The sequence below is a fragment of the Microvirgula aerodenitrificans DSM 15089 genome, assembly GCF_000620105.1.
Classification (GTDB): domain Bacteria; phylum Pseudomonadota; class Gammaproteobacteria; order Burkholderiales; family Aquaspirillaceae; genus Microvirgula; species Microvirgula aerodenitrificans.
Map to the genome: position 1 here is coordinate 1 of NZ_JHVK01000014.1, position 57,671 is coordinate 57,671.

48 protein-coding genes and 1 pseudogene (1 of these 49 running past the window's edge) are annotated in these 57,671 nt (G+C 64.3%); 22 read left to right on the forward strand and 27 right to left on the reverse strand.

Annotated features, from left to right (window positions below; all coding sequences use genetic code 11):
- On the forward strand, positions 1-1,314 hold a 1,314-nt coding region (locus tag Q352_RS20910), incomplete at its 5' end, for an autotransporter outer membrane beta-barrel domain-containing protein (RefSeq protein WP_036386205.1).
- A 237-nt stretch (positions 1,315-1,551) separates the two neighbouring features.
- Positions 1,552-6,738, forward strand: a complete 5,187-nt coding sequence (locus Q352_RS0112275) for an autotransporter outer membrane beta-barrel domain-containing protein (RefSeq protein WP_156952537.1) — start codon at positions 1,552-1,554, stop codon at positions 6,736-6,738.
- Positions 6,739-6,758: 20 nt separating this feature from the next.
- Here the strand turns inward: Q352_RS0112275 and Q352_RS20915 are convergent, their stop codons facing one another.
- Both Q352_RS20915 and rpe read right to left on the reverse strand, forming a co-directional pair.
- Positions 6,759-7,658, reverse strand: a complete 900-nt coding sequence (locus tag Q352_RS20915; RefSeq protein WP_036386208.1) for a polysaccharide deacetylase family protein — start codon at positions 7,656-7,658, stop codon at positions 6,759-6,761.
- A gap of 3 nt (positions 7,659-7,661) precedes the next feature.
- Entirely contained in the window at positions 7,662-8,342 is a 681-nt protein-coding gene (gene rpe / locus Q352_RS0112285; protein WP_028499604.1) for a ribulose-phosphate 3-epimerase, read from the reverse strand.
- A gap of 126 nt (positions 8,343-8,468) precedes the next feature.
- Here rpe and apaG point away from each other — a divergent pair, with 126 nt between their 5' ends.
- Positions 8,469-8,849: a Co2+/Mg2+ efflux facilitator ApaG/CorD gene (apaG, locus tag Q352_RS0112290; RefSeq protein ID WP_028499605.1), complete on the forward strand. Its 381-nt coding sequence runs from the start codon at positions 8,469-8,471 to the stop codon at positions 8,847-8,849.
- On the opposite strand, the gene Q352_RS0112295 is transcribed toward apaG, so the two are convergent.
- The 3 genes from Q352_RS0112295 to orn all read right to left on the reverse strand — a co-directional run bounded on the left by Q352_RS0112295 (position 8,818) and on the right by orn (position 11,619).
- A complete protein-coding gene (locus Q352_RS0112295; RefSeq protein WP_028499606.1) occupies positions 8,818-9,327 on the reverse strand; it encodes a CinA family protein in 510 nt (169 codons plus the stop codon). The genes apaG and Q352_RS0112295 overlap by 32 nt on opposite strands.
- Complete coding sequence (pgi, locus tag Q352_RS0112300; protein ID WP_028499607.1) at positions 9,324-10,976, reverse strand: glucose-6-phosphate isomerase; 1,653 nt, start codon at positions 10,974-10,976, stop codon at positions 9,324-9,326. The genes Q352_RS0112295 and pgi overlap by 4 nt, the downstream gene beginning before the upstream one ends.
- Before the next feature lie 97 nt (positions 10,977-11,073).
- Positions 11,074-11,619, reverse strand: coding sequence for an oligoribonuclease (gene orn, locus Q352_RS0112305; RefSeq protein ID WP_028499608.1), 546 nt, complete (start codon positions 11,617-11,619; stop codon positions 11,074-11,076).
- 94 nt (positions 11,620-11,713) lie between these two features.
- Between orn and Q352_RS0112310 the strand changes: the two genes are divergently transcribed.
- From Q352_RS0112310 to Q352_RS0112330, 5 genes are all read left to right on the forward strand, one after another.
- Positions 11,714-12,973: a M48 family metallopeptidase gene (locus Q352_RS0112310; protein ID WP_028499609.1), complete on the forward strand. Its 1,260-nt coding sequence runs from the start codon at positions 11,714-11,716 to the stop codon at positions 12,971-12,973.
- Positions 12,970-13,299 (forward strand): 4a-hydroxytetrahydrobiopterin dehydratase, encoded by a 330-nt coding sequence (locus tag Q352_RS0112315; protein ID WP_028499610.1) that lies wholly within the window; start codon positions 12,970-12,972, stop codon positions 13,297-13,299. The genes Q352_RS0112310 and Q352_RS0112315 overlap by 4 nt, the downstream gene beginning before the upstream one ends.
- Positions 13,296-14,165 (forward strand): ribosome small subunit-dependent GTPase A, encoded by an 870-nt coding sequence (rsgA, locus tag Q352_RS0112320; RefSeq protein ID WP_028499611.1) that lies wholly within the window; start codon positions 13,296-13,298, stop codon positions 14,163-14,165. The genes Q352_RS0112315 and rsgA overlap by 4 nt, the downstream gene beginning before the upstream one ends.
- A gap of 341 nt (positions 14,166-14,506) precedes the next feature.
- Positions 14,507-15,241, forward strand: coding sequence for a beta-ketoacyl-ACP reductase (locus Q352_RS0112325; protein WP_028499612.1), 735 nt, complete (start codon positions 14,507-14,509; stop codon positions 15,239-15,241).
- 163 nt (positions 15,242-15,404) lie between these two features.
- On the forward strand, positions 15,405-15,977 hold the full coding sequence (locus tag Q352_RS0112330) for a hypothetical protein (protein WP_036386210.1): 573 nt from the start codon (positions 15,405-15,407) through the stop codon (positions 15,975-15,977).
- A 49-nt stretch (positions 15,978-16,026) separates the two neighbouring features.
- Here Q352_RS0112330 and Q352_RS0112335 read toward each other — a convergent pair whose 3' ends face one another.
- Entirely contained in the window at positions 16,027-16,452 is a 426-nt protein-coding gene (locus Q352_RS0112335) for a DUF2147 domain-containing protein (RefSeq protein ID WP_028499614.1), read from the reverse strand.
- A gap of 201 nt (positions 16,453-16,653) precedes the next feature.
- Here Q352_RS0112335 and Q352_RS0112340 point away from each other — a divergent pair, with 201 nt between their 5' ends.
- Positions 16,654-17,976 carry a dicarboxylate/amino acid:cation symporter gene (locus tag Q352_RS0112340; protein ID WP_028499615.1) on the forward strand — a complete coding sequence of 441 codons (1,323 nt, stop codon included), beginning with the start codon at positions 16,654-16,656 and terminating at the stop codon, positions 17,974-17,976.
- A 66-nt stretch (positions 17,977-18,042) separates the two neighbouring features.
- On the opposite strand, the gene Q352_RS0112345 is transcribed toward Q352_RS0112340, so the two are convergent.
- Positions 18,043-18,882 carry a PhzF family phenazine biosynthesis protein gene (locus Q352_RS0112345; RefSeq protein WP_028499616.1) on the reverse strand — a complete coding sequence of 280 codons (840 nt, stop codon included), beginning with the start codon at positions 18,880-18,882 and terminating at the stop codon, positions 18,043-18,045.
- A 138-nt stretch (positions 18,883-19,020) separates the two neighbouring features.
- Here Q352_RS0112345 and Q352_RS0112350 point away from each other — a divergent pair, with 138 nt between their 5' ends.
- On the forward strand, positions 19,021-19,287 hold the full coding sequence (locus Q352_RS0112350; protein ID WP_028499617.1) for a GlsB/YeaQ/YmgE family stress response membrane protein: 267 nt from the start codon (positions 19,021-19,023) through the stop codon (positions 19,285-19,287).
- A gap of 42 nt (positions 19,288-19,329) precedes the next feature.
- On the opposite strand, the gene Q352_RS0112355 is transcribed toward Q352_RS0112350, so the two are convergent.
- Together Q352_RS0112355 and Q352_RS0112360 are read right to left on the reverse strand one after the other, a co-directional pair.
- Complete coding sequence (locus Q352_RS0112355) at positions 19,330-20,373, reverse strand: histone deacetylase family protein (RefSeq protein WP_028499618.1); 1,044 nt, start codon at positions 20,371-20,373, stop codon at positions 19,330-19,332.
- Between the two features lie 168 nt (positions 20,374-20,541).
- Positions 20,542-21,549, reverse strand: coding sequence for a cytochrome-c peroxidase (locus Q352_RS0112360; protein ID WP_084300124.1), 1,008 nt, complete (start codon positions 21,547-21,549; stop codon positions 20,542-20,544).
- A gap of 423 nt (positions 21,550-21,972) precedes the next feature.
- Here Q352_RS0112360 and Q352_RS0112365 point away from each other — a divergent pair, with 423 nt between their 5' ends.
- The 4 genes from Q352_RS0112365 (at position 21,973) to Q352_RS0112380 (ending at position 27,335) form a co-directional block, all read left to right on the forward strand.
- Entirely contained in the window at positions 21,973-22,344 is a 372-nt protein-coding gene (locus Q352_RS0112365; protein ID WP_028499620.1) for a FlxA-like family protein, read from the forward strand.
- A 324-nt stretch (positions 22,345-22,668) separates the two neighbouring features.
- On the forward strand, positions 22,669-25,449 hold the full coding sequence (locus tag Q352_RS0112370) for a ribonucleoside-diphosphate reductase subunit alpha (RefSeq protein ID WP_028499621.1): 2,781 nt from the start codon (positions 22,669-22,671) through the stop codon (positions 25,447-25,449).
- A 209-nt stretch (positions 25,450-25,658) separates the two neighbouring features.
- The gene (locus tag Q352_RS0112375; RefSeq protein ID WP_028499622.1) at positions 25,659-26,225 is read left to right on the forward strand and encodes a hypothetical protein; all 567 of its coding nucleotides are present in this window, start codon (positions 25,659-25,661) and stop codon (positions 26,223-26,225) included.
- 24 nt (positions 26,226-26,249) lie between these two features.
- A complete protein-coding gene (locus Q352_RS0112380) occupies positions 26,250-27,335 on the forward strand; it encodes a ribonucleotide-diphosphate reductase subunit beta (RefSeq protein ID WP_028499623.1) in 1,086 nt (361 codons plus the stop codon).
- A 321-nt stretch (positions 27,336-27,656) separates the two neighbouring features.
- Here the strand turns inward: Q352_RS0112380 and Q352_RS0112385 are convergent, their stop codons facing one another.
- The gene (locus Q352_RS0112385) at positions 27,657-29,324 is read right to left on the reverse strand and encodes an ABC-F family ATP-binding cassette domain-containing protein (RefSeq protein ID WP_028499624.1); all 1,668 of its coding nucleotides are present in this window, start codon (positions 29,322-29,324) and stop codon (positions 27,657-27,659) included.
- 271 nt (positions 29,325-29,595) lie between these two features.
- Between Q352_RS0112385 and Q352_RS20920 the strand changes: the two are divergent.
- Positions 29,596-29,724: pseudogene (locus Q352_RS20920) on the forward strand (transposase); the annotation flags it as partial.
- A gap of 56 nt (positions 29,725-29,780) precedes the next feature.
- On the opposite strand, the gene Q352_RS0112395 reads toward Q352_RS20920, so the two are convergent.
- From Q352_RS0112395 to Q352_RS0112405, 3 genes are all read right to left on the reverse strand, one after another.
- Positions 29,781-30,842: an alpha/beta hydrolase gene (locus Q352_RS0112395; protein ID WP_036386213.1), complete on the reverse strand. Its 1,062-nt coding sequence runs from the start codon at positions 30,840-30,842 to the stop codon at positions 29,781-29,783.
- 42 nt (positions 30,843-30,884) lie between these two features.
- A complete protein-coding gene (locus tag Q352_RS0112400) occupies positions 30,885-31,721 on the reverse strand; it encodes a (R)-mandelonitrile lyase (protein WP_028499626.1) in 837 nt (278 codons plus the stop codon).
- Between the two features lie 76 nt (positions 31,722-31,797).
- Positions 31,798-32,649 carry an aldo/keto reductase gene (locus tag Q352_RS0112405; protein ID WP_028499627.1) on the reverse strand — a complete coding sequence of 284 codons (852 nt, stop codon included), beginning with the start codon at positions 32,647-32,649 and terminating at the stop codon, positions 31,798-31,800.
- A gap of 122 nt (positions 32,650-32,771) precedes the next feature.
- Here Q352_RS0112405 and Q352_RS0112410 point away from each other — a divergent pair, with 122 nt between their 5' ends.
- Positions 32,772-33,734: a LysR family transcriptional regulator gene (locus Q352_RS0112410; RefSeq protein WP_028499628.1), complete on the forward strand. Its 963-nt coding sequence runs from the start codon at positions 32,772-32,774 to the stop codon at positions 33,732-33,734.
- A gap of 5 nt (positions 33,735-33,739) precedes the next feature.
- Here Q352_RS0112410 and Q352_RS22840 read toward each other — a convergent pair whose 3' ends face one another.
- The 4 genes from Q352_RS22840 to Q352_RS0112420 form a co-directional block, all read right to left on the reverse strand.
- Complete coding sequence (locus Q352_RS22840) at positions 33,740-34,357, reverse strand: HNH endonuclease (RefSeq protein ID WP_156952538.1); 618 nt, start codon at positions 34,355-34,357, stop codon at positions 33,740-33,742.
- 342 nt (positions 34,358-34,699) lie between these two features.
- Complete coding sequence (locus tag Q352_RS22845; protein WP_084300126.1) at positions 34,700-35,512, reverse strand: HNH endonuclease; 813 nt, start codon at positions 35,510-35,512, stop codon at positions 34,700-34,702.
- Positions 35,513-35,717: 205 nt separating this feature from the next.
- Complete coding sequence (locus Q352_RS0112415) at positions 35,718-36,437, reverse strand: peptidylprolyl isomerase (protein ID WP_028499629.1); 720 nt, start codon at positions 36,435-36,437, stop codon at positions 35,718-35,720.
- 82 nt (positions 36,438-36,519) lie between these two features.
- On the reverse strand, positions 36,520-37,203 hold the full coding sequence (locus tag Q352_RS0112420; protein WP_028499630.1) for a hypothetical protein: 684 nt from the start codon (positions 37,201-37,203) through the stop codon (positions 36,520-36,522).
- Positions 37,204-37,436: 233 nt separating this feature from the next.
- Here Q352_RS0112420 and Q352_RS0112425 point away from each other — a divergent pair, with 233 nt between their 5' ends.
- Genes Q352_RS0112425 through Q352_RS20935 form a run of 4 tightly spaced genes read left to right on the forward strand, consistent with a single transcriptional unit; the run spans position 37,437 to position 43,579 of the window.
- The gene (locus tag Q352_RS0112425) at positions 37,437-38,558 is read left to right on the forward strand and encodes an AAA family ATPase (RefSeq protein WP_028499631.1); all 1,122 of its coding nucleotides are present in this window, start codon (positions 37,437-37,439) and stop codon (positions 38,556-38,558) included.
- Positions 38,555-38,995 carry a bpX5 domain-containing protein gene (locus Q352_RS0112430; RefSeq protein ID WP_028499632.1) on the forward strand — a complete coding sequence of 147 codons (441 nt, stop codon included), beginning with the start codon at positions 38,555-38,557 and terminating at the stop codon, positions 38,993-38,995. Before Q352_RS0112425 ends, Q352_RS0112430 begins: the two co-directional genes overlap by 4 nt.
- A complete protein-coding gene (locus tag Q352_RS22335) occupies positions 38,992-40,797 on the forward strand; it encodes a hypothetical protein (RefSeq protein ID WP_028499633.1) in 1,806 nt (601 codons plus the stop codon). Before Q352_RS0112430 ends, Q352_RS22335 begins: the two co-directional genes overlap by 4 nt.
- On the forward strand, positions 40,784-43,579 hold the full coding sequence (locus tag Q352_RS20935) for a bpX6 domain-containing protein (protein WP_051528918.1): 2,796 nt from the start codon (positions 40,784-40,786) through the stop codon (positions 43,577-43,579). The genes Q352_RS22335 and Q352_RS20935 overlap by 14 nt, the downstream gene beginning before the upstream one ends.
- A gap of 19 nt (positions 43,580-43,598) precedes the next feature.
- On the opposite strand, the gene Q352_RS0112445 is transcribed toward Q352_RS20935, so the two are convergent.
- The 7 genes from Q352_RS0112445 to Q352_RS0112475 all read right to left on the reverse strand — a co-directional run bounded on the left by Q352_RS0112445 (position 43,599) and on the right by Q352_RS0112475 (position 53,811).
- The gene (locus Q352_RS0112445) at positions 43,599-44,861 is read right to left on the reverse strand and encodes a hypothetical protein (RefSeq protein ID WP_028499634.1); all 1,263 of its coding nucleotides are present in this window, start codon (positions 44,859-44,861) and stop codon (positions 43,599-43,601) included.
- Entirely contained in the window at positions 44,858-46,099 is a 1,242-nt protein-coding gene (locus Q352_RS24300; RefSeq protein ID WP_156952539.1) for a TolB-like translocation protein, read from the reverse strand. The genes Q352_RS0112445 and Q352_RS24300 overlap by 4 nt, the downstream gene beginning before the upstream one ends.
- On the reverse strand, positions 46,096-47,628 hold the full coding sequence (locus tag Q352_RS0112455; protein ID WP_028499636.1) for a hypothetical protein: 1,533 nt from the start codon (positions 47,626-47,628) through the stop codon (positions 46,096-46,098). The genes Q352_RS24300 and Q352_RS0112455 overlap by 4 nt, the downstream gene beginning before the upstream one ends.
- Before the next feature lie 181 nt (positions 47,629-47,809).
- Positions 47,810-48,496, reverse strand: a complete 687-nt coding sequence (locus Q352_RS22340) for a hypothetical protein (protein ID WP_051528919.1) — start codon at positions 48,494-48,496, stop codon at positions 47,810-47,812.
- Between the two features lie 148 nt (positions 48,497-48,644).
- On the reverse strand, positions 48,645-49,433 hold the full coding sequence (locus Q352_RS0112465; RefSeq protein WP_028499637.1) for a hypothetical protein: 789 nt from the start codon (positions 49,431-49,433) through the stop codon (positions 48,645-48,647).
- 39 nt (positions 49,434-49,472) lie between these two features.
- The gene (locus Q352_RS22345) at positions 49,473-53,357 is read right to left on the reverse strand and encodes a Hint domain-containing protein (RefSeq protein ID WP_051528920.1); all 3,885 of its coding nucleotides are present in this window, start codon (positions 53,355-53,357) and stop codon (positions 49,473-49,475) included.
- Between the two features lie 160 nt (positions 53,358-53,517).
- A complete protein-coding gene (locus Q352_RS0112475; RefSeq protein ID WP_169735651.1) occupies positions 53,518-53,811 on the reverse strand; it encodes a hypothetical protein in 294 nt (97 codons plus the stop codon).
- 240 nt (positions 53,812-54,051) lie between these two features.
- Between Q352_RS0112475 and Q352_RS0112480 the strand changes: the two genes are divergently transcribed.
- Positions 54,052-55,416: a tetratricopeptide repeat protein gene (locus Q352_RS0112480; RefSeq protein WP_028499639.1), complete on the forward strand. Its 1,365-nt coding sequence runs from the start codon at positions 54,052-54,054 to the stop codon at positions 55,414-55,416.
- A 65-nt stretch (positions 55,417-55,481) separates the two neighbouring features.
- Here Q352_RS0112480 and Q352_RS20955 read toward each other — a convergent pair whose 3' ends face one another.
- Entirely contained in the window at positions 55,482-56,414 is a 933-nt protein-coding gene (locus Q352_RS20955) for a CsgG/HfaB family protein (protein WP_373280118.1), read from the reverse strand.
- On the opposite strand from Q352_RS20955, the gene Q352_RS24440 reads away from it, so the two are divergent.
- Positions 56,316-56,810 carry a tRNA nucleotidyltransferase/poly(A) polymerase-related protein gene (locus Q352_RS24440; protein WP_373280119.1) on the forward strand — a complete coding sequence of 165 codons (495 nt, stop codon included), beginning with the start codon at positions 56,316-56,318 and terminating at the stop codon, positions 56,808-56,810. The two genes, Q352_RS20955 and Q352_RS24440, sit on opposite strands and share 99 nt — an antisense overlap.
- Positions 56,811-56,845: 35 nt before the next feature.
- Here Q352_RS24440 and Q352_RS0112490 read toward each other — a convergent pair whose 3' ends face one another.
- Complete coding sequence (locus Q352_RS0112490) at positions 56,846-57,487, reverse strand: hypothetical protein (RefSeq protein ID WP_028499640.1); 642 nt, start codon at positions 57,485-57,487, stop codon at positions 56,846-56,848.
- Positions 57,488-57,541: 54 nt separating this feature from the next.
- On the reverse strand, positions 57,542-57,671 hold the final stretch of the coding sequence (locus tag Q352_RS0112495; protein WP_028499641.1) for a hypothetical protein. Its footprint extends 935 nt past the window's final position; the window shows 130 of its 1,065 coding nt (coding positions 936-1,065); its start codon lies beyond the right edge, outside the window; its stop codon occupies positions 57,542-57,544.

Consider the following 57,671-nt stretch of genomic DNA (forward strand, 5'->3'; position numbering starts at 1 on the left):
CTGGACCACTACCAGATCGGTACCAGCGCCAGCAGCGCCGGCACGCTGTCCGGCGATTATCTGGCGCTTGGCCACGACGTCCGCATCGATACCGGTTTTACAGCCGGCACATCGGCCAGGCAGCAGGTCTATCCCAAGCTCGTCACCGGCAAGGGGCTGAGCGGCGCCGGCAATATCCGTTCGACCACCGTGGTCTGGGAAGCGCGGGGCTACCATGACAACGACGGCGATATCGGCGTCACCCTGGTCAAGAACGACTACCGCGACCTGATTGCCGACGCGTCGCTGGCACCGGTCGCCAGCGCCCTGGAGCGCAGCTACGGGCGCGGCAGACTGTTCTCCAGCCTGGAACTGCCGGGGCGTGAAGATTTTGCCCGCGCGCTGCGCCAGCTGTCCGGCGCCGGCTTTGACCGGTCACTGCGGGCCGTGCCCACGCTGGAACACCGTTTCGACCGGATGGCCGACAGCGTGGCCGAGGATGCCACCGGCTTCGGCTTCAGGCTGCTCGGGCGCGGCGAACGCGGCAGCCGGCTGGGTGCGTCAGCCTACGACATGGTCGCGCTGCAGCAGCGCTTTGCACCCGGCACGGCGCAACTGGCGGTGCGCTACGGTTTTGCCCGCGTGTCGCCGGGCAGCAGCAAGGACCGCGAGCAGGGACTGGACGGCAGCAGCCAGTACCTTGGCGCCCGCTATGCGCGGCCGCTGACGACCGGGCTGGCCGTGGAGGGCCACCTCGACTACTTCCTGCACCAGTACCGCACCCGGCGCACGCTCGACTATGGCACGGGGAGCAAGGCGGTCAATTACCGGGCGCGGGCCGATCACCGGCGCGACCAGCTGGGGGCCCGGCTGAACCTGGCGCTGGCACAGCCGGTCGGCGGTGCGGTGCTGACCCCGCTGCTTGGCGTCAGGCTGCGCTACCAGCGAGACGGCGCACTGCGGGAACGCGACGCCGGGGCCTTCGGGCTGCGGGTGACGTCGCGGCACGATGTGGCGCTGGAGGCGCTGCTGGGATTGCGTTTCAGCCATGACGGGCGGGATTCGCGGTCGCGAGGCTGGCAGCTGGATGCACAGTTCCATGGCCGACCGGCCATGCTGCGTCAGGCCGGCCGGCGGGAGGCGAGCCTGGCCGGTGCGCCGGATGCCCGCTTTGCCCTGGCGGCGGAGGATGGCCGGCGCCGCTTCGGCTACGACGGTCGGCTGGGCTTCAGCCACCAGGGACGCCACGGGCGCTTCAGCCTGGAGGGCTACCTGAGTCGCGACGACGGCAGTCAGGACCGCGGCGTGATGGCGAACTGGCGGCTGCTGTACTGAGCCGCAGGAGAAATGGCAGGGGCGGATGACAGACAGGCGGTTCCGTCACCGCCCGGATTCATTCCGGTATCGGCTTTAAATCCCGATTCAGAATTTTCCATTCGTCTTTCACCCATTCCATCAGGAAAAACAGGAAGGTACCAAATAAAAAAACAGTATCGTTCCATTCTCATCCAGTGAGTAACGAGACTAAATGGTGCATGGAAATTCCTTTGATTTTTTCACCAAGGATTCAATATGCCAACCCCTGTTCTGTTCAAAACCGGCCGGCACCTGCTCGTCTCCGGTTTTCGCCTTGGCAAGACCGCCGCCCTTTCCATTCTGGTCGGCAGCGCACCACTGGGTGAAGCGGCGGAAAGGAATGAGCACCCTGCCACAAGCCGGGCACGCACCACCTTGCCGGAGGCTCCCCCGCCCTGCCTGGAATCGGAACGCGCCGACAGCGACGCCTGCCCCCGGCAGCCCCGGCCCCAACCGGACCTGACCCTCAGGTACGGGGCCATTGCGGCAGGCGGGGCGGCAGTCGTCGGTTCGCTGCTGGCAGGAGGCGGGAAAAGCGGGGGGAAGGAAGAGGGACAGCACAAGGCACAGCCGGTCACGGCAACGGCAAGCGGCACGGCATCCGGCATGCAGACCACGCCACAGGCTCCGGAACAGGTAGCAATGGAAGCAGAAAAGCGGCCGCCGGTCCTGCAGAAGGGTGTGGAGCCACCACCGGCAAAGGGTGTGGATGAACCACCGCCAACAGGGCAGGACATCACCATCAGCCACGATCGCCATATCAATGGCAAAGAGGACAGCCCGCACCGGACGCTGGACATTTCCGGCGGGCAGAACGCTGTCACCGTCACGGGCAAAACCACGCTGAACGGGGGCCAGGCCGGTATTGCCGGGACGGGCAACAACCTGTCGGTCACGCTGCACGGCAGCAGCGAAATCCACGACAACGATTCGCGTGCCGCGCATCTCAGCGGTGACCACGCCAGGATCAGGCTGAGTGGCAACACGCACATTACCGCCAAAGGTACCGGCATCGACATCACCGGCAATGACGCGGAGGTCGTGCATTCAGGCCGGATGGAGGTGCTGTATGCCCATGCTGCCGGGACGCGGCTGACCGGTGACATGGCCCGTTACATCGAGCAGGGCCGGCTGGACCTGCGCACCCCGCAGGGATACGGCGTACAGGTTACCGGCAACAATGCGCAGCTCCAGACCGAACCCGACAGCCAGATCGACGTGACGCACAGCGCCACGGCCCTGTCGCTTGCGGGCGATCGCGGCGCCGTGCGGATGGAAGGCCGGATGACGCTGAACCGCAGTGCCACCGGCCTTGCGCTGACGGGACATCGCAACCTGGTAAAAATATCATCCGGTGACATCCGGGTCAGGGGCGGCAACAGTTTCGCCGTGAAGGTCCGCGGCAACAGCAACAAGATCGAGCTGGATGGCACGATCTCGCTCAGACCGGACGAGCTGCGGCCGGCCAGGCAACTGGCCGAGCCGCTGACGGCCATGTGGATCAAGGGCAATGACAACCATGTCGACATCAACAGTCTGGGACTGGATGGTCAGCTTCTGAGGCTGGACAGGCCACGCTGGCTGGCCCGGCACGGCAACACCTTCGGCATCACGGCCCGCTCGAACGGACTGCGGATAGAGGGGGATGGCAACCAGGTATGGATAAACGGGCCGGTTTTCTACCGTCAGGTTACCAAACCCCTGACGGACAACCAGCGCGCCGGCATCGGCGACACGGACGAGCTGCTGCGCCTGCACCCCGGCCTGATGGTTGACGTCAATGGCAAATCTTCCGTGCTGCTGAAGCACAAGATCAATATCCGCGGCGCATTCGCCAGCACACCGACCCTGTTCCGCGCCAGCAACGGGGCCACACTGACCCTGGTCCAGGGTGCCAGCCTGGAGACCGGCGAGCTGAGGATCATGGACCCGGTCACCTTCCCCACCCGCCACGCGCTGATGGAAGCCAGCGGCGCAGGATCGGTCCTGGACAACTCCGCCCACCTGACCCTGCACGGCGGGGCGGGCCTGGCCGCCCGCAACCAGGGACTGGTCGAGAACAACAGCCAGCTGTCGTCACGGCTCGCCTCGACGCTGCTGAACGAGGCCGATGCCACGATGGCAGGCCCGCTGCAGGGTTCCTATCTGCTGGCGGCCATCGATGCAGGCTCGACGGCAAGCAACCGGCGCTCGCTGACCGTCTCGCTGGACAACAATGTTGCCGCCCACAAGACCGGTTCGCCGTCACTGGTCCTGTCACAGTTCAACGCCACCCGTCCCGGCAACACGGCCATGCTGGCCGTCAATGCCGGCACGGCCAGCAATGAGGCGGGCTCGACCATACGGGCCGAAGGCGTCGGCGCCGGCGGCATGTCGGCCCATGGGGGCAATCCCCGCACCCGCACACTGGCACGGAATCTCGGCAGCATTGTCGTCAACCCGGTCATTGGCAGGCAGCTGACCCTGCGCGACTCCGCCCTGTCCAGTTCGGATGGCCAGTGGGAGCCGCTTGCCGCGCACGAGTATGCGCTGGGCATGTCGGCGGGTTCGCAGCGGGCCAGCGGCGGGACCGGGGGACCCCAGCTCATCCATGCCACCGCCATCAACGATGGCCAGATCACCGTACACAATGCCGGTGTCGGCATGGCGGCCTCCGGCAAGGGCAGCATGGCGCTGAACCGGGGCACGATACGGCTGGTCAGTGACGATGGCGTCCAGACGCCACCGGACGGGCTGTACGGCATGCTGGCGCTGAATGGCGGCCTGATCGTCAATGCCAGAGAGGGCAGCATCGACATGGACACCCCGGTCGGCAAGGCATTCCGGCTGGACAGCGGCGGCATGCTGATCAATCAGGGCAAGGTCCGGATGGGGGGCCACTCGCTGTCGGCCGGGCATTCGCAGTGGGGCGCCGCCACCAATGCCGAGCTCACGGAAGATTTCGCACAGGGCAAAGGGCTGCCGCTGACCCCGCAGGGCGTCACCATCAATGCCGACAAGCCGATGTTTTCCCCGGGCGTGGACATGCCCGCCGTGCTGCGCAGCGATGGCAAGCTGATGCTGAGGGGACTGACGCTGACGCTGTCGGGCAATGACCAGTTGATCAACACCGGCAAGCTGGTCAACGGCACGCTGGTCACCCGCCACAACGCCATGCTGGTCAACAGCGGAACGCTCGACAATATGGTCCTGCAGGCGGACGCGCGGCTCAGCAATGAAGCATCGGGCCGGATACGGCTCAGCCATGCGGATCCGAGCCACATCCAGGCACTGGACAACAGCGGCCGGCTGTATCCGGGCAGGCTGTCGCTGCCCGGCCCGGCCACCAATGCCGGCAGCGGCGTGATCCTGATGGCACCGGGCGCCACGCTGGAGCCCGGGAACCACCGTTTCACGAATGCCGGCGAGATCCGGGTGGAACTCCGGCCGGGTCAGCATGGCGCACCGGCGCAGACGCTGCTGGCCCTCAGCCAGGGACGGCAAGCGGAAGGAGAGATCATCAATACCGGCACGATGGAGGCATCCGACGGCTTTGCCGTCCTCAGGACGCAGAACCCGGCCGGACCGGCCCGCATCCTGTTCGCCAATCGCGGCAGGATCCGCTTCAGCACCGGGCACGGCACGACGGCGGCGCTGCAGGCCAGTCATGACGGGCTGGACTTGCTCAATGACGCCGGGGCGACCCTGGAGATCAACGGCGACCGTGCCATCGGCATGTTCAGCAATGGCGACGGACAACTGATCAACCGCGGCACCATCAACGTCGGTCAGCCTGGCAGCCCCCACACAGGGCTGGTCGCAATGGCGCTCGGTCCCGACGCGACCGGCACCCTGGTCAACGACAGCACCGGCACCATCGTTGTCCATGCCGGACAGTCCAGCGCTTTCCATATTGCCGGGTCGGCCGGAAAGCTGATCAATCGCGGCCAGGTACTGCTGCAATGCGGCGACGGAGGCACTTGCACCCGGTTCAGGGACGACCATACCCGGGGGCAGGATATCACCGGCTCCGCGGAGGACAAGACCTTCGTCTTCCAGGCCAGAATTGCCGAAAGCCCCCCCGCCGCCCGGCAGATGTCGCCGGACGGTTACGAGATCGGCACCACGGCCAGCGGCGGCGCCGGCACCCTGTCCGCCGACGGCTTGTCGGTCAGCAATGTGGCCATCAATACCCGCTTCACCGCCGGCACGTCCGCCCGGCAGGTGGTGTTCGACAAGGTCTTTGTCGGCAAGAACCTGAGCGGTGCCGGCAATATCCGCGCGACCTCCGCCGTCTGGCGCGCGCACGGTCATTACGATGCCGACGGTCATATCGGCGTGACGCTGGTCAAGAACGACTACCGCAACCTGATCACCGATGCCTCGCTGGCACCGGTTGCCGGGGCGCTGGAGCGCAGTTACAGCAGCAACGCGCTGTTCCGCAGCCTGGAACTGCCGGGCCGCGACGAATTCACCCGGGCACTGCGCCAGCTGTCCGGTGTCGGTATCGAGCGGACATTGCGGTCAACGGCCACCCTGGAACACCGCTTTGGCCTGATGGCCGGGACCGTCTCCGAGGACGCGACCGGCTTCGGCGTGAAGCTGCTTGGCCGCGGCCAGCCCGGCAGCCGGCTCGGTGCATCGGCCCATGACATGCTCGCGCTGCAGCAGCGCTTCGAATCGGGCACGGCGCAGCTGGCAATACGCTACGGCTTCGCCCGCGTATCGCCGGACGGCCAGAGCCGGGATGCCGCGCTGGATGGCCACAGCCAGTTCTTCGGCGTACGCCATGTACGGCCCCTGTCGTCCGGGCTGGCGCTGGAAAGCGATGTTGGCTACGTCCTGCACCAGTACCGTACCCAGCGTACGCTGCGCTATGGCAACCCCCTGGATCGCCATGACAAGAAGGACGCCAGCCGGCAGCCGCAGGCCGACCATCGCCGTGACCTGCTCGGCAGCCAGGTGAACCTGGCGCTGGCGGGCAAGGCAGGCAGCGTGATGCTGGAGCCGCTGCTGGGCGTCAAGCTGCGCTACCAGCGCGACGGGGCGCTGAAGGAACGGCATGGCGGCGATTTTGGATTGCGGTTGTCGTCACGCCATCAGGTGGCGCTGGACGGGGTGCTCGGGCTGCGGCTGAGCCATGACGGCCGGGACGGCAAATCGCGCGGCTGGCGGCTGGACGCGCAGTTCCATGCCCGCCCGACCCTGCTGCACCACACCGGCCAGCGCGAGGCCAGTCTGGCCGGCGCACCGGATGCCCGCTTTGCGCTGGCACCGGCAAGTGGCAGCCGCTTCAACCACGACAGCCGGCTTGGCCTCCGCCATGACGGTCGCCACAGCCAGTTCAGCCTGAACGGCTATCTGGGCCGCAACGACGGAGAAAGTGACCGGGGGATGACCGCGAACTGGCTGCACCGGTTCTAGGAGAACGGCAGGCAGGCCCGTCAGGCAATGAAGACGTTGTCGCCCTGACGAGCCAGCTTGCCGCGTCGGCCCGGCCACGTTTCCCACACCAGTTCGCTGTGCGGCAAACGACTCAGGTCCAGCGTCGCGGCCAGATCGCCCAGCGACACGCACTGCCAGCCCTGCCGCTTCCAGCCGGCCAGCAGCAGACCGACCATCTGCAGCAACTTGCGCCCGTCCGCTTCCGCGTTCAGCGAAAAGACATGGCCGTGGCGGCGCGGGGTCGAGGTCAGGTTGAGAATGCGCTCGATCGCCTGCGTCTGGTCACCATGCGATTCGGCCAGCACTTCGTCGAGCGTCGGCAGCGTGGTCGGCAGTTGCGGCACGGCCACGATTTCCGCCCGCTGTACCGGGATGAACGGTTCGCGTCCGCGGGCATCGCTGGCGAAGTGAATGCCGAGCCCCTGGCTCTGGCGCACGGCAGACCAGTTGCCATGCCAGCCCGGCGCCGCCAGCGTCTGCGGTGCGGCCCCGGTCAGCCGGGTGAAGCCGGCGATGGCCCGTTCCAGCGCCTTGCGCGTCCATTCGGCATCGGCCTCGGTGGATTCCTTGCGCCAGGCGGCCTGATCCCAGGCCTTGAGTCCCAGTTCGAATCCGTCCCCCTGCAGCGCATGCAGGCATTTGCGCAGCGCACGCCCCATGTCCGGGCCCGGCCACAGCCGGCCGTTCTGGCGGGTCAGGAACGGCAGATGCGCACGCGGCTTGACGCCGCCATGGGCAAACCATTCAGCCAGCGGCACCTTGCCGGCCCGATCAGGCCCGAGGCTCAGATAGAACGTCGCGCCCGCCCCCTGCTCGCGAAACAGCCCGGCCAGCGCAACGGCGCCGTCGGTCAGCCCGACCCGGGTGTGGATATCGACCTTGAGCGCAATGACGGACATGGTTCAGGCCACCGTGGCGAGTTCGGCGCGCATGGCATTGATCACGCCGCGGTAATCCGGCTGGCCATAGATGGCGGAGCCGGCCACGAAGGTATCGGCGCCGGCGCGGGCGATCTCGGCGATATTGTCGATCTTGACCCCGCCGTCGACTTCAAGCCAGATCTCGCCGCCGTGCTTTGCCGTCCAGGCGTCGATGCGCTCGCGCGTCATCCGGATCTTGTTCAGCGCTTCCGGGATAAAACTCTGCCCGCCAAAGCCCGGGTTGACCGACATGATCAGCACCATGTCGAGCTTGTCCATGACGTGGTCGAGATGATGCAGCGGTGCAGCCGGATTGATCACCAGCCCGGCCTTGCAACCGTTGTCGCGGATCAGGCCCAGCGTGCGGTCGACATGGTCGCTGGCTTCGGGGTGGAAGGTGATCATGTTGGCGCCGGCCTTCGCAAACTGGACCGCCAGCGCATCGACCGGCTTCACCATCAGGTGTACATCGATCATCGCTTCGGTATAAGGTCGTATCGCCTTGCACACCATCGGCCCGATGGTCAGGTTGGGCACGTAGTGGTTGTCCATCACATCGACGTGGATGATATCGGCCCCGGCCGCCACGACATCGCGGACTTCCTCGCCCAGACGGGCAAAATCGGCGGACAGGATGCTGGGGGCAATACGGAACTGACGCATGGCAAAATCGACCTGATAGCGAAAAACCGGATTTTACCGGTTTGCCGCCGTCGACGCATGGTCTTGGCATTTTTCCATTCGCCCCTATCTGCAGGACGCCCATCCACCTTGCAACGGGATCGCCACATGCAGAACAACAAATACGCCATCACGGTCGAACCGCAGTCGTTCTACATCGAAAACCAGTCTGCGCCGGACGATGGCCAGTACGTGTTCGCCTACCGCATCCGCATCACCAATGCCGGTACGGTATCCGCGCAATTGCAGGCCAGACACTGGATTATCACCGACGATACCGGCCATGTTGAGGAAGTTCATGGCGAAGGCGTGGTCGGCGAAAAGCCGACACTGGCGCCGGGAGAGTCGTTCGAGTATGTCAGCGGCGCCGGTATCGGCACGCCGTACGGCACCATGCGCGGCAGCTACCAGATGCTCGCCACCGACGGCACGCCGTTCGAGGCCGAGATCCCCGAATTCACCCTTCTTGGCCCGCGCGTGTTGCATTGACGCGCTCCAGCAGCGCGTCGAGCGCCACTTCGACCGTCTGCGTGCGCACCGCCCGCCGGTCACCGGCGAAATGACGGACGAAGGTATCGACCCGGCCGAACGGCATGGCGATGGCGAAGCAGACCAGGCCGACCGGCTTGTCCGGCGTGCCGCCGCCGGGACCGGCCACGCCGCTGACCGCGACACTCCAGTCGGCCCCGCTGAGCTTCTGCACCCCGCGCGCCATTTCCGCCGCCACCACCTCGCTGACGGCACCGTGCGCGGCCAGTGAGGCCGGCGACACTTTCAGCATGCCGGTCTTGGCCGCATTCGCATAACTGACCACGCCCCAGCCGAACCAGTCGCTGGAGCCGGCGATATCGGTCAGCGCACCGGCAATCAGGCCGCCAGTACACGACTCGGCGGTTGCCACGGTCTCGTGCCGCGCCTTCAGGCGCAGGCCGAGCGTTTCCGCCCGGGAGCGGATTGATGCACTCATTGGCCTCTCCGGCGATAGCGTTCGATCAGGGCATTGGTCGAACCGTCATGGCTCAGCGGACCATCGCCCGCCAGTTCCGGCGCGATGCGCCGGGCCAGCAGCTTGCCGTACTCGACCCCCCACTGGTCAAACGAATTGATGCCCCAGATCACGCCTTCGACAAACACCTTGTGCTCATAAGCGGCCAGCAGCATGCCGAGCGAGCGCGGGCACAGCGCATCCAGCACCAGGGTATTGGACGGCTGATTGCCCGGAAAGACCTTCTGCGGCAGCAGCATGTCCAGCGTGTCGCCAGAGACGCCCTCGTCTTCCAGCTGCGCCAGCGCTTCGGCCACGGTCTTGCCGCGCATCAGCGCCTCGGTCTGCGCCAGGCAGTTCGCCACCAGTTGCCGGTGATGGTCGCCAACCGGGTACTGGCTGGACAGCGGCAGGATGAAATCGCACGGCACCAGCCGCGTACCCTGATGCAGCAACTGGAAAAACGCATGCTGGCTGTTGACGCCGACCTCGCCCCAGATCACCGGGCCGGTATCGAAATCGAGTTTCTCGCCATAGCGACCGACACGCTTGCCGTTGGACTCCATGTCCAGCTGCTGCAGATAGGCCGGCAACCGGGCCAGGCCCTGGCTGTACGGCATGATGGCGTGGGTATGCGCCCCGTAGAAGGTGTTGTACCAGACGCCAAGCAGGCCCATCACCACCGGGATGTTGCGTTCGAACGGCGCCGAGAAAAAGTGCGCGTCCATCTCGCGGGCGCCGGCAAGAAAATCGCGAAAGTGCGCCTCGCCAACGGCGATCATCACCGGCAGGCCAATGGCCGACCAGACCGAATAGCGCCCGCCGACCCAGTCCCAGAAACCGAACATATTGGCCGGATCAATGCCGAAGCGGCACACCGCCGGAGTATTGGTCGACACGGCGACGAAGTGGCGCGCCACGTCGGCGGCCGTTGCCGTGCGCAGGAACCAGTCGCGGGCCGCTTCGGCATTGGCCAGCGTTTCCGGGGTGGTGAACGATTTCGAGGCAACGATGAACAGCGTGGTGGCCGGATCGCAATGCGCCAGCGTCTGCATCAGCTGCGCGCCATCGAGATTGGAGACGAAATGCACCCGCACCGCCTCGCTGGCGAACGGGCGCAGCGCGCTGTCGACCAGCATCGGCCCGAGATCGGAACCGCCGATGCCGATATTGACCACATCGGCGATGCGCCGGCCGTCATGCCCCAGCCACTCGCCGTCGCGCACGCGGCGGGCAAAATCGAAACAGCGTGCCAGCGTGGCATGCACGTCCGGCACCACATCGATGCCGTCGACGCAGTAGTGGTCGTGCTCGCCGGCGCGCAGTGCCATGTGCATGACGGCACGATGCTCGCTGACATTGACCGGTTCGCCGTCGCGCAGGCGCCGCATCCAGTCGCCGAGCCCGGCCGTGCGCGCCAGTTCGGTCAGCAGCTCCATCGTCCGCGCCGTCACCCGGTTTTTCGAGTAATCGAGCAGGAAGCCGTCGAGTTCGATGGAGAAATGTTCAAAGCGCTGCGGGTCGGCCTCGAACAGGTCGCGCATGTGCACCGGGCGGGTCGCACGCTGATGATGGTGCAGTTGCGCCCAGACCGGCGTGAGGTTGATGTCGTTGGCGAGCAGGGAGGCCATGGCGTCAGCAGGAACAGGTGTCGATCGGCGGCGCCTGCACATGGCGGCGCCGGACTTTTCAATCAGGCATGGCCCGCCGGCGGGCGGGCTTTTGCGCTCACAGCTTGATGAAATGCTCGCGGTAGTACTTCATTTCCTCGATCGACTCGTAGATGTCGGCCAGGGCTTCGTGCTTGCCGTGCTTTTTCATGCCCTTGGCAATTTCCGGCTTCCAGCGCTTGCACAGTTCCTTCAGCGTCGACACGTCAAGGTTGCGGTAATGGAAGTGGGCTTCCAGTTCCGGCATCCAGCGCGCCATGAAGCGGCGGTCCTGGCAGATCGAGTTGCCGCACATCGGCGATGCCTTGGCCGGCACGTGCTGCTGCAGGAAAGCCAGCATCTGCGCCTGCGCGGCGGCTTCGTCCAGCGTCGATGCCCTGACCTTTTCGATCAGGCCGCTGCGGCCATGGGTGCCCTTGTTCCAGGCGTCCATGCCGTCGAGCACGGCGTCGCTCTGGTGAACGACCAGCACCGGCGACTCGGCCACGGTATTGAGTTCGCTGTCGGTAATGACGACAGCCAGTTCAATCACGCGGTCGCTGTCCGGATTCAGCCCGGTCATTTCCATGTCGAGCCATATCAGGTGGTTTTGGTCTTGTGCCATACTGGTGTGCTTTTCTGTATTGAATTTCGGTAGCGGTGGAATTGTCTCATACTCGACGCCACTCTCCCCATCCTGCCATACCATGTCCGTCTCCATGACCACACTTGTCACCAGTGCCTTCCTGCTCGCCCTGGCCTTTTCGCTGGCGCTGCGCCTGTACCTGGCCTCGCGTCACATCCGCCATGTCCGGGCGCACCGCGAGGCCGTGCCGGCGGCCTTCACCGGCCGCTTCACCCTGGCCGATCACCAGCTGGCCGCCGATTACACCGTGGCCAGGACCCGGCTCGCCATGCTGTCGGCGCTTGTCGACGCCGGTGTGCTGCTGGCGCTGACCCTCGGCGGCGGCATCGAGGCGCTGACGGTATTCTGGCTGGGTCTGGGCTGGCCCCCGGTCGTCAGCGGCACGGCGCTGATCCTGTCGCTGATGGCGATCACCGGCCTGATCGGCCTGCCGTTCGGCCTGTATGCAACCTTCGGCATCGAGGCCCGCTTCGGCTTCAACAAGACCAGCGTCAGGCTGTTCATCATCGACCAGTTGAAGAGCCTGCTGGTCGGGCTGGTGCTCGGCGTGCCGCTGTTGCTGCTGGTGCTGTGGCTGATGTACGGCAGCACGCTGTGGTGGCTGTGGGTGTGGCTGGTCTGGAGCGCCTTCTCGCTGCTGATGGTCTGGCTGTTCCCGACCGTGATCGCACCGCTGTTCAACCGCTTCCTGCCGCTGGAAGATGGCGAGCTGAAACAGCGCATCGACGCCCTGCTCACCCGCTGCGGCTTCCGCTCCAGCGGGGTATTCGTGGTCGACGGTTCGCGCCGCTCCAGTCACGGCAACGCCTATTTCACCGGTTTCGGCGCCGCCAAGCGTATCGTGTTCTACGACACGCTGCTGAACCAGCTCGATGGCGACGAGATCGAGGCCGTGCTCGCCCATGAACTGGGCCACTTCAAGCGCCGGCACATCATCAAGCGCATCGTGCTGACCTTTGCCCTGTCCTTCGCCTTCCTGCTGCTGCTCGGCTGGCTGCTGGAATGGACGCCGTTCTACTTCGGCCTCGGCATCAGCACGCCGACACTGGCAGCCGGGCTGATTCTGGCCGCCATGGCGCTGCCGGCCTTCACCTTCCCGCTGACCCCGCTGATGAGCCGGCTGTCCCGCCGCCAGGAATTCGAGGCCGACGCCTATGCCGCCGAACACGCCGACCGCCATGCGCTGGTCTCGGCGCTGACCCGGCTCTACCGCGACAACGCGTCGACGCTGACCCCGGACCCGCTCCACTCGGCGTTCTACGACTCACACCCGCCGGCAACGATCCGCATCCAGCATCTGGAATCGCTGCCGCATACCGGAGTTTCCGCATGAACCGACTTGCCCGCGAGCGCTGCTCGCCCCAGCATGCCCACACCCGGCTGGAGGCGGAAGAAATTCCGTCCCTGCTGGAAGCCCTGTCCGAATCCTGGCGCCTCGACGGCGATGCGCTGGTCCGCCGCTTCGACTTCGCCAACTATCACGAGACCATGGCCTTCGTGAATGCCAGCGCGTGGATCTCGCACCGCGAGGACCATCATCCGGACCTGTCCGTGCATTACAACCGGGTGGAAGTCTCCTACTCGACCCATGATGCCGGCGGTCTGACCCGCAACGATTTCATCTGCGCCGCCAAGCTCGACGTACTGGACAGCCTGTGACGCAATCGGCCGGACAGATCATCAGAAGCCATGGTCGACGCTATGTGGTCGAAGCCGACGATGGCAACACCTACGACTGCAGCACGCGCGGCAAGCGTTCCGACTACGCCGCCGGCGACCGGGTCGACCTGCAGATCAGCAATGGCGAGCAGGCGGTCATCGAACGGGCGCAGCCGCGCCGCAGCCTGCTGTACCGGCAGGACGATTTCCGCCAGAAGCTGATCGCGGCCAATGTCACCCAGCTGGTCGTGGTACTGGCCGCCGTGCCGACCCCGTCGCGGGAATTCCTCGACCGGGCGCTGATCGCCGCCGAGGCGGCCGATATCGCGGCACTGATCGTCCTGAACAAGACCGACCTGCCGGAAACGCCGGCCGCGCGCGAGCTGCTGGGCTTCTATCGCGAGATCGGCTACCCGGTGCTGGAACTGTCGGCACTGGGCGACATCTCGCCGCTGCGCGAACGGCTGACCGGTCAGACCACGGTGCTGATCGGCCAGTCCGGCATGGGCAAGTCCACGCTGACCAACGCCCTGCTGCCGTCGGCACAGGCCCGGGTCGGCGATATTTCCACCGCGCTGGATTCCGGCCGCCATACCACCACCCATGCGACGCTGTATCACCTGGACGCCGACAGCCACCTGATCGATTCGCCCGGACTGCAGGAATTCGGCCTGATGCATCTCGATGCAACCCAGGTCATTCACTACTTCCCGGAAATGCGCGAGCTGGCCGGTCGCTGCCGCTTCCACAACTGCGCGCACCTGGTCGAGCCGGGCTGCGGGCTGATCGCGGCCAGTTCCGCCGGCGAGATCGCGGCCGTCCGGCTGCCCCTGCTGCAGAAACTTACCCGCATGCTGCAGCGTTGATTCACTAGCTGATTCAATCATTTAGTCAAAGCCATCCACCCGGATGGCTTTTTTTCATTCTGCGTCCATTCGGCCAGAATTATGCTTTTGCTCATTTTGCCAAACGTGTCGGCAATTCAGCGCTATAAACAAATCAGCCCCCCGATATTCCACGTATTTGTTGCATTGCGGCATTTTCTGCAATCTCATCCATATTGCATTGCGGAATGCATTTTCCATTCGTATGGTTCATCATGAATAAAACGGACTGAAGAATAACGGTCCGCCAATAACCGGGGTGGCGTGACGCCACCGGGCCTGGCGGTACCCGCAACGCTTGCACCCACAATAAGGAGGTACAGATGACACGAATTGCTCTCGTCACCGGCGGTATGGGGGGGATTGGCACTGCCATCTGCAAGGCACTTGCCCAGGCCGGTCATATCGTCATCACGACCTATTCCCGCCCCGGCAAGGAAACGGCCTGGCTGGCCGATATGAAAGAGCAGGGATTCGATGTCCACGCCTATCAATGCGACGTCACCGATTTCGATGCCTGCAGTGCCCTGATCGCGAAAATCCAGTCCGAAGTCGGCCCGGTCGACGTGCTGGTCAATAATGCCGGGATTACCCGTGACGGCGTGCTGCGGAAAATGGACAAGGCGTCGTGGGACGCCGTCATGTCGACCAACCTCGACAGCGTTTTCAACATGACGCGGCCGCTGATCGAAGGCATGTGCGAGCGCGGTTTCGGCCGGATCATCAGTATTTCGTCGATCAATGGCCAGAAGGGCCAGCTCGGCCAGACCAACTACTCGGCGGCCAAGGCCGGCATGCACGGCTTCAGCATGGCGCTGGCGCAGGAAGTCGCCCGCAAGGGCGTGACGGTCAACACCGTCAGCCCGGGCTATATCGGCACCGACATGGTGATGGCGGTCCCGGCCGAAGTCCGCGAAAAGATCGTCGCCCAGATCCCGCTGGGCAGGCTCGGCAAGCCGGAGGAAATTGCCGGGCTGGTCGCCTATCTGGCCAGCGACCTGGCCGGTTTCATGACCGGCGCCGATCTGGCGATGAACGGCGGGCAACACATGATGTAATGCCATAATTCCCGCCAGTCAACTGCAAGAGACGGTCGCAACGCGACCGTCTCTTTTCATCCACAGCGCCAACCGCCACTTTTGTTCCCGCAGCGGCCTTTCCATTACAACCTGTCCGGTACGGTCGTGCGCCGTACCTTGCCTTGACCGGAAAGGAAACGTAATGGAGCTGTTCTCGCATGTACGCATCATCATCGGCGTCGTCATGAGCCTCGGGCTGACCCATCTGCTGCAGGGCATCGCCTCGCTGGTCCAGCACCCGGAACCGCGCAAGGTCTATATGGTCCATCTGCTCTGGGTCGTGTCGATGGTGCTGTATCTGCTGCATTTCTGGTGGTGGGAGTTCCGCCTCAGGCATCTCGCCGACTGGACCTTCCTGATCTATGTATTCCTGATCGTCTACACCGTCCTGCTGTATCTGCTGTGTTCGCTGCTGTTTCCGCGCAGACTGGCACCGTATGCCGACTCCGAGGAGTACTTCCTTTCCCGCCGGCGCTGGTTTTTCGGCCTGATGGCGCTGGTCTACCTGCTGGATATCATCGATACCGCACTCAAGGGCGACCAGCACCTGCAGTCGCTCGGCCTCGAATACCTGGTGCGCATCGCCGTATACGTGGTGTTGTGTCTGGTGGCGATGCAGACGGCCAGCCACCGCTTCCATCTGGTCTTTGTCATCGCCAGCCTCGCCTATCAGATCTCGTTCGCGCTGCGGCTGTTCTGGCGCGAGACCAATTAACGCAATGCGCCGCCCGAAGGCGGCGCATTGCGGTGCAACGGTGTCGCGCTTACTGCCGTTCCCAGGTCTGGGTACGACCGAGCAGCGACACGCCGAGGAAACCGCGCACTTCGAGCTTCTTGCCGCTGTCCTGCAGTCTGGCCTTGCTGCTGTAGATCTTGCCCTTTTTCGGGTCGAGGATCTTGCCGCCTTCATAGCTGTCGCCGGACTTTTTCAGGCCCCAGAGAATGGTCATGCCCTGGATCGGCTTGTCCTTGCGATCGCCATCGCACTGGTCGCATCTGGCGTCCGGATTGTGGAACAGCTTGACGATCCGGCCCTGGTATTCGCCACCGTTGTCGGTAATCTGCACCAGCGCCTTCGGCTGTCTGGTTTCGTCATCGATGGTCTTCCAGGTTCCGACAATGGCTTCGTCGGCACGCGCCAGTCCGACCAGCAGCAATGTCCCCATCAGCGCAGCAGCGATCTTCTTCATGTTGTCTCTCCATCCTCGAAAAAACGATTGTTTTAAGTTGGAACTCTAGAATGCCGAACGCGTTCCCGACGGTCAAGCTATTGGGGTAAACCCGATTGGGGAAACACCCAATTCATTTCGGGCAATTCTGTAGCGCATCATTCGATCACCATAGGAGAAACGGGTGGCTCGCGTCACCCTCAGCGCAAGACAGGAATCGGGATGCAAAGAAAAATCTACAAGAGCCTGTATTTTCAGGTGATCGTGGCCATCGTGCTGGGGGTCGTGCTCGGCCACTTCCTGCCGGAGACCGGTGCCAGCATGAAGCCGCTCGGAGACGGCTTCATCAAGCTGGTGAAGATGATGATCACGCCGATCATCTTTTGTACCGTGGTGGTCGGCATTGCCGGCATGGAAGACATGAAGAAGGTCGGCCGCGTCGGTGGCAAGGCGCTGCTGTACTTTGAAGTCGTGACCACGCTGGCACTGGTCATCGGCCTGTTCGTCGTCAACACGCTGAAGCCGGGCGCCGGCATGCACGTCGACCCGGCCACGCTGGATACCAAGTCGATTGCCAAGTACACCGCCGCTGCCGAGCACCAGTCGGCTGTCGACTTCGTGCTGCACATCATCCCGAACAGCGTGATCGGCGCGTTCGCCGAAGGTGAAATCCTGCAGGTGCTGCTGTTCTCGGTGCTGTTCGGCTTCGGTCTGTCGCTGATGGGCAAGGGCGGCAAGCCGGTGCTGGAGTTCATCGAAAAAGTCTCGCACGTGCTGTTCGCCATCATCGGCTTCATCATGAAGCTCGCCCCGATCGGTGCTTTCGGCGCCATGGCCTTCACCATCGGCAAGTACGGCGTCGGCAGCCTGACCTCGCTGGCCGCGCTGATGGGCAGCTTCTACCTGACCTGCCTGCTGTTCGTGTTCGTCGTGCTCGGCGCGATCGCCCGCTACTGCGGCTTCAGCGTGTGGAAGCTGATCAAGTACATCAAGGAAGAACTGCTGATCGTGCTCGGCACCTCGTCGTCCGAGTCTGCCCTGCCCCGGCTGATGGTCAAGCTCGAACAGCTCGGCTGCGCCAAGCCGGTTGTCGGCCTGGTGGTACCGACCGGCTACTCGTTCAACCTGGACGGCACGTCGATCTACCTGACCATGGCCGCGATCTTCATCGCCCAGGCCTGCGGCATCGAACTGTCGCTGACCCAGGAACTGACCATTATCGGCGTGCTGCTGCTGACGTCGAAGGGTGCCGCCGGCGTGACCGGTTCGGGCTTCATCACCCTGGCCGCCACGCTGGCCACGGTGCCGGACATTCCGGTTGCCGGTCTGGCGCTGATCCTCGGCATCGACCGCTTCATGTCCGAAGCCCGCGCCCTGACCAACCTGGTCGGCAATGCGGTGGCCACGGTGGTGGTGTCGAAGTGGGAACACTCGCTGGATGCCGCGCAGATGAAGCGCGAGCTGGACAGCCCGACCCCGATCGAACACGGCATGCAGATCAACGCACCGCACCTGACGCGCGAAGTGTCACAGGAACTGTCCTGATTCCTGCTGCTTCATCGCAAAAAACCGCCGCCCGGCAACGGGTGGCGGTTTTTTTCATGCCCTCTCCTACAGATCGATCTGACCGCTGCCGACCGGCATCACCCGCCCGCCGACGCGAATCACGCCGGCGGCGTCCACTTCGAGATCGAGCACATTCGGCCGGTTCAGCGCATGGCCCTGCTCCAGTCGCCAGTGCAGCCCGCGCCGGCCGTCACTGGCCAGCCAGCCGCCCAGGTTGGCACAGGCCGAGCCGGTGCCCGGGTCCTCGATCACCTGGCCGTTGTGGGTGAAGAACAGCCGCACCGTGGCCACCGCGCCGTCGACATGCCAGACATAGGCCATCGCCGCCCCGGTCACATTGCGGCACAGCGCGTCGATGCCGGCCGCCGACGGCCGGCAGGCCAGCACCGCATCGCGGCTGGTCAGTTCGATCAGCAATTGCTCGGTGCCGGTATTGACGAATCTTGCATCGCGCAGCGCCCCGGCGCCGAGGCCCAGCATGTCGGCCAGTGCATCCTGCTCGCCCGTGAACGGGCGCACCTGCGCCGGTTTGGCAGTCAACTGCGCATACCCCCCTTCACCCAGCACAATCGGGAACATTCCGGCCGCCATTTCCAGCCGGACCGATGCACTCAGCCCGCGCAACCGCGCCAGTACGGCGGCCGTGCCCAGTACCGGATGGCCGGCGAACGGCAGTTCGTAGCCGGGGGTGAAGATGCGCACGCGGGCATCGCCCCCCTCGGTGGCCGGAAAAACGAAGGTGGTCTCGGACAGGTTCATCTGCGCGGCAATCGCCTGCATGGTCGTGCTGTCGAGTCCGTCGGCCGGTTCGAATACCGCCAGCGGATTGCCGCCGAACGGCGTTTCAGCAAAAACGTTGACCAGATGGAAGCGGTAACTCGGCATGAATGGGCTCCTCGATGGATCAGTCCTTCATCATAACGACTTGCCGTGGCCGGATAACCGGAATTCGCCGATTCCTGTAGGGTTTGCGGAACGGCTGGTCTAGGCTGACGAAACAGAACTCACATCAAGGGAAACACCATGGGCTGGATTATCACGATACTGGCAGGCGCACTGATCGGCTGGCTGGCCAGCAAGGTGATGGGCACCGATGCCCAGCAGGGTGCGATCGCCAACATTCTGGTCGGCATTATCGGCTCGGCGCTCGGCAAGTGGATCTTCGGCGATCTGCTCGGCATCGGCTCGGCCTATGCCGCAGGCGGGTTCTCCATTGCCGGGCTGGTCTTCGGCATCCTGGGGGCTGTGGTGCTGATCTTCCTGCTGAAGATGGTCGGCATATTCAAGTAAATGCCGGCGGCCGGGCTCCTGTCCCGGCCGCCGCCGTTTCACTCAGTGACCGTCGAAGCCGTTCAGCACGCTGACGGCATTCTCGCCGATCGGTCCGACCGCATAGCCGCCCTCCAGGCAGAACAGCGTCTGCAGGCCCAGCCGGGCCAGCCGGGCGCCGACGGCATGAAAATCGGCCGTTTTCAGCTTGAAGGTCGAGATCGGATCTCCCTCATAGGTATCCAGCCCCAGCGACACCACCAGCGCATCGGGCCGGAAAGCCGCAATCGCCGTGCACGCCTGTTCCAGCGCCGCCATCCAGGTCGGAACGTCGCTGCCGGCCGGCAGCGGCAGGTTCAGGTTGCACCCTTCCCCCTCCCCGGCGCCGCGCTCGTCGGCAAACCCCAGATAGAACGGAAACTCGGTGCGCGGGTCACCGTGGATGGACACGAACAGCACATCGGCACGGTCATAGAAAATCTGCTGCGTGCCATTGCCGTGGTGGTAGTCGACGTCCAGGATCGCCACCCGGCCCAGCCCGCTGTCGCGCAGATGCTGGGCAGCGATCGCGGCATTGTTGAAGAAGCAGTAGCCGCCAAAGACGTCGGCCGCGGCATGGTGCCCCGGCGGACGGCACAGCGCGAACGCGGCCCGCTCGCCGGCCAGCAGGCGATCGGCACCGGTCAGGGCGGTCTGCGCCGACCAGTAGGCGGCAGGCCAGGTGCCGGCGGTCACCGGCGTGCCGGCGTCCATGGAGAAATAGCCCAGCTGGCCGTCGATGTCCTGCGGCTCGATCTGGCGGAAGCAGCGCGTCGGCCAGATCAGCGGCAGCGCATCATAGGTGCGGCCGGTTTTCGAGCGCCGGCTTGGCGCGGTCCAGCGCGACCAGAACGTCTCCAGAAAACGCACGTAGTTGTCGCGATGCACCGCCAGGATCGGCGCCTTGCCATGGTCGGTCGGCGCAATGCGCTCGAATCCGGCCCGGTCGACTTCGGCCAGTACCATGTCAGCGCGCGAAGGGTTCTCGAAGCACGGTTTCAGCGTGCCATCCACCAGTTCGGCATTGCCATGCTGAAGGCGATGTTGCTCGGTGTACACAGTCAGCATCGGAAAAAACACTCCCATAGAGAAACGGCCACCCGGCGACGCGTCGGCGGCATGCATTCACCCTACGCCACCCGCAGGCAAAATGTGCTGCCCTGGATCAGGAAGCCGGCCCGACGCAAAAAACCCCGCTCGCGGGCGGGGCCTGTTGCCGGCTGGCCGGTCGACGGGTCAGTCGAACGGATGCGGGCGCGGGGTGTTGTCAGCCGACGGCGGCAGGATCGGCATGTCGATCTTCGGCTGGTCGCCGGTCAGCGTCTTCAGGAAAGCCACGATATTGGCGTTCTCGCTCCTGGTGAACTGCTTGCCGAGCTGCAGCTTGCCCATCGTGTCCACCGCTTCGGACAGCGTGGCCGCCGCGCCGTCGTGGAAGTACGGGTAGGTCAGTTCGACGTTGCGCAGGGTCGGCACCTTGAAGTTGAAGCGGTCGGCATCCTTGCCGGTCACCGCGGCACGGCCGATCGCCGGGTTGTCGGTCTTGTACGGCGTGACCAGCCCCATTTTCTGGAACGAGGCGCCACCGACGGCCGGACCATTGTGGCAGGCCACGCAGCCGCTGTTCTTGAACAGCTGGTAACCGGCCAGTTCCTGGGCGGTCAGCACCTTCTTGTCGCCCTTGAGCCACTTGTCGAAGCGCGAGTTCGGCGTGACCAGCGTTTCCTCGAACACGGCGATCGCGTCGGTGATGCGGTTGATATCGATCTTGTCCGAACCGTACACCCTGGCGAATTCCTGGCGGTACTGCGGGATGGACTGCAGCACGTCGACCGCCAGCGTATGCGTCGACGCCATTTCGCCCGGGTTGGCGATCGGGCCGCCGGCCTGTTCCTGCAGGTTCTTCGCCCGGCCGTCCCAGAACTGCGCCAGGTTCAGGCTGGAGTTCAGCACCGTCGGCGAGTTGATCGGGCCTTTCTGCCAGTTGTGGCCGATCGAGGTCTTCAGGTTGTCCGAACCGCCCATGCTCAGGTTGTGGCAGGAGTTACAGGAGATGAAGCCGGAACGCGACAGCCGCGGATCAAACCACAGCTTCTTGCCCAGTTCGGCCTTGGCCGGCTGCGTCAGCTTGTACGGGGCGATCGGCTGAATCGGCTCGTCCCCTGCTGCGCTGTCTGCCCATACCCAGCCTGCAGTCAGCATCACGCTGGCAATCGCGCCAATCTGAAATAGTTTTTTACTCATTTACGGCCTCCTTGATTCACGACGTCGTACCCAATATCTATTGGCTTATTGCGCCAATAGCTAGTCCATCCGCATAAAATGCTATTGGCTTTCAATATGCACAGTATTGACCGAAATCAACAAGCTCAGGCTATCGACCGGATCAGGCAAACAGCAAAATCAACACGTTGATTACAAAAGAATTTTTTGTTATAAATTTTTTAAATCACTTCGATTAACATTGGCTATCGCCGAATGAAAAAACCGAAACAGCCAATGTTTTACGGCAAATAAACGGCGTTATGCCTGACAGATAAAAAAAAGAATAAATTTGTCCTGACACGCCATTTTTAATTCAATTCTTCATTCTGCAAAACAGAAAAAATTAAATACCTGGCGCATCCGGTCGATAACAGGCACAACGAATCACAGGACGCACCGGACATGACCTCGATTTCCGTCAACCTCAGCAGCTCGGCCTCGTCGACCAGAATGTCGACCGGCGCCACCGACAGCCTCGGCAAGAAGATCGCCGACCTGAAGCAGCAGGTTCAGGATCTGTACAAGCAGGCGCAGGAACTGAAGGACGCGAAGCTGTCGCCGGCAGAGAAAGAGAAGCAGCAGCGCATCATCGAGGCGTCGATCCAGATGCTGCAGGCCGAAATCGCCCGGCTGGAGAAGGAACGTGCCAGCCAGGGCAAGCAGGGCGGCACCGAACCGTCCAGGGACCCCAAGCCCGGCACGGAGGTCAAGACACCGACCGCCAGCGTCGCCAGCCCCTCGAACACCGGCACCCAGGTCGACGACTTCGCCTGAGGAGTGTTGCGGAACAGCAGTCCAGGCGGCGGATCACGTGATCCGCCGCTTTTCGTTTCTGCCCTGCCGTCCGTCACCCGTTGCATCCGCCCCACACCCCGTACAAAAAACACCCCCTCCCGCAAGTGCTTGAACGCAGGCGAAAAACGCGCTGCGGATATCGTCGTCGGCTGGAAAACCGTTATGTCCATGCCTTGTCATGAACAGACAATGACTACTACAATTTGTGCAACAACTATGAAAACAGCAGCACATATTGTGTAAAAACCTGCCTGGCACGGGTTTTCAGCCGACACAAGCGTCCCAGCAAAGGAGCTCCCAACGATGTCTGTCGCATCCACCGCCTCATACCAGTGCATCCGTCGCAACGGCGACGTGGTGCCGTTTGCCCCTGACAAGATTTCCGTCGCCCTGAGCAAGGCTTTCCTGGCCGTGCTCGGCAGCGAAGCCGGCGGCTCCAGCCGCCTGCGCGATGAAGTGGAACACCTGACCGCCACCGTGGTGGCAGCCCTGATCCGCCGCCGCCCGGAAGGCGGCCCGATCCATATCGAAGACATCCAGGACCAGGTTGAACTGGCCCTGATGCGCGCCGGCGAGCAGGAAGTGGCCCGCGCCTACGTGCTGTACCGCGAACGCCGCGCCGCCGAGCGCCGCGCTGCCCGCGAGGCACTGGGCCTGGCCGCCGCCCCCACCCTGCACGTCACCCGTGCCGACGGCAGCCGCGCGCCGCTGGATCTGGACCGGATGGCCACGCTGGTGCATACCGCCTGCATCGGTCTGGAAGCCGATACCGACCCGGCCGCCATCCTTGGCGACACGCTGAAGAACCTGTACGACGGCGTCAGCGAAGCCGAAGTCGGCCGCGCCGTGGTCATGTGCGCCCGGCAGATGATCGAGCGCGACCCGGCCTACGACAAGGTCACCGCCCGCCTGCTGCTGGATTCGATCCGCGGCGAAGTGCTCGGTCGCCATGTGGCGCAGACCGACATGGCCGCGCTGTACGCCGATGCCTTCCCCGGCGCCATCCAGCGCGGCATCCAGGCCGAGCTGCTCGACCCGCGTCTGGGCGAATTCGACCTTGCCCGCCTGGGCCAGGCGCTGAACGCCGACGCCGACCTGCAATTCGGCTATCTCGGCCTGCAGACCCTGTACGACCGCTACTTCCTGCATATCGAAGGCCGCCGCATCGAACTGCCGCAGACCTTCTTCATGCGCGTGGCGATGGGCCTGGCGCTGAACGAAGCCGAACGCAACGACCGCGCGATCGAGTTCTACCGCGTGCTGTCCAGCTTCGACTTCATGAGCTCGACGCCGACACTGTTCAACGCCGGCACCCTGCACAGCCAGCTGTCCAGCTGCTACCTGACCACGCTGGGCGATGATCTGACCGAGATTTTCGACGGCATCAAGGAAAACGCGCTGCTGTCCAAGTACGCCGGCGGCCTCGGCAACGACTGGACCCCGGTGCGCTCGCTCGGCAGCCATATCAAGGGCACCAACGGCAAGAGCCAGGGCGTGGTCCCGTTCCTGAAGGTGGCCAACGACACTGCCGTCGCGGTCAACCAGGGCGGCAAGCGCAAGGGCGCGGTGTGCGCCTACCTGGAAACCTGGCACGCCGACATCGAGGAATTCCTCGAACTGCGCAAGAACACCGGTGACGACCGTCGCCGCACCCATGACATGAACACCGCCAACTGGGTGCCGGACCTGTTCATGCAGCGGGTGATGGAAGACGGCCCGTGGTCGCTGTTCAGCCCGAGCGAAACCCCGGACCTGCACGATCTGACCGGCAAGGCCTTTGCCCGCCGCTACGCCGAGTACGAAGCCATGGGCGAGCGCGGCGAGCTGCGCGTCTACAAGCGCCTGCGCGCGCTGGACCTGTGGCGCAAGATGCTGACCATGCTGTTCGAGACCGGCCACCCGTGGCTGACGTTCAAGGACCCGTGCAACCTGCGCAGCCCGCAGCAGCACATGGGCGTGGTCCACAGCTCGAACCTGTGCACCGAGATCACGCTGAACACCAGCGACAGCGAAATCGCCGTGTGCAACCTCGGCTCGGTCAACCTGGCCAACCATATCCGCAATGGCCAGCTCGACGATGCCAAGCTCGCCGGCACCGTGCGCACCGCCATGCGCATGCTGGACAACGTGATCGACCTGAACTTCTACCCGGTCGAAAAGGCCCGCAACGCCAATATGCGCCACCGCCCGGTCGGCATGGGCCTGATGGGCTTCCAGGACGCACTGCATGCGCTGGGTCTGGCCTACGGCTCCGACGCAGCAGTCGAGTTCGCCGACCGTTCGATGGAAAGCATTGCCTACCACGCCTACTGGGCCTCGACCTCACTGGCCGAGGAACGCGGCACCTACCAGACCTACGACGGCAGCCTGTGGAGCCGCGGCATCCTGCCGCACGACAGCCTCGACCTGCTGGCCGAGTCGCGCGGCGGCTGGCTGGAAGTCGACCGCTCGACCACGCTGGACTGGGACCGCCTGCGGGCCCGCATCAAGCAGTTCGGCATGCGCAACTCGAACTGCCTGGCCATCGCCCCGACCGCGACCATCGCCAACATCATCGGCGTGTCGGCCAGTATCGAACCGACGTACAAGAACCTGTTCGTCAAATCGAACCTGTCCGGCGAGTTCACCGTGGTCAACGAGTACCTGGTCCGCGACCTGAAGCGTCTGGGGCTGTGGGACAAGGTGATGCTGGCCGACCTGAAATACTTCGATGGCGACCTCGGCCCGATCGAACGCATCCCGGCCGAGGTGAAAGCCCTGTACGCGACGGCATTCGACCTCGACCCGAGCTGGCTGGTCGAAGCCGCCAGCCGGCGCCAGAAGTGGATCGACCAGGCACAGAGTCTGAACCTGTACATGGCCGGCGCCTCGGGCAAGAAGCTGGACACGCTGTACAAGCATGCGTGGGTACGCGGTCTGAAAACGACCTACTACCTCCGCACGCTGGCCGCGACCAGTGCCGAGAAGTCCACCGGTCGTGGCGGCGAGCTGAACGCCGTCCCGGTCGCCGCCCCGCCGGCCGTCCCGGCGACGGACATGAAGTTCTGCTCGATCGACAACCCCGACTGCGAATCTTGCCAGTAGGCAAGATCGCAGGCGGTGGTTGAGGCGCAGCCACAACCCGGACGCTCCTGCGACAGCAGGAGCCAGCCCGCAGGGCGCGAATCTTGCCAACAGGCAAGATCGCAGGCGGTGGTTGAGGCGCAGTTAAGGCACGCAGCCCACGGCGGGCGGACAGGTGTATAAGCACAATCGTCACCTGTCTGTTCCCGTCGTCGATTGGAGAGAGCGTCATGAAACGCCTGCTGTTACTGATCTGCTGCCTGACCCTGGCCGGCTGCGCCACGGTTGCCAAACAACTGAACGGCAGCCTGCAACCGCCGCCCGGCTACGGCTACGCCATCGTGTCGATGACCGCGCTGGCTTTCGAGCCGGATGCGAGCTCGATCGAGGCGATTTACGTGCCGGACGGCGCGCCTGGCCGGGGTGGCAACATCCACGCCAGCCTGCTGACCGACTCGGTGTTCGGCGAAGCCGGCTCGTCGCCGGTCGAAGGCAAGCTGGCCCTGCTGACGCTGCCGCCGGGCAACTACCGCTTTGTCGAGGCCATCGGCTACTACCCGCAGGAGATCGCCGGCTGGCGTACGCGGCAGATCATCCGGATGCCGATGAGCGCGCCGTTTACCGTGACCGCCGGTCGCGCCGTCTATCTCGGCGAGATCCGGCTCGATCTGTCGTACCGGCCGGAACTGCTGCTGCGCGACGGCCGCCCGCGCGACTTCGGCCATATCCGCCGCGTCTGGCACGTGGAGGACCTCTCGCCGATCGACGTGCGGCTGCTCTCCCCCCTTACCCAATAATCGACGTACCCGACAGGAACCGACATGCTGACATTTGAAGACAACGACATCGCCGCGCCGGCCGTACCGGCCAATCCGACTGCCACCGCCATGCCGAACCGCGTCAACGCGGTCGACAAGCGCATCATCAACGGCAAGACCGACGTGAACCAGCTGGTGCCGTTCAAACACAAGTGGGCATGGGAGAAGTACCTGGCCCAGTGCGCAAACCACTGGATGCCGCAGGAAGTGAACATGCAGCGCGACATCGAGCAGTGGAAGACCGGCCAGCTGAGCGAAGACGAAATGCGCATCGTCAAGCGCAACCTCGGCTTCTTCGTCACTGCCGACAGCCTGGCTGCCAACAATATCGTGCTCGGCACCTACCGCCAGATCACGTCGCCGGAATGCCGCCAGTTCCTGCTGCGCCAGGCCTTCGACGAGGCCATCCACACCCACGCCTACCAGTACATCGTCGAAAGCCTCGGCCTGGACGAAGGCGAAATCTTCAACGCCTACAACGAGATCGCCTCGATCCGCGACAAGGACGAGTTCCTGATCCCGTTTATCGACGCGCTGTGCAACCCGGCCTTCAAGACCGGCACGCTGGAAACCGACCAGCAACTGCTGAAGTCGCTGATCGTGTTTGCCTGCATCATGGAAGGCCTGTTCTTCTACGTCGGCTTCGTGCAGATCCTCGCCCTCGGCCGCCAGAACAAGATGACCGGCGCCGCCGAGCAGTACCAGTACATCCTGCGCGACGAGTCGATGCACTGCAATTTCGGCATCGACCTGATCAACACCATCAAGCTGGAAAACCCGGAACTGTGGACCGACAGCTTCAAGGCCAGCCTGGATGAGCTGTTCCGCAAGGCGGTCGACCTCGAATACGCATACGCCGAAGACACCATGCCGCGCGGCGTGCTCGGCCTGAACGCCCCGCAGTTCAAGGAATACCTGCGCTTTATCTGCAACCGCCGCATGCAGCAGATCGGCCTGACCGAACTGTTCCCCGGCGCCAGCAACCCGTTCCCATGGATGAGCGAGATGATCGACCTGAAGAAGGAAAAGAACTTCTTCGAGACCCGGGTGACGGAGTATCAGACGGGCGGGGCTTTGAATTGGGATTGAGGGGGGTTGTCAGAAATCGGAAAGGTTGAAATTTTGTAGTCAAAAGTTGAAATTTCCGATAACCAAAGCATGAAATCTTGCTTTGCGAGAAGAAAGGGCCCTGTCGTTACAGGGCCCTTTCCATGTTGCGATCGGCAGTATCAGTAATCGGAAGTAACCTCTTGCTTGAACATTGGCATGCGCTCGCTTCTCGGCCAAAACTGACGTTCGACGGCTCGATGAAAAATGGCCGCTTACCTATTGGAAGTGGACTGCCCCGGCTCCTGCAGGTAATCCTGCCCCATGATTGGCCGCAAGGAGGTAACGCGCAGACGGGCCGGCTCAGCGCTTGCCGGCCGCCTCTTCTCGCCGGCGCTTGGCCTCTTCCAGCAGGTAGACCTGGTAATCGTCCAGATCGCCCGCGAAATCGCTGACCCCGCCACGCGACACCATCCAGAATTCGTCACACACCGCGCGCAGCAACGCCCGGTCGTGGCTGACCAGCATCACCGAGCCTTCGAACTCGTTCAGCGCCACGCTCAGCGCCTCGCGGGTGGTGAGGTCCAGATGGTTGGTCGGTTCATCCAGCAGCAGCAGGTTCGGCCGCTGCCACACGATCATGCACAGCACCAGCCGCGCCTTCTCGCCGCCGCTCATGCTGCCGACCGCCTGCTTCACCATGTCGCCGCTGAAGTTGAAGGTGCCGAGGAAATTGCGCAGCCCCTGCTCGCGGCAGTCATTGGCCGACGGCCGCATCGCCGCCGGGGTGTCGCGCGCCAGGCGGAACATGTGCTGCAGCGGATCGTCCTCCGGCCGCAGCACGTCCAGTTCCTGTTGCGAGAAGTAGCCGATGTTCAGCCCCTTGCCGCGGATGATCTCGCCACCGACCGCCTGCAGCGCCTCGGCCACGGTTTTCACCAGCGTCGACTTGCCCTGGCCGTTGGCGCCGAGAATGCCGATGCGCTGGCCGGCCAGCACGGTGCGGTTGACGTTGCGCACGATCACCGTCGGCGGTGTGTCTGCCGGCGCGCCATCCATTGCCGGATAGCCGAACGCCGCGCCGGTCATCGACAGCATCGAGTTCGGCAGGCTCATCGGCTCCTTGAATTCGAACTGGAAGTCGGCGTCGGCCAGCACCGGCGCGATCTTCTCCATCCGCTCCAGCGCCTTGACGCGGCTCTGCGCCTGCTTGGCCTTGCTGGCCTTGGCCTTGAAGCGGTCGATGAACTTCTGCAGGTGCGCCATCTTTTCCTGCTGCTTGGCCTGCGCCGCCTGCTGCAGGGTCAGCTGTTCGGCACGCATGTACTCGAACTTGCTGTAATTGCCGCCGTAGCGCACCAGCTTGGCGTTGTCGACGTGCAGCGTCACCGTGGTGACGGCATCGAGGAATTCGCGGTCATGGCTGATCACCACCATGGTACCGGCGTACTGCTTCAGCCACGCCTCCAGCCACACCAGCGCATCCAGATCCAGGTGGTTGGTCGGCTCGTCCAGCAGCAGCAGATCGGACGGACACATCAGCGCGCGCGCCAGTTGCAGCCGCATGCGCCAGCCGCCGGAGAAGCTGTTCACTGGCTGCTGCAACTCGGCGACACTGAAACCCAAGCCGAGAATCAGTGCCTGCGCCCGGGCCGGCGCGTCGTGGGCGCCGGCATCGTTGAGCGCGGTATAGGCGTGCGCCATGCGCATATAGTCTTCGCCGGCCTCGGCCTCGGTCACCTCCCGCTGCGCGGCGAGCAGGATGGCATCGCCTTCGACCACGAACTCGGTCGCCGTCTGCACCGTTTCCGGCATGTCCTGCGCCACCTGCGACATGCGCCACTGCGACGGGATCGACACATCGCCGCCGTCTTCGTGCAGCGAGCCGTTCAGCACCGCGAACAGCGAGGATTTGCCGGCGCCGTTGCGGCCGACCAGGCCGACTTTCTCGCCAGGATTGAGCGTCACCGACGCGTTGTCGAGCAGGACTTTGGTACCGCGGCGCAAGGCCACGTTTTTCAGAATGATCATGGGAAGCGCCGTGCGGCGGCAGGAAACAGGTTACGCCGCGACCGGCGACAAGGCGGGAAGACGACAGGCAATGCGGCCAACGTTGGCCGCATCAGGACAAGGGTGCTGCCTCGGCAGCGTGGCGCCGCCGCATGCTGCAAAGCAATAAAAACGGCGCGGCGCAGATGGTAACACGCCCCTACGCGCTCCAATGACCTCCTCCCGAAAAACCGTAGCGGTGAAAAGTAGAGGTTTCTGGCAAATTTGAGCCCATCCGGGCAGGAGATTTGTCATGAAAAAATCGAAGTTCACGGAAGAGCAGATTGCCTTAGCGCTGCGCCAGGCGGAGTCGGGCACCACGGTCGCGGAGGTCTGCCACAAGATGGGCATCTCCAAGGCCACCTTCTACAACGGGAAGAAGATGAGTCTCACAGGGGTGTCGAGCAGCAGATAACGCCCTGCCCGACCATCCACCAGTCATCCATAAAGCGTCCGGCCAAAGAAGTCTTTCAGCTTGTTTACGGCCAGGCCCACATACAGCGGCTTCCAGTACGTCTCGATATGGGTCGCTCCCTCGATCAGGAACAACTCCTTGTCCTTTGCATTCACTGCCTTCGTGAACGCTTCCTTGCTCATATAGAGCGAGTCGGCCCGGCTGCCGGCCATCATCAGCAGAGGCTGGGCAATGAGTTCGATATTGTCGGTTGCATCCCAGCGCATCAGGTCCAGCAGGCTGCTCGTGGTGTACTTGAAGGTCGAGTTGGGGTGCGCGTGTGTCTTCCCGTAGTACTCGTAACCCTGCCGATACAGATCGAACGGCAAGCTGGCAATCTGTTCGTCGGTCAGGTTTGCATCCCCGGAATAAAGGACGTCCCCTCCCACTGCCTCCTGGGCCCGGGCTGCCGAAGCCTGCTGCAGCCGTGACTGGATGGTGTCCAGTTGCGAATCCGCATAACCATTACGGCGAACCCGCCCCGAGTTGAACATGCTCAACGTCGCAACCGCTTTGAATCTCTTATCGGATTCTGCCGCGGCCAAAGCGTAGCCGCCTCCACCGCAGATACCGAGCAGCCCGAGTCGCGCCGGATCGACGCCCTGGAAACCGGAAATAAAGTCCGCCATCCCATGGATGTCTTCCACGCGATTCGCCGGCTTGTCGACGTGACGCGGTATGCCGCCACTGCCGCCTTGATAGGCGGCGTCGGCAACGATGGTGATATAACCCTGCTCGGCAAGCCGTTGCGCGTACAGACCAGCCACCTGCTCCTTGACGCCACCATTCGGATGCGCGACCACAACCGCGGGGTACTTTCGTTTCGCATCGAAATGGGCGGGCGTGTAAACATTGGCGACGATATCCAGGCCGTTGAGCCGGTATGTCACCGGCGTGATATTGACGGCTCCCCTGACGTTCCCGGTAATGGCGCCGTCGTAGGCCAGCGAGAAGGGATTCTGCCTGTAGTCTGCAGCCATGCTTGCTCCCGATAAAAGGCTGATCGCGCCAGCCACGCAGAATGCGTTGAAGATTTTCAAATTCATAAGAGTCTCGAATGGGCGGGATCCCGGGGGCCGGCAGCGGGATCAGGGCGCGGGTTTGCGCTGAAAAACATCCCTGGCAACCCCCGTTGCCGACACGGCATTTGGCCAGCCCGTATAGAAGGCCAGATGGGTGATGAGCTCGGACAGCTCCAACTGCGTCAGGCCGTTCTGAAGGCCAAGGACGAGGTGCGAGCGCAGTTGCTCCGGCCGGTTCATGGCAATCAGGGCACTGACGGTGGCAAGACTGCGGTCCCGCTTGCCCAGGCCGGGTCGCTCCCATATCTCGCCAAACAGAACCTGATCCGTAAGTTCGGCAAGTTTGGGGGCGACATCCCCCATCAACTGCCGGGCACGGCTCGGGCTGCCCACCGGGGCCGACCCTAATCCCGTGCTCTTCACTGCAGCCAGATAGTCCTGATCACTTACCTTGTCTTGCCAGGTGACGGCGCTGCCATTTTCTTTCTCGGCGATTGCAATATGCGTCATCGCTCCGCCAGGTCCTGCGCCATGCCAATGGCGCACATTTGCAGGAATGGTAACGACATCGCCGGGCCGGAGGATCTGTGCAGGCTGGCCGTCTTGCTGCACCAGGCCAATCCCGGAGGTAACGACGAGAATCTGCCCGAGAGGGTGGCTGTGCCATGCGGTCCGGGCTTGTGCTTCAAAGCTCACGGAAGCCCCCCCTGCGTGACCGGGCGGGAGAGCCTGGAATGGCGTGGAAATGCGAACAGTCCCGGTAAATGTCTCCGTCGATCCGATGGACACGGGTGCAGTCTCAGCGGAACGCACTTCAACGACCGGCAAGGGCGCTGCCCGGGCGGGTAGCTGCGTATTGGCGCCGGCGGCACACGTCAGGGCAAGCATAATCAGCGCTTTCATGAACGGGCCTCCTTTGGGCACAAGATGTCACGCCGACGTAGGTCCGGAGCTTTGGGTACGGTCATGGCCATTTGCTTCAGATATCGAGTCTGCGCTCGGCCATCCACTTGACGATGGCCGGGTCGCGATGCGAGAAGAAACTGCTTGTGTTGGTATCCAGCGTGGCGATGAGGGCCATGTCTGCATCAGCCAGTTCGAAATCCAGAACGGCGAGGTTTTCGGCCATGCGCTCCTTGCGCACCGACTTGGCCAGCGCGACGATGCCTCGCTGCGTCAGCCAGCGCAGCACAACCTGGCCCACGGACTTGCCGTAGCGCCTGCCGATACCGATAAGCAACTCGTTCTGGAACAGGTTGTTGCGGCCCTCTGCAAATGGCGCCCAGGCTTCGGCCTGCACACCGATTTCCTGCATGAAGGGAGCGCTCTCCCGTTGCTGCAAAAAGGGATTCACCTCGATCTGGTTCACAGCCGGCGCCATCTCGTTGAATGCCTTGATATCCATGAGCCGGTCAGGATGAAAATTGCTGACGCCAATGGCGCGCAGCTTGCCGGCACGGCAAGCCTCTTCCATCGCTCGCCAGGAACCGTGCACGTCACCAAACGGCTGGTGAATCAGATACAGGTCCAGATAGTCGAGCTGCAGGCGTCGTAGCGACTTGTCGATCGCCTCGCGGGTGTGCTCATACCCGGCTTCCTGCACCCACAGCTTGGTCGTTACGAAGAGCTGGTCGCGAGCGACGCCACTGGCCTTGAGCCCCTTGCCAACAGCCTCTTCGTTCATATACGAGGCTGCAGTATCAATCAGCCGGTAGCCACTCTCGATGGCATCAATCACGCTGCGTTCGCATTCCTTCGCATCAGGAATTTGAAAGACGCCGAAGCCCAGGATGGGCATTTCTACGCCGTTGTTCAGTGTCACGTGTTGCATGGCGAGTCCTCGAAGGTTTGCTGGCTTGAACTCTAGGCCCGATACTCGCATTTAAATAGCTGCAAAAAGATTGTTTTATTAACATCAAATTAGGGACAATAACGAAAAGGAGGCGCCTTCGAATGGCCATCAACGAGCTTCGATCCTTGTCCACCTTCATCAAGGCGGCAGAACTGGGCAGCCTGCGCAAAGCGGCGCAGGCTCTCGACATCAGCCCTCAGGCAGCCAGCAAGGCGCTGGCACAGCTGGAAGCGCATCTGAATGCGCGGCTGTTTCACCGTACTACGAGGGTCATGTCCCTCACGGATGCTGGTCAGCGCCTGCTTGAAGATGTCCAGCCGGCACTGCTGGGCATACAACGCGCACTGGCGCATGCCCGGACGGCCAAAGAGGAGTTTGCCGGGCCACTGCGCATCGCCGGCCCCCGCACGACATTCCAGCCCATCCTTTGGCATCTAGTGGAAGAGTTCTGCGCGTTGTACCCGGACATTCAGCCAGACGTGCTTCTGGATGACGGAGTTGGCAACTGGGTTGAAAACCGGGTGGACGTCGGCTTCCGGCTTGGACCGTCGCCACACGAGGGCGTCATCGCGCGCAAGCTGTTCCCGCTGCAATTGATTGTTTGCGGCGCGCCGGCCTACTTCCAGCGTTATGGGGCGCCGGGCTCACTGGCCGCGCTCGCCTCTCACCGTTGCAGTGCTTTCCGTAATCCCGGAACGGGCAAAGTCACGCCGTGGCATGTGAGGCTTGGCGAACAGATCGTCGACCAGCCGGTCGTTCCCGCAATCTGCAGCAATGACGAGATGTTCGAGCTGCAGGCCGTGCTGTCCGGCAGCGTACTGGGACAATTGGCAGGCGTCACCGCCGCCCCCTACATTCGTTCAGGACGGCTGGTTCCCGTTCTACTGGATCACATACCCGAGTTTGGAAACTATTCCGTGTACTTTGGCAGCAGGACGTCCCAGCCGGTACGAGCCCGGGCGTTCATCGACCTCGCGGTAAAGCGTCTTACTGACAATCCGGCGTATTTGCTGAGTGCTGAAGAGCTGCGGGACGGGTATCGCCGGGTGCGAGGGACAGAATGACGGCACTACTCACACACCAAGCGCTCAACGGATAAATACAGCTGTTCGACTAACTGTTTTGAATATGCGCCATAATGAAGTTCACGGTGGCAGTTTGGGCAGACGGCTACCGCATTCGATACTTGATCTGAGCCTTGATCGGCCAATCTTCTGACGTGGTGCACCTCAAGATAAGGCATGCCATCTGCAGCCTTAAAAGGAGCTGATTTTTTACAGCACTCGCAAACACCACCGGCCTGCTGCAAAATCCATGCTTTGATTTCTGGGTCACGAGCATATTGAGTACTTGCAGAGGTGAACGGTTGGGGGCTATCACTGCCTGTCGGCACAGGAAGTTGCTTCTTTTTCACCTCATCCCGAACAGCAATCTCAAACGCAACGATGGGTGCTACCTGCCGCCCTTCGGCTTCCGCAAGTAGTTGCTCGATTTGTCCAGCCACTTGCGCACCGACATTTTTTGCCGGTTTTAGACCACGAAGCCAGTCCCGTCCCATCAGCGAAAGCACATAGGAAATATTTTGCATCCGATACTCGAATGCCTTTGCCGTTCTATTAAATTTCCCTGCAAGTTTTTCGTAGTACTGTTTTTTAACATAAGGCTTGCCTGCTCGGTCATGGGCCATGGGCCATCATATCCAGATAGATTTCGACTGCCGAGTCGTAACTCATCCACTGCCCATGCTACTCCGTTGGCTTCTTCCGCCACAGCTGCAAGAGTAAGTAGAGAGAACGTGTGAGATTCAATTTCTATACTGGGAAACAAATAGGCTGACCAGTCAAATAATTTCGACTGAACCTGCCAAAAATACAGATAAACATTTACTTAATAACAGTCACAATACCATTGGAATAACATTTGGAAAGTGGAAAAATTCGCTAACAAAATATGGGGTTTTTTCCATATTAGCAATACCATCCACTATCAATGAATAATAATGTAAACCCCTCTAATTTGATTTCATTTTTTACCGATTTTTAGCAGCGGAATTTATCAATTCCTTTAACTCAAATAATGATAATGTTTTATCTTTTTTCCTATGCACAACCGCATGGCAATTTGCACATAATGGCACTAAATCGCTCTTGGGGTTAACCAACATTTCACCCCCGAGCTCGGAAACAGGTACAGTATGATGAATGTGAATAAAATCTTTTGCATATTCACCATAGAAATAAAAAAAATTGAACCCACACGCAGCACATGTACAGCCATGAATAGCGACAGCTTGAACCCGAAGTTTGTGCTGCCGTTCATAATACGTCACATACTTAAGTTTTTTCGTTCCCTCTTGCTGAGATTCAAATGATAGGCTTTCATTTTCCGAAGAGTCAATTTCAGCCACATCCACTATTGGCGCAATATCATCATCATCCAATTGGGAACAAATTTCCTGATAAATAGCTTTATTTATCGGGCGAACACCATCCCGCCAGTAATTGCTCTGTTTAGAGGCAGGTATTTTTTCCAAGTACCCTGATGCAGTTTTAGCCAATACTGGTTTTCTAAAACTTTGATAATCATCAATAGTAGCAAAAAGATCTCCTTTTTTGCTTTTTTCATCGGGGATGATTTTCCCAATTTTGGCGATACCAAAGTAATGGGGGGAACTAGAAAGTCGCTTAGCTACGAATTCTTTCTTTTTATTTTTCCCTTTGTAGTAAACAACCGTAACACCTTCCCGTATATACTTTTCATATCGCTTTGGGAAATGATAGATACAGCCAGTCACATCTCCCCAGGAAGATTCATCATTCTCGGTGATTACAACGTACACCATACATCTCCAGCCATGCGCAAGTTATCATGCTGCCAGCATGGCTCATCGCAATCAACTATTGAATAATTTTGGAGGGGTATCGCGCGTACTTGTCAGTGCTCCCCTGACGTGTCTCCGCAAAAGCACAGCCGTGTGCTGGCAGGCTCTGCCAATGCAAAACAGCCCTGCGGATGCAGAGCTGTTTTGCATTGCTTGTATCTCCCCCTCAATTCACCAACGGCACCCCCACCGCGCCCAGATCCACCCCCACCACCTTCGCCTGCCCGGCCAGGATCCGGACATACTGTTCCAGCGCCCGGGTCAGCGCCTGGCCCTGCAGGTCCATGGCCACGCGTTCGCGCGCGACGTCGAACGGCATCAGCTTGCCGGGAACGCGCTGGTCGATGCGCAGGATATGGAAGCCGAAGCGCGTGCGTACCAGTTGCGGCCACAGGCCGACGGACTGGTCGGAGAACAGGGCGGCGTCGAATTCCGGCACGGTTTCGCCGCGTTGCAGCTGGCCGAGGCTGCCACCAAGCTCGGAAGACGGACAGTTGGAGTTCTCGCGCGCCAGCTGGTCGAACCGCTCCGGCTGGTCGCGCACATTGCGCAGGATGGCTTCCGCCCGCGCCTGCAGTGCCGGCAGGTCCACGCCGGACGTCACCTGCAGCAGGATGTGCGAGGCAAATACCAGTTCGCCGGCACAGTAGCGCCGGGCATGGGCGGTGTAATAGCGTTCCAGTTCGCTGTCGCTGGCCTGCGGCACGCTGACTTCCTGTTCCAGCAGTTGTTCCAGTGCGGCAGCACGGGTGTCGTCGTCGGCGCCGTCTTCGAGCAGGCCGACAGCCAGTGCGCGCTGGCGCAGCAGTTCCTGCACGGCGGCATTGTTCAGTTCGGCCCGGGTGTCGGCTTCGATCCGGATATCGTTGATGGTCGCTTCAGGCATGGCAGGTTCGCGGGGTCGGGAGTAATGAAGGCACGTTATCCACCCCGGCGACGCGGCACAATACGCCGAGCGGGCTAGGTCCCTACTCCGAAAACACGAAGAACGGCGCCGGCATCGGCATGCCTTCCGGATGGGAGAAGCGGTCGCCCGGTGCGCACTCGTTCCGGTTCAGCGCCGTCACCCGCAGCGCATCGAACCGGGCGCGGCCATTGACGGCCAGTCCCAGCGTGCCCCGCTGCCGCGTGTCGTGCGGCTCACCGCTCAGATAGCGTTTGCCGTCGATGCTGACGCTCAGGTTGCGGTTGCAGACGGTGATCTCGACCCGGTACGGGCGGTTCGTTTCCACCTGGAACGGCACTTTGGCCACGTTCTTGCCGCCATAGGCCTTGTCCGCAGTCGAGCGTCCGTTGCCGATGGCCAGCTTGTTCTCGATCCGGTACAGATAAACGCGGGTATAGCGTTGTGCGGTGCGGTCCAGCATCAGCTCGGCCAGCACGCCATCCTGCAGTGTCAGCGTGGTACCGAGCCGGTAGTTGGCCGGCAGCGGCACCCGGCCATTGATGCTGGCCCAGTCGCCCCGGCAGCCGCTGCTGCCCGTCTCGCAGCCCCCCTGCAGACCACCGTCCGCCAGCGGCTGCCACTGTCCGTTCTCGACCTGCCACAGTGACGGGAAGGTGTCGCTGCGGGTTTCGGAATAGCTGGCGCAGCCGGCCAGCAGACCAGCCAGGGCGATGGCGGGAGTCAGGGACAGGATGGAAGTGCGCAACGGGATACCTTTTTCCGGACCGGGGTGGGCCCCCATACTAGCGCGTTGAAAAAATCCGAAGAATATCTGGCGGCACCGCGGTGCGAAATCGGCACGAGTGCAAAAAACAAGCCACTGATTCAAAACAGATAACGTCAATGTCATTTTGATAATGACAAATTGTTGCTATTGGAATGATTTTCGCCAATCTGGCAAACTGGCCTTTTCTTTCCCTGGTGGAAGCCACTCCAGCAATGATTGCCGAACTGCACCATGCCGCCGGGCAGCTGCGCGAAAACCTCCGGCAGGCGACCACCGGGCTGGTAGAGCGCGAACAGCTGGCCGAACTGATCCTGCTGGCAGCGGTCGCCCAGGAGCATTTACTGGTTATCGGCCCGCCCGGCACCGCCAAGAGTGCCGTGGTACGCCGCGTCGCCCGTTCGCTGGGCGGCCGTTACTTTGAGTATCTGCTGGGCCGGTTTACCGAGCCGTCGGAGCTGTTCGGCGCGGTGGATCTCAGGAAACTGCGCGACGGCACGGTCGAGACCGACGTCAGCGACATGCTGCCGGAAGCGGACATCGCCTTTCTGGACGAGGTGTTCCTCGGATCGACGGCGATTCTGAACACGCTGCTCGGCCTGCTCAACGAACGCCAGTTCCGGCGCGGCCATACCCGCCTGCACTGCCCATTGCGCATCTGTGTCGCGGCAGCCAATGCGCTGCCCGAAGACGAGGCGCTGGCGGCCTTTGCTGACCGTTTCCTGGTCCACTCCTTCGTGTCGCCCGTGGCTGACCACCAGCTGGAAGCCCTGCTGGCCGGCGGCTGGCAGGTCGCGCAACAGCCGCCGGCCGCCGGAAACAGTCTCGCCCAGCTGGATCTGCTGAGCGCACAGGTGGCCCGGGTCGACATGCGCGAGGCGATGCCGGCGCTGGTCAATGCCATCCGTTCGCTGCGGGCCGCCGGCATTCCGCTGTCGGATCGCCGCCTCGTCAGGTCACAGCGGCTGATCGCTGCGGCCACCGTGCTGGCCGGACGCCTGCAGGCGCAGGAGGCCGACATCTGGCCGCTGCTGTGCGTGATTCCGACCGAAGCGCTGCAGGCGCAGGCACGCGATGTGCTGCGCGAGCAGATCGCGTGCTCCGCCAACGCTACCCTGTTCAGCGCCTGTGAGGCCACCGTCCAGCAACCGTTGTCCCGTGCGGCGCGGCTCGAGTCGGCAGCGCAGGAATGCCTGGCCCGGTCCGCCACGGTGACGCCCGCCCGGCTGGAGGCACTGTTGCGCGAGATCGACGCCAATTTCAGTCGCGAACAACTGCCCGAGGCCCTGGCCGGGCTCAGAACGCAACTGGCCGCCCGGCTTGTCGTAACGGCATGACGCTGGTTTCCCCCCTGCCCTGGCACTGGCGCCCCGCCGTCACTGTCGCCGAACCCGCTGCCGCCGTGGCGGGACGGGACGCGGCGCCCGCGCTGCTGGCACGGCTGGCGTCCCTGCCTGCCAACGTCCGTGCCCGGTTGCAGATGTGTTCATCTTCTGACCTGCTGGTGCTGATCGGTGCGGCGGCCGACCTGCCATGGGTCGATGGTATTGCCTATGCGGCACCCAGCAGGCAGGCACCGGCACTGTGGCTGCCGACGCAGGACGAACCCGACGTCGCCCATGATCTGCTCGCCCGGGCGCTAGACCTGCGCTGCCATCGCCAGCCGCTGCTGCTGTGGCGAACGCCGGCAGTGTTCATGCCGCTGGACCGGCAGCATGCAGTTTCCCCCTGTCTGCTGGAACGGCTGGCCAGGCGCTGGCCGGGACGCCCATGAGCGACTGGAGCCTTCCCGCCGCGCTTCGACCCTGGCACCACTGGCTGCAATGGTTCAGGCCCGATGTAGCCGTCGCGCTCGGCGATCTGGTTCGCCAGCTGGACACCCTGCCCGGTCTCGCCGCGTCCCGCCTGCACGACACCTCCGTGACAGAGCCGGACGGGCTGGATGACCTGAGGCATCGCGGGCCCTATCCGCGGCTGCTCGCCAGCGAATGGCTGCTGGCCGAAGCCGCGCCGGACGAGTTCCTGCGCCGGGCGGTCATGGGTGAGCACCTGTTCCTGATGCCACGGCCGAGATCCCGGCAGGTCGACCGTCTGATCCTGGCGCTGTTCGACGCGGGTCCGCACCAGCTCGGCGCACCGCGGCTGGCGCATCTCGCCGCATGGATCCTGCTGGCGCGCCGTGCGGAACAGGCCGGCGCCACACTGCGCTGGGGCGTTCTGCAACAGCCGGGGGCGCTGCACGAAGCGCGGGAAGTCCGCAATCTGCACGATTTACTCAAGCAGCGCGGCTGGACCCTGCCGACTCCGGCCCATCTGCAGCAGTGGCAGCAGTCACTGGCCGATGCCGCGCTGAATCCGGCCGAATGCTGGCAGGTCGGCAGCCCGTCCGCCGGGGCAATGCCGCAGGCCAGCCACCGCCTCGGCATCGCCCGGGCCCTGCAGGGCAGCGACCTCGACGTCCTGCTGGAAACGCGCACCCGCCGGAGCAGGCTGCAACTGCCGTTGCCGCCGGAGCCGCTGGCGCAGGACATACTGAAAGGCCGGTTTGCGCCAACTGCCGCCAGCAACGCCCATCAGAAAAACAGTGGTCGTCTCAGCATCAAACAGCCGCCCATTCTGTCGCCCGCAGGCCGTCATGTCGCCGTGCGCCTGCTCGACGCCCCCGGCGTCATGGTGTTTCCCATTCCTGGCGCCAACCATGCCCGGGGCAAGGCGCGCCGGCAGCTGTGGCCTGACGGCGCCCAGCCGCTGGCCCTCCTGCTCGATGGCAGGACGGCACTGGGGGTACTGAGGCAGTCGGGGCAGACCCTCGCCTGGCAAGCCGAGGGAATCAGGCTGCCGACGGATCTGGTGCCGGCACCGGCCGGCAGCGCGGCGCTGCAGCCGGCGGCCTGTCTCACCGCCGGCCGGCAGCGGCAGTTGCTGCTGTTGACGGTGGACAATGCCCTGCTCTGCGCGAAGCCGGCCAGCGGCGGCAAGCCGCCTGTGCCGGAAACCCTGGCCAGCAATGTGCTGGCGATCACGCCGGTGGGCAAGCACCGGCTCGCCTGTGCCTGGCGTGAAGCCGACAGGCTGCACATCCGGCAGTACGATACCGATCCTGACGATGTCCAGGTCACACTGGGACCGGTCGGCCAGGACGTTGCGGTCCTGCTGAACGGCATCGCCTCGCGACCGGAAGTGTTCGGCGGGGCCGCCGTCTGCGACCGCCGCCCGGGGGAAGCAGAAACGTGGCGGGTCTATCCGCTCCAGTGGCAGTCGGGCGGCCCGCTTCAGTCTCTGGAATGGACCTTGCCCCCCGGCTGGCGGGCGATCGGCATGTTCGACCGGACCATTGGCGATGACAGCGCCCTGCTGCTGATCGACGCCGGAAACGAACGGCTCGCGCGGTGGGACCAGGACGGCCTGACGACGCTGTACACCCTGCCCGCCGCTGCCGTGCGCCTCAGCTACTCACCGATCAGCGGACAGGTTGCGCTGCTGACCGGGCAGCAACAGTTGATCGTCTATTCGCTGGCAGAGCAGGTCCTCAAGCTGTTTATCCATGAAGGGAGCAGCGAAGATGCCAGCCATTGATCCCGGCCTGCTGCCGTGCCAGCCGGTATGGCATGGCAATCCGCCGCTGCACGGGTTGTGGTTCCCGGCCGACTGGTACGACGACGCGCAGCGCGCGGCGCGACTGGTCGCGGCCTGGCAGCCCGGAGCCACCGCCTGGCGCTTTGCCGCCGGCGACGCGCTGCGCTTTGCCCTCCCGCTCCCCGCCGACGCCGCCCAATTGGGCTGGCCGCTGGTGCGGGTCGGGCAGACACTGAGTTCGGCCGGCATCCGCCCCGGCGAAGCGGCCCGGCTGCCCGAGGCCGATCTGTGGATCGTCGATGGCGGCCGCGTGCTGGCCCTGCATTTTGCCGGGGCCGAGCCACTGGAACCGGCCGGCTGGCTGTCGGTCGACGACCATGCCCTGCTCGACACGGATGATTTCCGCGACGAACCCGGCGAAGCCGTGCTCGCCACCCCGGCCGTTCCCGGTGATGTGCGCGAGGTACTCGGCGAGGCGGTCGCCCCGGCGGACGCGGCTCAGCAGCGTTTTGTCCAGGCCATCGGGCAACCGCCGCAAAGCCGGCCTGATACCCGGAACGGCACGACCGGGTCGGCAGCATGGAAATGGCAAGTCGCGCTCGCCATCATGTTGATGGGGTGGCTGCTGATCACCGACAGGCTGCCGCCGCTGTCCAGCCCCGGGTGGCTGATACCCATCACGGTCTGGGCCGTGCATCACTGGATCGCGCGCCGGCTGGCCGGCGGGGCCCGGCCGCTGGCCGCCCGGCTGGTGGACAGCCTGCCCGCCCGCCGGCTCCGCGCCCGCTTGCCGCAGCGCTGGCAGGACTGGGTGGCCCGCATGGTCATGACCACGCCGCTGGCCCGGGCATTCGGCCACCGTCAGGCCGCCTACCTGCGGCGGATGCTGGAAATGTTTGAAAACGGCCGGCTCGACGAGGCACTGCGCCATGCGATCCCGCTCGGCGGTGGCGACGGGTCGGACTCACCGTCACTCAGTACGCCGCATGCGCGAAAGGATCTGCGTCTCGGCGCACCGGGCACATCGGGCCACGCCAGCCTGAATCTGGACCCGCCGCTGCGTCAGTACCTCATGGACCTGTACCGGAGGAGCTTCGGAAAACTGGACCGCGAAGGCCGTATCGACGAGGCGGTCTTCGTGCTCGCCGAGCTGCTGCAGTCCCATGCCGAAGCCCTCGACTATCTGGAAAAACAGCAGCGCTTCACCCAGGCCGCCGCGCTGGCACTGTACTGGGACATGGCGGCCGACACCATCGTCCGTCTGCACTGCCTCGCCGGCGACTGGAAACATGCGGTTGCCGTGGCGCGGCGCGACAACGCCTTCTCCACCGCCATCCTGCAGCTGGAAGACAAATGGCCCGATGCCGCCCGACGCCTGCGCGAGGAATGGGCCACGACCCTGGCGGCCCAGGGCGCATGGCTGGAGGCGGTCGATGCCGCCTGGCCGCTTCCCGATTTCCGGCCGCAGGCGGCACAGTGGCTGCAGAACGTCGAGCAGGCCGGGGGCCAGTTGCAGGCCAGGGCGCTGCTGAGGCGGGCAATCCTGTTGCCGGACACGATGGTGCATTACCACGACTTCCTGCTGGGCCTGCGCGATGATCCGGCACAGTACCCGGCCCGCGCGGCCATCGCCGACAGCGCCCTGACGCTCGGCGCGCGCGGTCCCGGCGTCGCAGCCATCCTGCGTCCCCTCCTGCCCGGGCTGCTGGCCGACCGCATGGCAGGACATGGCAAGCTGGACCGTCGTACCCTGAGCAAGCTGGTGACGCTGGCAGCGGGCCCGGTATTCGCGGCCGACCTGCCCGATCTGCGTTTCCCGCCTCCGGCCGTGCTGCCCCTCAATCAGCAACAGGCACCGCTGGACTGGCAGGCGCCGGCCGCCGGCGCGCGTGCGCTGCAGGATGCCGTGCCGCTGAACGATGACACGTTCCTGCTGGCCCTCGGCGAGGCTGGCGCCATGCTGGTCGACAGGCACGGCACCCCGCTCCACCGCTTCCCGCAACCGGCGGAACGGCTGGTGCCGGCGCACAACGGCCAGGTCGTGCTGGCGCTGGCGCAGCGCGGTACCAGGTGGCGGGTCAGCCGGCTCGACCTGCTCAACCGGACAGCCACGGATCTCGGCAGCGGCGAGTTCGACCATATGGCGGAGCAGTTCGACGGCATCGGCTGGACCGTGGTCAGCGGTTCGCGGCTGCAGGTGCTCGATGTCACCACCTCGCTGCAGTCGGTGCTGTGGCAGGTGGCGGACCTGCCGGGCATGGTCACGGCCTTCTGCGCCGGGACAAGCGTGGAGCAACTGCTGATCCAGACCGGGCCGGACGAAGTACAGTTGTGGTGCTACCACCTGCCGGAACGCCGGCTCAGCTCACGCTGGCCGCAGGAAAAGCACACTGGCGACGGCCTGTTGCTGGAACGTGACGAAGGCTGCGTGATATTTCACACTGAGCAGGACCGGGACGGGCAGATCATTCTGCATCGTGGCGGTCGCGGGGACGACGGCGCCGCCGTCACCCTGCCCGGCCCGGCCGGCCACGGCAGCGGCCTGATGCTGAAAACCGGCGCCGGCTGGTATCTGGCCTGCCGCACCAGCCCGAATGGTGCAGTCGACCTGTTCCATGTCGGCATGCGCGACTGGGCCCTGAAAGCAGCACTGCACTGGCCGGCAGGCAGCGGCCTGCAGGTCCGGGTCGCGGATGACTGGTGGCAGGTCATCGATCAGCACGGCCGCCTGTTCCACGTCGATGTCAGCCTCGGGCGTACCTTGTCGCTGTCCGTGTTCTGACCGGATGCTGCGGGCGGGCTTACTGCTCCGCCCACGCCGCGCCCAGCACCTGCCACGCCGGGCAGCCCGGCAGATTGCTGGCCCGGTAGATCCTGCCGTCAGCCAGCCATCCGGCCACGGTCGCCCCCCGGCGCGACAGGTAGCGGGCGCTGGCCGGTTGCTGGCCGGCCGGTACGGCATACACGGCGGACAGCGGCTGGCTGCCATGATTGGCCCAGACCACGGCCCGGGTGGCGTCGGATGCTGCCGCCCCGTCAGGCAGGGTGGCGCCGACGCCGATGCGGCCATCCTCACTCAGCGCATACAGGCGGACACGGCTGCCGTCGTCCAGCCCGTTCACCCACTCGGTCAGCTCCGGCGAGACCACCACACTGCGCGGCGCACCGGTGCTGTCCTTCAGGCTGACGGTATAGCGGCTGCCGTCGCGCGACAGGGCCTCCATGCCGATTTTGACCTCCGGGTCCGGCACGGCCGCGCGCAGCGGCTCGAGCCAGTCGTTGCGACGCATGTCACGACCGGCCGGCGCGACAAAGCTGAAGTAGCTGCCATCGCCGTCACTGCGGCCCTGGCCGGCCACCAGGCCGCCATCGGCCGACAGCGCTTCGGCGCGGGCGTAGCGCGCACGCGGCCCCAGCAGGGTCAGCGTGCCGTTGCGCAGCACGAAAGCCTGCTGCCAGCCGCCGCTGTCCGCCGCCTGCCCGGCCACCACGCGACCATCGGCCGATACCGCGCTGGCGGCAGCGTACCCCGGTGGCGACGACAGCAGGCGGAGCGAGTAGCCGCGCCCGGTACGCCGGGCGACAAAGGCCCGCGGATACTGGTCATTCGGTGCCAGACTGCCGGCGACCACACTGCCATCGTCGGACACCGCCACCGCCTCGCCCATGCAGGTGCCGGCCGGCAGTTCCAGCGCGACGCGCACGCCATCCACCCAGATGGCAGGCCCGACGCAGGCGGCAGTCTGCCGGTAGCCACCGACCGCCACCCGGCCATCGGCCGACAGGGCCAGCACATGGCCATACTGGCGATCCAGCCAGCGCCAGCCGTCGCCATCGGACCAGGTAAACGCACGGCGACCGTCAGTCACCCGCGCGTAACCGGCCAGCGTGCTGCCGTCGGCCGACATCGCGGTCAGTACCAGCGGCAGCGGCGGCACGGCGGCACGCTCCGGTCTGGCCGGCGCGCAAAACTCGACCGGCGCCTGCGGCGCGGAGGACATGCTGGCGCAGCCGGCCAGCAACCACAGTGGCCAGGAACGGGCCAGAAAGAGACGCAGGGTCATGGCTGGACTTCCGGAGCAAGATCAAAAACGCAATAGCCCCCCGCCTGACCGGCCAGCGTCAGACGGTAGCCATCGGCGGACAGGAACAGCCGTCCGGCTGCCGGATCGCCGGCACAGCGCAGGCGGCGGCTGTCGTCCTGGGTCAGGTCCCGCCACCAGGCGCGCAGGGCACGCTCTCCGGGACGATCACTGGCCCGGAACAGGGCGGCGACCTGGCGACCGTCGCTGGAGAAAGTCACGCTGTCGGCCAGCAGTCCGGCCGGCAGTGGCAGTTTCTGCATCGGCGTCAGCAGCAAACTGTTCCGCCGGCCCTGCAGCAGCAGGGCGTGGCCATTGGCTGCCATCGTGCCGCCCGACACCCGGTCCACCTGGCCGGCGGCCAGCGCATCAGCCTCGAATGTCTGACTTTCATGCCCGAGCCGCACCGTCAGCCGGCCCGGTTCGCGGGTGCGCCACAACACCGCCCCCTGCAGGCGGGCATACGCCAGCGCCCGGCCTTCCGCCGCCAGCTGCGTCGGCGACTCGCCGATCCGCCAGAGACTGACCCCCGGGTCGCCGGGCAGCAGCGCGGCATCGGGGTCAAGCACGGCCGACAGCGCTTTGCGGCGCAGACTGTCGCGATCCTCCCGATCGCTGCTGGCCAGCAGCTCGGCACCATCGGCGGACACCGCCAGCGGCAGCAGCAGGGGGTCGGGCAACAGGCGCACGCCACGCCGCTCCCGCCACAGAAAGCCCCTCGCGACGGACTGCCGGTCAAGCAGCCAGCCGACGACGGTCCGGCCATCGGCGCTGATATCGGTCACCGACGAGTAACGCGCCATGGCGGTCGGCAGCATGCGTTCGGGCGCTTGCCCGCGGCGGATCAGCCACGCGTCCAGCGCGCCTTCCCGGCCGGCACCAACGGCCAGCGTGCCACCATCGGCCGACAGGCGGGCACTGCCGGCAAGCAGGTAGTCAAAGCCGTCCAGCGGGGTGACGCGCCGCTCCTGTTCCCAGGCCAGCGCCGGCACCCGGACCAGCGGTTCCCGCCCCGCCCGGTGATACGGCGCCAGGGCCCGCGTCAGCGCCGGCACACTCACCGCAGCCCGGTCTCCGGCACGATGGACCAGCCTGACGCGACCATCGGCCGACTGTGCGAGCAGCACCTGCCCGTCGACGACAAGCTGTGGTGCCACGGAGGTGGCCAGCACGGCCGGCGCCAGCAGCGCCAGGGCCATGCCCGTCAGCCAGCGCCTCACGGCGCGATGCGGCGCAGGCAGATGACGCTGCGTTTGGTGCCGGACTGACCGGTGGCCAGCACCTTGCCGTCGCCGGACAGCACCAGCGTTCCGCTGCCCATGCTGTCGCCCGGGCAGTGGTAGGCCGTGTCGCGGCCGGTCGCTTCGGACCAGACCATGGCCGGGTAGCGCTGCGGCCTCGTTTCAGTGGCGCCGATGCCGGCCAGGGTACGCCCGTCCGCGCTGACACTGACCGGCGAGATGGCCGCCTGGACCTTGCCCAGCGGCACCCGTTTGCCGTCGCGGAAGAAGTAGGTACCGGACGACATGGCTTCATAGTCATCACCGCGCAGCCAGACCCGGCTGCCGTCGTCGGAGACCGACAACAGCCTCAGATAGCTGTTCCGCACATTCAGTTTCCCGCCCAGGTCCGTCCTGCCGCCGGCGTCGATCTGCCACAGCCGGGGCGGCCAGCTACCGGTCTGGTACGCGAACAGCGTATCGCCCCGGGCCGACATCCCGGCCGGCACACCGCCGGCCTCGATCACGCCCAGCCCCTTGCCCGGCTGCCAGCTGACCGCATCGGTCTGCAGGAAGGTGAAACGGTCGGCATCGGTCATCCCGCTTGCTGCCCGGATACGGCGGGCAAAGTCGTCGAAGTCCGGCTTTTCGCCACCGGGCTGCCGCTCCAGCATCGGCGGGTCGGCCTGTTCGACGAAGCCGGTCTGCTCATCCCACAGGAATCCCTGCCAGCGCGACGTCCCCTTGATTTCGACATGACCGGCCAGACGCTGGCCATCGGCGCTGACACCGACGATGTCCCAGTCCCCGGCGCCCTCGGTATTGTCGAACGGCATCTGCTGCTCGAACAGTTCCCGGGCACCGCGCTGCAGCAGTTGCCGGAAGTTGCCCCGGAAACGGGTGCCGAACACGCGCTGGCCGTCGGCACTGAGGGCAAACGGCAGGTTCATGTCGTCCGGCAGCAGCGAAAATCCACCGTCCTCGGTCCACAGAAAGGTGCGCGGCACCGACTGCCGGTCCGGCAGCAGCCAGCCCAGCACGGTGCGACCATCGCGGCTGATATCGGCCACGCCGGAGCGCCATGCCCGGCCTTCCGGCACCAGCCGCTGCAGGGCGCTCCCCGCCTGCCAGCGCCAGGCATCCAGGCTGCCATTGGCACCGGCACCAAAGGCGACAAATTTGCCATCCGCCGACATCCGTGTCGTCGTCGCCGTGAAATACGCACCGTCCGGCAGCGGCACCGGTGTTTCGCCTGCTGCGCCATCCAGCGCCAGCCCCTGTGCCGGTTGCAGATTCCAGAGATCGGTTTCCGACAGGCGCAGCCGCAGTTCGTTGAGCACGACGCCATCGGCCTCTTCCAGCCCGGCGCCGCTCTTGCGGACCAGCAGGACACTGCCATCGGCGGACACTCGCTCCAGCAGCCGGTTTTCGATCAGTTGCACGGCACCGACCGTTTTTTTGACTTCTGCGGCATGGGCGGCGGGCAGGGCCGCAAACAGTGCGGCAGCGAGGAGTGTCTGTCTCAGCATGCGAGGTCCGGATTTGGCTTGGAAAAACAAATGGTAACCGTGGATAAAATGAATGGGCAAGCCAAAGGGATAATGCTATGCGCAAAGCTTTTATATACGAATATTTAATTCAAAAAACATAAAAACCCCCGCAGGAATCCATTTGTGCCTGCGGGGGCAGTCCTGGCAGAAACCGGACGGATCACTGACGCTGGTAGACCAGCCCGCCGCCGCCCTCTTCCATGACCAGTTTGTCGCCCTTGACCGTCAGCGTCAGGCGCTGGAACGGCTGCTCGCGCACATAGTCGATATCGTCCACGGCAAAGGCGCTCAGGCGCTGCCCGGCACGATCCGGGGCAAGGTCGAACCACTGCAGCGGCGCCTTGCTGCCCTCGCGGCGCAGGCCGGCGCGGGCCCAGGTTTCACTGGCCGGCATTTCCACCATGGCATCGCCGGCGCGGTCGCTGACGGCGGTCGCCGTCTTGCCGGATGCACTCTCGAACGTCACTTCCACCCCGCGCATCGGCCCGACGCCCGGCATGCCGACGATGGCGACCCAGTAGCCGTCCTCTGCCGGTTTGCGTACCCGCATTTCCTCATCGCGGAACGGCCGGAACACCGGGTCCTTGTCGGTGCTGGCGGTCTGCAGAACCACCTTGCCCGCATTCACCCGCCAGCTGCCTTTTGCGTACTGGTCCATCGCGCCATAGCTGATGGCCCACTCGAAACGACCATCGGCCTTCAACAGCAGTTCCGATCCCATCTCGCGCACACCCTGCAGGTAGTAATGCCCTGCCAGCGCCTTGTCCGCCTTGCCCGGCCCGGCGGCCTGGGCCTGCAACAGCCAGCCGCTACAGAGCAGTGCAGCCATCAGTGCCATTTTCTTCATGATGCCATTTTCCTGATCCGGTCAATTTCCCCGCATGGTACGTCCTCCCCGAACGACAGAGCCAGATCTGCAGCCGGAATGTCACGGTGACCGCCCGTGCCCACCCCGAGGCATGGGGCGATGGCACCGGGCGGTCCCGTCTCCGGCATCAGGCGCTGGTGCTGATCTTGATCAGCAGGCTGCCGCGGTTGTCCTTCAGACCCATGCCATAGCGGCCATCGAGGTCATCGTTGATGCACAGTTCAAGCAGGCCGGCAGCGCCCTGCGGAGCACTGGCCGCGTTGCCGACCAGGAACACCCGGCCGCCGATGCGACCGACCAGCGCACCCTCGGGCGCACCGGGCAGTGTGTAGCCGGGCTTGGCGATCAGTCGCGGATCGCCGGTGCCGGTGCAATTGCCGGTTCCCGGGCTGGCATACCAGTTGCCGCTGACATAGTTGATCGAGGTCGTCTGCGTTCCGGTGACCTGCACGCCGGTGCTCTGCCATGGCTGGGTCGCCAGCACGGTCACCTGCACCGGATAGAGGATATTCGCGGCCAGCAGGGTCTCGTCGGGCGAGAAGCCGGCGCCGGTCAGGGCGTGGCTCAGTTCCGGCCGGCCGGTCTGCGGATAGACATTCGGATTCAGCAGGATGCCGCCGAGATCCAGCGCGCTCAGCCCGGAGTAATTGACCTTCAGCGCCACGGCGATGTCATCGACCGGATAGCCGAGGTTGTGCAGGATGATGGCGGCGGCCAGGGCGGTCAGTTCCTCGCCATAGACCTCGCGCAGGGCCAGGGTCAGTACCTCCGCGCCAATCGTGCGCGGATTGATCACCCCGGCAGCATGGCCGGCGCAGGCCAGTTCGAGGTTGAGCACGGCCTGCTGTGGTGTGGCGCCCTGCTGCTTCTGGGTCTGCAGGGCGGCGATCAGCGACGGGTCAAGGGGATTTGCCATGATGATTCCTTGGTGGGAGGGAAAAGAGTCGGGGACGGGTCAGGCCTTGCCATAGGCACTCACCAGTGCGGCGAGCAGTGCCGGTGCGGACAGCGACGGAAAGGCGGCTTTCAGCCCCTGCCCGGTTGCATCCGGCGGATAACCGGCCTGCTGCATGGCGATGGCCATGGCCGTGCTGCCGGTGCCCGGGAACGCCGCAATCAGCCGCCGCCCGCAGGCTGCGCCATCCAGGTGCCCGCTGAATGCCTCGGCAGCCAACTGATTCAGCGTCGGCACCGGTGGTGCGCCATAGGCGGCGATCAGCGCTGCAGTCAACGCCGTGGCGGAAATGTCCGGCCAGGCGGCTTTCAGCCCGGCGGCGGTATCGGCCGACACATAGCCGGCCTGCTGCATGGCGATGGCCATGGCCGTGCTGTCGGCATCCGGATAAGCCGCAATCAGCCGCCGTCCGCAGGCTGCGCCATCCAGGTGTTCACTGAAGGACTGGGCGGCCAGTTGCGTCAGCGTTGCCTGTACCGTCACCAGTACGGCTGCACTCCAGATCCCCGGCACTTGCCGGCTGGCAGCGCTGTCCGGCAGGCAGGCAACGAACAGCGTATAGGTGCCGAAGCTGACCGGTGGCGGCAGCTGCAACTCGGCCTGCGATGTGCCGCTGGCGTCGACCTGCTGGCAAACCGGTTTGCCGACAGGGTCGAGCAGGGTCAGCAGATAGCGCTGCACGCCGGCCACGGCCGTCCAGCGCGCGGTGACCGTCGTCCCGCTGCTGCTGGCCCGGACTTGCCCGGGGGTGCCGAGCCGGGTCCAGATCTGGACCGGGCTGTCATCACCGGGGATGGCGGCAGAACCGGCACTGGCGCCCAGCGAGAACGCATAGTCGCCGGCCGGCTGATCGGCATCGAAGCGCCACGGCAGGGCCAGCGCCGGTGCCTTGACCGGTTCCGGCGGCAGGCGCTCGCCGTTGCGGGACAGGCGGAGCAGATAGTCGGTGGCACCGGCCACGTCATCCCACTGCAGCAGCAGCGTGACGTTCGGTCCGATCGTGCCACCGGTCGGTGTGGCCAGACCGGCGCGCAGCAACGGGGTCTGCAGCTTCGGCACTGACACCAGGCTGGCATCGCTGGTGAAGTCACCGAGGCAGGCCATGACTGCCATGCTGTAGTTGCCGGCCACCGCCTCTGCCCCGACCGGGAACGAGGCCGAAGTCTGCATGAAGCTCAGCGACACATCGCCCAGCACCTTGCCAGCCGGGTCCCGCCACTGCACCCGGTAGCCACTGGCATTCGGCGCACTGCTCCAGCTCGCCTGCACGACGCCATTGAGGTAACTGGCGCTCAGTCCTGCCGGCGGCTTCGGGTTCTGGCCCGGTATCGGCGGCGGCTGCGGGTCCTTGTTGTGAACCAGATAGCCGTCGGCGTAATAACTGTGATTGCCGTCGAGCACAAAGTTGTACAGCTGCAGCCGGGCGTCGGCCCGGGTCGCCGTCAGCGTCTGCAGTTCGATGACGCTGCCGTCCTGCCGGCACAGCAGATCGCCTGCCTGCAGCAGCCCCACGGCCAGACCCGGGATTTCTCGCCGGGTAGCCAGCGGATCGAGCGCGCACCAGCCGGCACGGGTCATGAACGGATGCTCGGCGGTGACGAAATGGCGTCCCCGGTTCAGCGCATACAGATGGCGCGAGCCAAGCCGTGGCGAGTCGAGACCCAGCACCCGGTTGTGCGCACCGTCGGCGCCAAGCAGCACATCGCCCGGGCAGACCGATTCGATCGGGCACCGGGCACCATCGGCCAGCGTCACCAGGGTGCCGGCGATAAAGCACGACTTGCTGGTGCTGTGGGATACCGCGCCGCCAACGGCAGCGATCGACAGCGCCGAGATCACGCCTCCCGCCGCTGCCAGCGCGGTGGCGCCGGCCTCGGTGGCCGCGCTGACTGCCCCGTCGGCCAGGCCCTTGCACACCAGACTCAGTGCATACTGCGCAGCCTGCTTGCCGGCCATCAGCGCCAGGAAGGTGGCCACCGCTTCGCTGTTGTTCATCAGCCCGGTGACGAATGACTCGGCGGCACCGGCCAGTGCATCGGCGATGGCCGCCGGCAGTGCCTGCATCGACAGCGAGTCCGGCAGCGGAAAGGCCACGGCTTCGGGAAATTCAAGGTGGGCAAATTCGACCTCGGCGGCGGTCAGCCGATACGTGCCGTTCAGCACCAGATACAGCCCGTCGCTGCGGGTCGAGAATGACGGCGAGATCCTGAAGGTTGACGCCAGCAGTTCCTTGTTGACGAAATCGGCCAGCGCCCCGCAGGCGGAACGGTTGCGGTTGGCGATTTGCTTCATTTCTTCGATAAAGTCGATCGCATCGCTGACAAAGTCGAACGCCGGCCAGTTGTCGACCTTGAAGCCATCCTTCCTGCTGTAGGAAAAGCCCAGTGTCGGCGGTGTGGTGAACATCGGCGGAAAGGTCTGTGCGGACGACAGCGTGCCATCGATCTTCAGCTCACTGCCCTGGCTCTTGCGCCCCCTGACCTTGACGTCGATGCCGAAATCTTCCTGGAAGAACAGCAGGCTGCAGCCAAAACCCATTGTGCTGCCGTCGACGGTATCGAACGAGAACACCGGCCCGCCGCCTTGCTTGCCACCGGTTATCTGCAGGATGTAGATCCGGATCGGATCGGCCAGCTGTATCGTCGCACTGACGCCCTTGCTGGCGATCCGCACGTCGCCGATGATCCGCAGCGTGGACAGCAGGGTGATGTCGAACACCGAATGGATATGGAAGCCGGGCAGATAGGTGATCTTCTGCGTCGGCACGGCCACCGGCAGCTGCCCCGCGACCGGGCAGTTGAAGCCGCTGACGTCGAGCGGCGTCGGACCGCTATTCTCGTCCTGGTAATACAGACAACTGCCATCAAGAAAGGTGATGTCGATCAGATCGTCCGGCCAGTGAAAGTGCGGGATCGAGGCATGAAACAGGTCGCGAATGGACAGGTCCTGGTCGACCGAGACGGCCGCCAGCAACGGCGTGGTGTCCTGCAGATAGATCTGCCCGCTCAGATTCAGGTTGGCATAGTCGATGCTGCCCTGGACCCGGTACAACCCGGTCGCCTTCACCGGCGGCCTGGCCTTGCTGTCGGAGAAGGTATAGAACACGCCGAAAATCAGCTTGCGGAATGTGACCCCGACCATGGCGCCATAGAACAGCTTTTCGATCTCGTGGCCGGGATCGCTCGCGCTCAGGCAGGCCTTCAGTGTCCTGGCGTTGGAAACCACCATGCCGTCGAAGCCATAGACCTGCCCAAACAGCGCCAGTTCCAGCTTGCCGCTGATCGCATATTCGGCGTCGGTGGCGAAACGGTACTGCAGTTTCAGCTGCCGGAACGCAAACAGGCCCAGCAGCCTGATATCGGGCAGGATCGCGGTATAGATCGTCTGCCGCAGCGCGTCGCCGGCGCTCAGGGTATGGCTCAGGGTGCCGGACAGCGAAATGTCGGCCTGCGGCGTGTCACCTTCCCGGTAGCCGACCTCGATCAGGCTGTTGAACAGGTCATTGCCCTTGAGCCGGATCGTCAGCCAGAAGCTGCTGGTATCGACCACCGGGCCGGACACGGCAGCCACGCTGGCCGGCAGCATGCTCTGCGGAAAGACGTCCAGCAGGGTCTTGTCACCCGGCGTTGTGCCACGGTGAGAAAAGGTGAAGAAGCCGGCATCCTGCACATACAGCGCGTTCTCCGGCAAGCCGGTGCCAAACGCCTGATTCAGCAGTTTGAAGACGTCCAGATTGTCGCCATCGACCCGGTCCCGGGTGGCCGGCATGTCGATGTAAATCAGGTAATACTCACCCGCCAGGTCCAGCCGGCACTGCATCGTGCTGTTCAGCTTGCCATCGAACAGGGTGCACCCGTCGAATCTGGCCGCGATCTGGAATTTCATCTGCGAAATGGCATCGGATAGGGAGGGCAGTCACGGTAAATGGCAGGCAGCCGGCACGAATCCGCCCCGGCGGCCCCCGTCGCAGCGGAGGCCACCGCCGACGCTCGTCCGGCAAGACGCCCGGGCGGTCCGGTCCGGGCGCCGGACCGGCAGCGGACGCTCAGGGTGTGGTCTTGAAAGTCTGGCTCTTCGGATCGTACGTGCCTTCCGACACCACCACGTTCAGTTGCTGCACCACATCGCCGGCCACCTCGGTCAGCAGCGACTTCGGCGGCGCCACCGCCACATAGATTTCCGCCGAACTGCCGACGGCCACCGCCAGCAGGTTGTCCAGCACCGTGCCATCCGGTTTCAGCGAATCGACATTGAACAGGAAGGGTGCGGTGGCAGTCGGCGTGCTGGACGGCAGTTTCAGGTCCACCGCATAGCTGTCCGTCCCGAGTTGGAATTTCACGTTCACATTCGCCTGAATACTCATCACTGCTCTCCGGGGGGCAAGGGTTGACCGGTCGCAGGATAACAACCTGTGCACGGCATGAAACACGATGAAAAGATCAATTGTCATATATTCATAGCAGCCACCATTCACTTAGCAATCTTTTGTTTGCTTTTTTTATTCCACCGGCAACGGGAGAACCGCCAGCCCCCCGCCACCCTGCTACGATACGGGCCGTTCCCATCCCCGCCCCTTGCCATGACCACCGCACGCCAGCAGGCCGAAACGCTGTTCCACACCGGCAACCAGCAGATGGAGACAGGCGACGATGCCGGGGCCGAGCGCAGCTTTCTGCTGGCGCTGGCGCAGGACCCCGGGCTGGCCGAGGCGCATGCGAACCTGGCCTATCTGCACGAGCGGGCCGGCGATGCGGCAGCAGCCGAAGCCCGCTACCGGCGCGCCCTCGCCCTCAGCCCCGACTGCCTGCAGATCGCGCTGAACCTGGGCAGCCTGCTGCTGGACGGCAAGCGCTTTGCCGAGGCGGAAGCCATCGGCCGGCAGGCGCTGCAGATCGCACCGGGCGAACCGGCGGCGTGGTCGAATCTGGGCGTGCTGCTGGCCTGCATGAAGCGGGAAGACGAGGCCGAGCAGTGCTATCGCATCGCACTGGCGCTGGATGACGGCTATGACAAGGCGCGCTTCAACCTCAGCTACATCCTGCTGCGCCAGGGCCGCTTCGACGAGGGCTGGCGCTGTCTGGAGGCACGCAACTGGTACGAGTACCTGAACCGGCATTTCACCTTCCCGCGCTGGCGCGGCGAAGCACTGACCGGCAAGTCACTGGTCATCACCATCGAGGCCGGCCACGGCGACATGATCCAGCTCTGCCGCTACGCAGCGGTGCTGAAATCCCGGGGCGCCAGCCGCATCGCCATCATCTGCCACCCCGGCCTGACCACTCTGTTCCGCAGCCTGCAGGACGTCGACGCGGTGTTTTCCATCACCGGCGAGCTGCCGAGCAACGGCTGGGACTACTGGTCGCCGCCGCTCAGCCTGCCGCGGCATTGCCGGACCGACCTGGACAGCATCCCGGCCCGCATTCCGTATCTGGCTGCCGATCCGGCCCGCATCGAAGTCTGGTCACGGCGGCTGTCGACCACCGCACGCCGCGTCGGTCTGGTGTGGAAAGGCAGCCCGGGCTTCGAGAACGACGCCGACCGCTCGCTGCCGTCCGTCGCCCTGCTGGCGCCGCTGGCCTCTGTGCCCGGCATCCAGTTTGTCAGCCTGCAGAAAGGCCGTGGCGAAGACGAGATCGCCGGCGCCCCGCTGCCGCTGCTGCCGCTTGGCGGCGAGCTGCAGGACTTTGCCGAAACCGCAGCCGTGGTGTCGGCGCTGGACCTGGTGATCAGCGTCGACACCGCCGTCGCCCACCTGGCCGGCGCGCTGGGCAAACCGTGCTGGCTGCTGTTGCCGGACTACCGCACCGACTGGCGCTGGCTGACCGAACGCACGGACACGCCGTGGTACCCGACCCTGCGCCTGTTCCGCCAGCCGCCAAGGGGCGGCTGGGAACCGGTGATGGCAAGGGTCGAGCAGGCGCTGCGGGAGTGGGTGGCGGGTTGAGCGCTGAATGGAAAAAGAGCGCCGAAGCGCTCTTTCCTGTTCTGCAAGTCCATCCGGCTAGCGGATTACCACTTGTCCTTGTCGCCGGCAAACACGTTTTCGGCCTTGTGCGGCTTCTTCGCGACGGCTTTCTTCTCCGTGCCGTTACCGGTCCCGGCGGCAGCGGCTGCCTTCGGTTCCGGTGCCAGATCACGCAGTTGCAGCCCGCCGGGCGGGATCTGTTCCAGCGGCATGCGCACGTTTTCCAGATGGCCCTGCGACATGGTCGGTGTGACCTTGTCGATCACCACTTCGCAGCAGTCATACTCGGTCCGGCCCAGCGATTGCCCGGTCTGCGGGTCCTTGATCTCCTGACCCAGCGAGACCAGCGCATAGCGGGCGCCTTCGCGCACCGACTGGCCGCCCTGGCTGAGGATTACCCGGTTGCCTTCGCGCGAAGCGACGGTAATCGGGAAGGTCCGCACCAGGATGGCGCTGACCACCCGTTCGACCATCTGGCTTTCCATGCTCTGGCGAACCGGATCGGCGCCGCTGGCATTCAGCCGGCCGACATCGCCCTTCAGCATGCTGGACAGCTGCACCTGACGGCTGGCGACGTTGATCACCCGCTGCGACAGGGCCCAGTTGCCCGAGTCCTTGCCATAGGAGAACGCGTTCAGCTGACCGGTCCAGACCAGATCGGCGCTGATGGCCTGGCTCATCTTCGAGCGCTCCGCCGACGGCGTCTGCCCGGAACCGATCATTTCCAGTTCCTGCTGCACGTCGTCGGTCAGATCGCGTTCGAGCACGGTAAAGCGACCGGTATTGGTCAGCGCGTTGAGGATCTGCTGACGGACTTCACTCGCGACCCTGGCCGACGGCACCGGCTGGCCGGCCACCTGGAACGACGCGCTGTCGACATGCACCGGGCCGACCACGATGCGCAGGCGGTTGCTGCTGGCCGGCGCGGTGAACTTGGCGATGGTCGCCTCGATCTGCGCGCTGTAGCTCTTGCCCATCAGGCCGGGCTCTTCGAGCTTGACCAGCTTGAAGCCGGTCACCACGCCGCCGGACTGCTGGCTGACGTACTCGGCGAACGCGTGCGCGCTGAGCTGCTCGGCATCCTTGCCGCTGGCCACGCTGAGCACGGCCTTGACCTGCTCCGAGCTCATGTCCATCGACACGCCGTTGACCTGGCGGATCGCCAGTTTCAGCGCTTCCTCGACCGCTTCGGCCGGGCTTGCGCCCAGGCCGGTGGCGGTGGTGGTCACACTGCCCACCTTGCCGGCATCCGGCATCGGCTGCGCCGCGCTGCCCTGGGCAGACGGGGAGGCGGTCGCCTTGTCGGCGGCCTCCTCTTTCGGCGAGCAGGCCAGCAGACCCAGCATCAGGCTGCTGGCACCGATCACGCGTAGCAATTTCATTCAGCCTCCCCTGTCAGTCGCAGTGATTACAGTGCCTTGGTGGCATCCTTGGGCACCGGGATGTCATTGCTCTTGGCGAAGCTGATAGCCTGGTTCAGGGTGTTGTACAGATTCTTGCTGTTGCCCGGGAAGCTGGTGATGATGTACGAACCCGAGCTGAGCTTCGGCAGGTCCATCGGCGATGCGCTGCTCAGTGCCGACTTGAAGCCGTCGAACTGCTTGGCCATGCCGGCATACTTCAGCAGGCCCAGACCCAGCGAGCCCATGCCTTCGGCGTAGGTCTTCTTGGCCTGCGCGTCCAGGGTCACGCCCTGTGCCTGCTGGCCTTCGCTGATTGCCTTGGCAACCTTGCTCTGCACCGAGTCGGCCTTGGCCAGGTTGTCCTTGGTCGCGCCCGAGGTCAGCGCATCGGCTTCGGCCTTGGCCAGGGCGGCGGCATCCTTCGCACCGAGTGCCAGGGCCATCTTCGACTGGGCCATCAGCACTTCCTTGTTGGCGGCAACGTACAGCTCGACCAGCTTGGTCTGCTGGCCGATCAGGTCGCCACCGCTGCTGCTGCTGCTGCCGCCGAGGCTGGCAGCGCCCTTGACGGCGTCGAACATGCCGGCGTGGCTGAGCGGGGCCAGGGCGGCAGCGGCCACGGCGAGGACGATAAGGGATTTGCGCATGATCGAATCACTCCTGAGTAAGGTCGGGTAAAACTATTTGATGAATTCGGTGTTTCAGCGGAGACCGGCGTTGGTCATCTGGCTCAGCAGCTCGCGCGCCACGGTATCGGCGGCTTTTTTCAGCGCGTTGACCTGGGCTTCTTCCTCGGTCGGGCCGAGGCCGGCGACCTGGATCGGGCCGACT

Excerpts from the sequence above, each read along its gene's own strand:
- Q352_RS0112340 (WP_028499615.1), top strand. The coding sequence starts at position 16,654 with ATGCAAAGAAAAATCTACAAGAGCCTGTATTTTCAGGTGATCGTGGCC.
- Q352_RS0112275 (WP_156952537.1), top strand. The coding sequence starts at position 1,552 with ATGCCAACCCCTGTTCTGTTCAAAACCGGCCGGCACCTGCTCGTCTCC.
- pgi (WP_028499607.1), bottom strand. The coding sequence starts at position 10,976 with ATGGCCTCCCTGCTCGCCAACGACATCAACCTCACGCCGGTCTGGGCG.
- Q352_RS0112395 (WP_036386213.1), bottom strand. The coding sequence starts at position 30,842 with ATGAATTTGAAAATCTTCAACGCATTCTGCGTGGCTGGCGCGATCAGC.
- Q352_RS0112315 (WP_028499610.1), top strand. The coding sequence starts at position 12,970 with ATGAACCGACTTGCCCGCGAGCGCTGCTCGCCCCAGCATGCCCACACC.
- Q352_RS0112365 (WP_028499620.1), top strand. The coding sequence starts at position 21,973 with ATGACCTCGATTTCCGTCAACCTCAGCAGCTCGGCCTCGTCGACCAGA.
- Q352_RS0112455 (WP_028499636.1), bottom strand. The coding sequence starts at position 47,628 with ATGCTGAGACAGACACTCCTCGCTGCCGCACTGTTTGCGGCCCTGCCC.
- Q352_RS0112375 (WP_028499622.1), top strand. The coding sequence starts at position 25,659 with ATGAAACGCCTGCTGTTACTGATCTGCTGCCTGACCCTGGCCGGCTGC.
- Q352_RS0112445 (WP_028499634.1), bottom strand. The coding sequence starts at position 44,861 with ATGACCCTGCGTCTCTTTCTGGCCCGTTCCTGGCCACTGTGGTTGCTG.
- Q352_RS0112345 (WP_028499616.1), bottom strand. The coding sequence starts at position 18,882 with ATGCCGAGTTACCGCTTCCATCTGGTCAACGTTTTTGCTGAAACGCCG.
- Q352_RS0112295 (WP_028499606.1), bottom strand. The coding sequence starts at position 9,327 with ATGAGTGCATCAATCCGCTCCCGGGCGGAAACGCTCGGCCTGCGCCTG.
- Q352_RS20955 (WP_373280118.1), bottom strand. The coding sequence starts at position 56,414 with ATGGGCAAGAGCTACAGCGCGCAGATCGAGGCGACCATCGCCAAGTTC.
- Q352_RS22335 (WP_028499633.1), top strand. The coding sequence starts at position 38,992 with ATGAGCGACTGGAGCCTTCCCGCCGCGCTTCGACCCTGGCACCACTGG.
- Q352_RS24440 (WP_373280119.1), top strand. The coding sequence starts at position 56,316 with ATGCACCGGGCCGACCACGATGCGCAGGCGGTTGCTGCTGGCCGGCGC.
- Q352_RS20935 (WP_051528918.1), top strand. The coding sequence starts at position 40,784 with ATGCCAGCCATTGATCCCGGCCTGCTGCCGTGCCAGCCGGTATGGCAT.
- rpe (WP_028499604.1), bottom strand. The coding sequence starts at position 8,342 with ATGCGTCAGTTCCGTATTGCCCCCAGCATCCTGTCCGCCGATTTTGCC.
- Q352_RS0112430 (WP_028499632.1), top strand. The coding sequence starts at position 38,555 with ATGACGCTGGTTTCCCCCCTGCCCTGGCACTGGCGCCCCGCCGTCACT.
- orn (WP_028499608.1), bottom strand. The coding sequence starts at position 11,619 with ATGGCACAAGACCAAAACCACCTGATATGGCTCGACATGGAAATGACC.
- Q352_RS0112325 (WP_028499612.1), top strand. The coding sequence starts at position 14,507 with ATGACACGAATTGCTCTCGTCACCGGCGGTATGGGGGGGATTGGCACT.
- Q352_RS0112400 (WP_028499626.1), bottom strand. The coding sequence starts at position 31,721 with ATGAAAGCGCTGATTATGCTTGCCCTGACGTGTGCCGCCGGCGCCAAT.
- Q352_RS0112465 (WP_028499637.1), bottom strand. The coding sequence starts at position 49,433 with ATGGCAAATCCCCTTGACCCGTCGCTGATCGCCGCCCTGCAGACCCAG.
- Q352_RS0112370 (WP_028499621.1), top strand. The coding sequence starts at position 22,669 with ATGTCTGTCGCATCCACCGCCTCATACCAGTGCATCCGTCGCAACGGC.
- Q352_RS0112355 (WP_028499618.1), bottom strand. The coding sequence starts at position 20,373 with ATGCTGACTGTGTACACCGAGCAACATCGCCTTCAGCATGGCAATGCC.
- Q352_RS22345 (WP_051528920.1), bottom strand. The coding sequence starts at position 53,357 with ATGAAATTCCAGATCGCGGCCAGATTCGACGGGTGCACCCTGTTCGAT.
- Q352_RS0112385 (WP_028499624.1), bottom strand. The coding sequence starts at position 29,324 with ATGATCATTCTGAAAAACGTGGCCTTGCGCCGCGGTACCAAAGTCCTG.
- Q352_RS22340 (WP_051528919.1), bottom strand. The coding sequence starts at position 48,496 with ATGAAGAAAATGGCACTGATGGCTGCACTGCTCTGTAGCGGCTGGCTG.
- Q352_RS0112425 (WP_028499631.1), top strand. The coding sequence starts at position 37,437 with ATGATTGCCGAACTGCACCATGCCGCCGGGCAGCTGCGCGAAAACCTC.
- Q352_RS0112490 (WP_028499640.1), bottom strand. The coding sequence starts at position 57,487 with ATGCGCAAATCCCTTATCGTCCTCGCCGTGGCCGCTGCCGCCCTGGCC.
- Q352_RS0112310 (WP_028499609.1), top strand. The coding sequence starts at position 11,714 with ATGACCACACTTGTCACCAGTGCCTTCCTGCTCGCCCTGGCCTTTTCG.
- Q352_RS0112360 (WP_084300124.1), bottom strand. The coding sequence starts at position 21,549 with ATGAGTAAAAAACTATTTCAGATTGGCGCGATTGCCAGCGTGATGCTG.
- Q352_RS0112410 (WP_028499628.1), top strand. The coding sequence starts at position 32,772 with ATGGCCATCAACGAGCTTCGATCCTTGTCCACCTTCATCAAGGCGGCA.
- Q352_RS20915 (WP_036386208.1), bottom strand. The coding sequence starts at position 7,658 with ATGTCCGTCATTGCGCTCAAGGTCGATATCCACACCCGGGTCGGGCTG.
- Q352_RS0112335 (WP_028499614.1), bottom strand. The coding sequence starts at position 16,452 with ATGAAGAAGATCGCTGCTGCGCTGATGGGGACATTGCTGCTGGTCGGA.
- Q352_RS0112405 (WP_028499627.1), bottom strand. The coding sequence starts at position 32,649 with ATGCAACACGTGACACTGAACAACGGCGTAGAAATGCCCATCCTGGGC.
- Q352_RS22840 (WP_156952538.1), bottom strand. The coding sequence starts at position 34,357 with ATGGCCCATGACCGAGCAGGCAAGCCTTATGTTAAAAAACAGTACTAC.
- Q352_RS0112480 (WP_028499639.1), top strand. The coding sequence starts at position 54,052 with ATGACCACCGCACGCCAGCAGGCCGAAACGCTGTTCCACACCGGCAAC.
- apaG (WP_028499605.1), top strand. The coding sequence starts at position 8,469 with ATGCAGAACAACAAATACGCCATCACGGTCGAACCGCAGTCGTTCTAC.
- Q352_RS0112350 (WP_028499617.1), top strand. The coding sequence starts at position 19,021 with ATGGGCTGGATTATCACGATACTGGCAGGCGCACTGATCGGCTGGCTG.
- Q352_RS0112380 (WP_028499623.1), top strand. The coding sequence starts at position 26,250 with ATGCTGACATTTGAAGACAACGACATCGCCGCGCCGGCCGTACCGGCC.
- Q352_RS0112415 (WP_028499629.1), bottom strand. The coding sequence starts at position 36,437 with ATGCCTGAAGCGACCATCAACGATATCCGGATCGAAGCCGACACCCGG.
- Q352_RS22845 (WP_084300126.1), bottom strand. The coding sequence starts at position 35,512 with ATGGTGTACGTTGTAATCACCGAGAATGATGAATCTTCCTGGGGAGAT.
- Q352_RS0112330 (WP_036386210.1), top strand. The coding sequence starts at position 15,405 with ATGGAGCTGTTCTCGCATGTACGCATCATCATCGGCGTCGTCATGAGC.